This is a genomic window from Sphaerimonospora thailandensis (assembly GCF_016863115.1).
Lineage (GTDB): Bacteria > Actinomycetota > Actinomycetes > Streptosporangiales > Streptosporangiaceae > Sphaerimonospora > Sphaerimonospora cavernae.
The window spans coordinates 57,020-113,927 of sequence record NZ_BOOG01000007.1 but is presented as its reverse complement, the minus strand read 5'-3'; the positions used below and the strand labels follow the sequence as shown (position 1 = coordinate 113,927).

The following is a 56,908-nucleotide window of genomic DNA, read 5'->3' as shown; positions in this document are numbered from 1 at the left end:
GAGACCCTCAGCGGTGAGTTCCTCCAGATCAACAGCGCGCTGGTAGCGGAGTTGAAGGCGCGCGGCCTGTGGAACGAGGACATCAGGTCCGCCATCAAGCGGGCCGAGGGCTCGGTCCAGGGCATCGGGGAACTCCCTGCGGAGCTGCGCGAACTGTTCCGCACAGCCTGGGAGCTGCCGCAGCGAGCACTCATCGACATGGCCGCCGCGCGGGCGCCGTACATCGACCAGAGCCAGTCGCTCAACCTGTTCATGAGCGCGCCGACCATCGACAAGCTCTCCTCGATGTACCTGTACGCCTGGAAGAGCGGCCTGAAGACCACCTACTACCTGCGGTCCCGTCCTGCTACCCGGATCCAGCAGGCCACGGTGTCCCTCACCGCGCAGAAGACGCAGACGGCCTCCGGGAAGACCACGGTGACGGCCGAGGAGGCGCTCGCCTGCTCGCTGGAGAACCCGGAGTCGTGCGACGCATGTCAATGAGCACGCCCGCGGGAAAGCCGCGCGTCTCCCCGACCCCCCAAGCACTACTCGAAAGGCGAGAGTCATGACCACTGCCCCGCAGACGCTGATGCTGCTCGACCCGGGAATGAGCCTCACCCTGCGGCCGATGCGCTACCCGCACTTCTTCGACCGGTTCCGGGACGCGATCAAGAACACCTGGACGGTGGAGGAGGTGGACCTGCACTCCGACCTCAAGGACCTGGACCGGCTCTCCCCCGCCGAACGGCACCTGGTCAGCCGCCTGGTCGCCTTCTTCGCCACCGGCGACACGATCGTGGCCAACAATCTGGTGCTCAACCTCTACCAGCACATCAACGCCCCCGAGGCCCGCCTCTACCTGTCCCGGCAGCTGTTCGAGGAGGCGGTCCACGTCCAGTTCTACCTGAACCTGCTGGACACGTACGTACCCGACGAGGACGAGCGGTTCGCGGCGTTCGCGGCGGTCGAGAGCATCCCGTCCATCCGGCGCAAGGCCGATTTCTGTTTCCGCTGGATCGACTCGATCTTCGAACTGCGCGAGCTGCGCACCCGGGAGGATCGGCGGGCCTTCCTGCTCAACCTGATCTGCTTCGCCGCGTGCATCGAAGGTCTGTTCTTCTACGGGGCGTTCGCCTACGTGTACTTCCTGCGCTCGCGTGGCCTGCTCAACGGTCTCGCCTCGGGGACCAACTGGGTGTTCCGCGACGAGTCCGTACACATGGCCTTCGCGTTCGACGTGGTGGAAACGGTCCGCCAGGAGGAGCCGGGGCTGTTCGACGAGGAAATGGCCGACCAGGTCCGCGAGATGCTCGCCGAGGCGGTGGAATGCGAGGTCCAGTTCGCCGAGGACCTGCTCGGCGGCGGAGTGCCCGGCATGCCGATCGTCGACATGCGGGCCTACCTGGAGCACGTCGCCGATCGCCGGTTGGCCCAGTTGGACATCGCACCGCTGTACGGGGCGAAGAACCCCTTCGCCTTCATGGAGTTGCAGGACGTCCAGGAGCTGTCGAACTTCTTCGAGCGGCGGGTGTCGGCATATCAGGTAGGCGTGACCGGCACGGTCAGCTTCGACGCCGACTTCTGATTCCAGGTCGTCGCCGTCCAGCGGAACAAACAAACACTCTGCCCCTTATGTCCCGCTTGACGTGACGGGCGGGACAGGGGAATCTCATTGAGACAAGTCAAGACAGAGGCAACGGTGTGCAGGAACCTGGTGTGATTCCAGGACGGTCCCGCCACTGTAACCGGTAAGCGCCTTTCACGAGTGACCACGGCTGAGCAGCGGGAAGGTCGGAAGGCGCGTCGACCCGGGAGTCAGGAAACTGACCCGTTGTCCTCCATCGTCGGGGCGTGCGACCCCGAGAGGAGAAACCGTGGCCAATGTAGCCGTTCCTTCAGCCCGGCCTGTTTCGTTGCGCATCCCGGTGCGTGAGATCGTTCCCTGGGCGGTGTTCACCGCGGTGCTCGGTCTCATCCTGATCTACTTCGTCGGGGCCGAGCAGGGGGCCGTCTCCATCATCAGCGGTCATACAGTGCACGAGTTCGTCCACGACGGGCGGCACCTGCTCGGGTTCCCCTGCCACTGACGATCGAGAGCCACTCATGATGCGATCGTTGTTGATCCGCGGCATGCTCGTCGGCCTGGCCGCCGCCGCACTGGCCTATGTCGTCGCGTGGTTCCTCGGTGAACCCCAGGTGGCCCTGGCCATTTCGTTCGAGGAGGCCAAGGCCGCGGCCGCCGGCGAGGCAACCGAGCCGGAGCTCGTCTCCCGCACCGTTCAGGAGACCTTCGGCCTGATCACCGCCCTCGCCGTGTTCGGCGTGGCATTCGGCGGTCTGTTCTCGATCGCCTTCGCCCTCGCCCATGGCCGGATCGGTTCCCACCGACCCCATGTGACCTCGGCCCTGGTGGCACTGGCCGGGTTCGTGACCGTGTACGTCGTCCCGTTCCTGAAGTACCCTCCCAGCCCACCGGCGGTGGGCGACCCCGACACCATCGGTACTCGCACGGGGCTCTACTTCACGCTGATCGTTTTGAGTCTGCTCGCGGCCGGTCTGGCCGGGTACGCCGGGCGCCGGCTGGTCGCCCGGCTGGGCGGATGGAACGCCGGTCTCACCGCCGTCGGAGTCTTCGTCGTCATCGTCATGGTCATCTACCTGGTGATGCCATCGATCGATGAGGTCCCCGCCGACTTCTCCGCCACCGTGCTGTGGCGGTTCCGGTTGGCGTCCCTGGCCATCCAGGCCACCACGTGGGCAACGCTGGGATTGCTGTTCGGGACCCTCGCCGAGCGGGTGTTCACCGGCACGGGCGCGGCCAGAAGGCCGGCTCCCGCAGGCGTCTGACCAGGTCGGTGACCATGTCGGCGTGATGGGACCCCGGCTGGTTCGATGAGCCCGGTTCGATGAGCCCGGTCCTGCCGTTCCGGGTCTGGCGCCCCCTGCGGGGTGGCGTCAGACCCGGACGGGTGCCGCGGTCGATCCCCTACCGGTTCAGGCGTCGACGCCCAGGATGTGCCCCGTCTCGGTCAGCCGCCAGCGCCCGCCGTGCCGGGAGAGCCGGGTCTGCGAGAGGGGGCGGGCGTCGATCCGCCAGAACACGGACGGCGGCGCGCCGAGCGCATGAAGGACCGCGGCCCGTACGACGGCCTGGTGTGTGACCGCCACGATGCGAGAGCGTCCTTCCGCACCTGTCTCGAGCCACCCGGCCACCCGGTCGATGAGCTGACAGACCGACTCGCCGCCGTGCGGCGCGGCCCGGGAGTCGGTCAACCAACCGAGTAGCTCCGCCGGTTGCTCGGCCTCGATCTCTTGGAGGCGTCGGCCGCGCCAATCCCCCACGTCGAGGTCGCGCAGCTCCGGTTCCGGGACAACGTCGAGACCGAGTGCCGCCGCCGTTTGCATGCAGCTTCTCTCGGGGCCCGCACAGCCGCCGTCGATGGCCGGCAGCGCCCGGGATGCGGCGATCGCGGCTTCGCGCCCCCGCGCGGTCAGGGCATCGTCATCGGGAAACCGGGCCGCGAGCGTGGCGGCGGTCTCCGCGTGCGTGATGAGAATGACTCTGGCGGTCACGAAAGCAGAACCTCCCTTCCGTCAAGTCCGATCATGGCGGAGAAAGCGGTGACCGGTCAGCGACGCGGGCAGAGCAGCCGGTCGTCTCGGGCGCGCCACCGGTGAGGGTCACGTGTCCGTCATCGAGCGGTTCGGGGTAGGGGGCGAGGAAGGAAGGGAGGACGACATGGGAAAAACGCATGGAGGCGGCCGGCTCGGGAGCGGCACCGGGCCGCGGAACGTCCACCAGGACCGTAGGTCTGCCCGTGACAGGTTCTGGTCGGTGTTCTCACCCACGAGCGAACCGCCGCGCAGCGCGCTCAATCTGCGGATCGCACTGGCGGCCTTCGGGTTGGTCGTGTGCGTGCTCTTCGCGGCACTGGCGGTAGCGGCCGGGCTGACCGTGCTCGCGATCGGCCTGGCCGGACTCGCGCTCATCGCTGTCGTCGACCTGGTGGTGGTGATCCGCCGCCGTGCCCGGCGAGGCGACGGGCACTCCCTCTTCGAATGACCACCGCCTCCGGGTGGAGGCCAAGGCCCATGCGAAGCAGGCCTCCCACCGCTGACCGCGACGCCCCGCCTTCGGGCCGGCGGCGGAACGCCGCCGGCCTGGGCATCAACCCATGGAACCCCGGCTACCGGAGGTGACGAGCGGCCTGAGGTCCTCCGGGAGGCTGTCGCGCACCTTGTCCATCAGGGCTCCCTGCGTCGCCTCGCCCGTGACCTCGAGCACCACGCGTGCCAGGTAAACCGCCTGAGGCTCGTCGACGCCCGCTCGGTCGGCCACCCGGTGGATGAACTCGTCCCGTCCGAAGGGCTCTCCCGTGCCGAGGCCTCCCTCGATCTCCGTACGTCGCAGATGCTCGCCGATCTCGGTGGGCAGTTGCGCGGCGAGGTTGCCCGCGAGCCCTTCGGGCACACGCTCGCCGAGCGTCTCCAGGGTGGCCCGGCTGGCCCGCTCGGCCTGACCGCGGCCGGCCAGCTTGGCCCGTGACTGAACCTGTCCGATGAACTCGTCGTGTCGCATCGTCTCCTCCTTTTCGCTGCGCCTTCCACGGCTGCCGGAGCGAACACCGGCGGGTGGCCATGCCTGGAGGGGGACTCAGGTATTGGGCCGGGCGGCGCTGATGTCCGACAGCGCCGAAGCTGGATCTCGCTCCAGTGCGACATCGCCGAGCGAGACGACGCCCACAGGCCGTCCCTCCTCGACGACGGGGACCCGGCGGATGGCCTTGTCACGCATGAGCCTCAAGGCCTGGGTGGTGTCCTGGTCGGGTGTCACCGTGGCCAGGCCGGAACTGCTGCAGACCGCCGCCACCGCTGTCGCGGTCAGGTCGCGGGAGTCGGCGACGGCGCGCACCACGATGTCCCGATCGGTGATCACGCCGCAGAGCCTGTCGTCTTCGGTCACCAGCACGTCACCGATGTTGTGCTCGCGCATGAGCCTCGCCGCTTGCACGATGCTGGCATCGCTGGGGACGGTGACCGGCGCAGGGGTCATCACTTCGCGTACTTTTTGTGCCATTTTCTTATCTCCTGCCCCGTTGCCGCTTACCCGCCTGCCGGCGGCCCTAACGCTCCCCACCGGTTGTTTCGTACCTTGGGCGAGACACTTCGACGGAGCCGTCATGACTTAGGCTGGCGGCATGGCGGAGATCTTCGTCTCGGACGGATCCTGGACGTTCGACGGTGAGCACCTGCGGATCGTGCCGGGCAGCGGGAAGGACGTCCACGAGCTGCGCAAGGTTCTGGGAGAGCTGGCGGTGCCGCTCGAGGCGATCGCCGGCGCCGCGTTCGAGCCCGCACGCAAGGGTGGCCACCTGCGGCTTCGACTGCGGAAGGGAGCCGACCCGCTGACCGACGCCGTAGCCGGAGGGCTGGACGCCCCGGCCGACCCCTACCGTCTGGCCGTCCCCAAGGACCGTACGGGCGCCGCCGAATACCTGGCCGACGAGATCCGCGACTCCCTGCGGATCTGGCAGATCCCGAGCGGCCCATGCGAGGACTTCCTCCTGCCCGGCCCCGCCGTACCGCTGACGGCCTCCGCCGGCGACGGCACCGTCAACTTCGACGGCGAACACGTGCGCATCCACTGGACCATGTTCGCGAAGTCGGTCAAGGAGGCGGCGGGCCCTCAGGAGTTCGCCCTGTCCGATCTGGCCGGGGTGGAATGGAAACCCCAGTCCGGGGTGAGCTACGGCACCCTCCGCTTCCGCCACAAGGGCGGCGGCCCAGGCGGATCACCGGAAAACGACCCGCACTGTCTGTCCTGGGGCATCCAGCGCTTCGGCGGCACCACGGCCCTCGTCGCCGCCGCCGTCGTCGCCCGCCTGCCACGCGAAGTGCAGGAGCCTCTCGCGCTTCCCCCACCCGCCGCCGACGCCCATGACGATCACGACGTTCTCATCCGGCGCCTGTCCGACCTCGGCGAGCTGCACCGATCAGGCGTGCTCACCGACGAGGAGTTCAGTACGGCCAAGCAGGCGCTGCTCCGCCGCCTCCAGTAGGCGGCCCCACAGACCCTCGGGGCCAATATCAGGAAGTCCTGGCGCCCGGTCTGCGTTATCGTCATAGTCTGCACGGCGTCGATGGGGACGAGTACCTCCGCATCCACTCGCTCGAGCGACCCGGGGACGGTGTGAGCCCGGGGCGGGTCGCGGTGGGAACATCACCCCGGAGCCGCCGGAAGAAAGGCCGCTGACACGGCGGCCGAGTAGAACCGGCAGCAGGATGAAACGAGAGGGCGTCCGGAAACTTCAGGAGTGCCGGAAACTTCAGGAGTGTCAGGGCGCCAAGAAGGGTGGTACCGCGGAGCCGTCGGCGGCTTCGTCCCTTCGCGCCATGTCATCACCACGCGTGGAGGTTCCGCCCGACGATGTCTTCCCACTCTTCCCCTCATTTCCGCTCGCTGCCCGCGCAGGTGGACCTGCCGGCCCTGGAACGCGAGGTGCTCGACCGCTGGCGGGACGGGAAGGTGTTCGAGCGCTCGCTGGAGCAGAACGCCGACGGCCCGTCCTGGGTGTTCTACGAGGGCCCGCCCACCGCCAACGGCATGCCGGGCGTCCACCACATCGAGGCCCGCGTCTTCAAGGACGTCTTCCCCCGCTACAAGTCGATGCGCGGCTACCACGTCCCCCGCAAGGCGGGGTGGGACTGTCACGGCCTGCCGGTCGAGGTCGCCGTCGAAAAGGAACTGGGCCTGTCCGGCAAGCCCGAGATCGAGGCGTACGGCATCGCCGAGTTCAACGCGAAGTGCCGCGAGTCGGTGCTGCGGCACGTGGACGCGTTCGAGGAGATGACCGAGCGGATGGGCTACTGGGTCGACATGTCCCAGGCCTACCGCACCATGGACCCCCAGTACGTGGAAGCCGTCTGGTGGTCGCTCAAGGTCATCTGGGACAAGGGACTGCTGTTCCGCGACCACCGGATCACGCCCTACTGCCCGCGCTGCGGCACCGGACTGTCCGATCACGAGCTGGGCCAGCCGGGCGGGTACGAGACCGTGTCCAGCCCCTCGGTGTTCGTCCGCATGCCCGCCACCTCCGGCCCGCCGGCCGAGCTGGGCGCGTCGCTGCTGATCTGGACCACCACCCCCTGGACCCTGGTGTCCAACACCGCCGTCGCCGTACACCCCGACGTCACCTACGTCGCGGCCAGGCATGGCGACGAGGTGCTGGTGGTGGCCGAGCCGCTGCTCACGCGGGTCCTCGGCGAGGACGCCGAGGTGCTGGCGACCTTCTCCGGCGCCGAGCTGGAGCACACGACCTACTCCCGGCCGTTCGACCTGGTCGACATCGAGGACGCACACTACGTCGTGCTCGGCACGTACGTCACCGTCGAGGACGGCACCGGCCTGGTCCACCAGGCGCCCGCGTTCGGCGCCGACGACATGGCCGTCTGCAAGCGGTACGGCATGCCGGTGGTCAACCCGATCGGCCCGGACGGGCGCTTCCTGCCGGACGTGCCGATGGTCGGCGGCGTCTTCTTCAAGGACGCCGACGAGCGGCTGACGGCGGACCTGCGCGAGCGCGGCCTGCTCTTCCGCGGCGGCCACTTCGAGCACAGCTACCCGCACTGCTGGCGCTGCCACACGCCGCTGCTCTACTACGCGCTCCCGTCCTGGTACATCAAAACGACCGCGATCAAGGAGAAGCTGCTCGCCGAGAACGAGCGGACCAACTGGTTCCCGGACACGATCAAGCACGGCCGGTACGGCGAATGGCTCCGAAACAACGTCGACTGGGCGCTGTCGCGGTCCCGCTACTGGGGCACCCCGCTGCCGCTGTGGACCTGCCCGGACGACCACGTCACCTGCGTGGGCTCGCTCAAGGAGCTCGGCGAGCTCGCCGGGCGCGACCTGACCGCGCTCGACCCGCACCGGCCGTACGTCGACGACGTGACGTTCCACTGCCCCACCTGTCAGGGTGAGGCCCGGCGGGTGCCCGACGTCATCGACGTGTGGTACGACTCGGGGGCCATGCCGTTCGCCCAGTGGGGCGCGCCGCACGTCAACGCCGACGTGTTCGAGAAGTCCTATCCGGGCCAGTTCATCTGCGAGGCGATCGACCAGACCCGCGGCTGGTTCTACTCGATGATGGCGGTCGGCACGCTGGTCTTCGACCGGTCGTCGTACGAGAACGTGCTGTGCCTCGGCCTGATCCTCGCCGAGGACGGCCGCAAGATGAGCAAGCACCTCGGCAACGTGCTCCAGCCGATGCCGCTCATGGACCAGCACGGCGCCGACTCCCTCCGCTGGTACATGGCGACCTCCGGCTCCCCCTGGGCGCCCCGCAGGATCGGCCACGCCGCACTCGAGGAGATCGTCCGAAAGGTCCTGCTCACCTACTGGAACACGACCTCGTTCTTCACGCTGTACGCCAACGCGGAGTCGTGGTCGCCGGAGCGGCTCGCCGAGGCCCCGCCGTACGGCGAACGCCCGCTGATCGACCGGTGGGCACTGGCCGAACTGCACCGGACCGTGGCCGAGGTCACCGCGTCGATGGACGAGTTCGCCACCGCCCGGGCCGGGCGACGGCTGACCGAGTTCCTGGACGACCTGTCCAACTGGTACGTCCGGCGGTCCCGCCGCAGGTTCTGGTCCGGAGAGGCGGCGGCGTTCGCGACGCTGCAGGAGTGCCTGGAGACCGTCACCCGGCTGATGGCGCCGCTGGTGCCGTTCATCACGGACTACGTGTGGGACGTGCTCCGCGCCCCGGAGGCCCCGCAGTCGGTCCATCTGGCGACCTGGCCTGAGGTGAACACCGCTCTGCTCGACCCCGAGCTGTCCGAGCGGATGGCCCTCGTGCGCAGGATCGTCGAACTGGGCCGGTCGGCCCGCGCCTCGTCGTCGGTGAAGACGCGGCAGCCGCTCGGCCGGGCGTTGATCGGCGCTCAGGGCTGGGCAGGGATTCCCGACGATCTGCGTCGGCTGATCGCGGACGAGCTGAACGTCCAGCGGCTGGAAGACCTGTCCACGTTCTCCGCCGACCTGGTGACGTTCACGGTGAAGCCGAACTTCCGCACCCTCGGCAAGCGGTTCGGTTCGCGCACCAAGCAGGTGGCCGCCGCGGTGACCGCCGCCGACCCCACGGCCCTGGCCAAGACGATCCGGTCGGGTACGGCCATGGTGGTGGAGATCGAAGATCTCGGCGCGGTCGAGCTCGGCCCGGACGACGTGATCATCACTGAGCAGCCCAGGACGGGCTGGGCGGTGGAGACCGGGGCGGTGGACACCGGCACTGGCGAGACCGTGGCGCTGGACCTGACGATCACCGAGGAGCTGCGCAGGGCCGGGGTGGTCCGCGAGGTGATCCGGCTGGTTCAGGAGACCCGCAAGTCGACGGGGCTGTCGATCACGGATCGGATCGAGCTGTGGTGGTCGGCCGACGGCGAGGTGGCGGAGGCGCTGCGCGACGGCGGGCAGGTCGTCGCGGACGAGGTCCTCGCAGTGAGCTTCACCGAGGGTTCGCCGGACGAGGCGCTCCCCCGGCACGAGGAGTCCGACCTCGGCCTCGCCTTCCAGCTCAGGAAGGCGTAGCGGAGCAGACCGAGCAGGAGGTCAGGCCGGCCGCCTCGGCCTCCTGCTCGGACATGGTCTCGACGCCCGCGTCATCGGCGGCACGCAGCAGTGGGCACTCGGCGCGGTGGTAGCGCCGGGTGCCGGCCATGACCCGCACAGTGGCACCGGAGGAAGAGCTGACGGCGGGAGTGGTGCCGGAAGTCGTGCCGGAAGTGGTGGAGGTGGAGCCTGCCGGGACACGGAGGCCGGCGCGCCCGGCTTCCGCGGTCTCGGCCGGCTCCACCCGCTCGGTGGCGGCGGCCCCTGCGGGTGCGGGGCTCGGCCGCTTGAACCAGTCGATCGGTTCGGCCTTGGATGCGACCGGCGTCGTGGGTGAGACGGTCGCGGATGAGACACCCTCATCGGATGAGGCGCCCGTATCGGATGAGACGGGCGACTGCGGTCCGGAGAGCTTGGTGGTTATCGCCGGGAATTCAGCGGTGTCCGCTGGATCCGGCTCATCGGAGCCCGGTCGGTGGGAGTCCAGACCGGAGGGAACAGTGCTTTCGGGGGTGTCCGGGTCGGCGTCGCCGCGCTCTGCGCCTTCGGGCTTCTCGGGACCCACGGGCTTCTCGAGACCTGCGGGGTCTGCCGTACGTGATGAGCTCTCAAGGCTCTCCGGGCCGTTGGCGCTCTCGGGGCTCTCCGGGCTCTCCGGGCTCTCAGACCTTTCGACGGTCTCGGTGCTCGCGAGGGTCTCGATGCTCGCGAGGATCTCGGTGCTGTCGGGGGCCTCCGGGCTCTTCTGGCCCTCGGCCTGACACGTCGTGCACGAGGTGAAGCCCTCTTCACGGGCCTCCTCGACAGTGAGCTCCTCGACATCGCGTCCCACGAGCTGACGGCAGTTCGGCAGATGGAACCGCCTGCGGCCGGGGATCACCAGCACGATGGAGTCGGACCCCAACCCGTGCGCCGCCGGGACCGGCGGACGGGGGATCGGCGCGGCCGCCGGCATGGGGGCCGGTGCCGGGGGCGGCATGGCGACCGCCCCGTGATGAGGGAGCTGCCCAGGCGTCCCACCGATCATCGCACCGACCGGAAGATTTCCGGCGTGCGCGACGGCGGCCGTGAACGGAGAGGGGACGGAGGGACCCTGGGGGGTGGTAGCCGACCCGACGGCAGTGCCCCTGCCCGCCGGGAACAGCTCATGGCGCCTCAGCAGAGCCCCGATCAACAGGCAGACCGCGGACAGCACACTGATCACGATCGACCACATCACGAGGAACGGCTTCGCCAGCACCACGCCCGCGATGAGCAGGACGATGGCGGCGAGAACCAGTGCGGCACTGATGAGGATCACGGGGGGTACTCCGAGTTACCGGGTTCGCGGCTGAGGGAAGGGGACGCGAACCTTACCGACGGTCGTTGTGCGGGCCGTCGGGGCCCGGGAAGCCGGCGGAGTGCTGGGGGTTCTCCTGAGCGAACGGGTTCGGAGCACCGGTCATCGGCTGGGGACCCGGAGCGACCGCATGCGCCATCGCAGGTGCGCCGCTGACGATCGGGAACCCGCCGCTGCCCTCGGCCGAGACGTTCAGCTCGGCGAGCTGGTTCTCCAGGTACAGCTTGAGGCGGCTGCGGTACTCACGCTCGAAGCTGCGCAGCTCCTCGACCTTGCGCTCGAGTTCGTCACGGGTCTGCACCAGCGTGCCCATGGCCTGGCGGTGCCGTTCCTGCGCGTCACGCTCCAGCGTCTCCGCACGGGCTCGGGCGTCGCCGATGATCTGCTCCGCCTGACGGCGAGCCTTGCCGAGAATGTCGTCGGCCTCACGCCGGGCGCGCGTCACCGTCTCGTCGGCCTCACGCCGAGCGTCCGCGATGGCCTGATCGGCCGTCTGCTGGGCGAGGGCCAGCACGCGGGCCGCGGTGTCCATGTTGTCCTCGGCGGGCGGCATGCCCATTCCGACGGGGACCGGCTCGGGGCGAGGGGGCTCGGGGGCCTTCATCGGCTCAGGCTGCGGGACCATCATCTCCGGCTTGGGATCGGAGACCGGAGCGGGGGCCATCGGTGGCTGACCCCCCATGCCCACGCCGCCGGGGCCACCCATACCACCGGGCACCTTGCCCCTCAGGCACTCGGTCAGCTTCGCACGGAGCTCCTCGTTCTCCTGGATGAGGCGGTCGAGCTCGGCCTCGACCTCGTCGAGGAAGGCATCGACCTCCTCCTCGTCGTACCCCGGCCTCAGCCTGGTGGTACTGAACTGCTTGTTCCGCACATCAGCGGGCGTCAACGGCATTTTGGGTCTCCTTGGCGCGCTTGGAGTCTCTGTCCGGTCGGACGGCACCCGATCAACGAAGCGCTACACGACTTGGATCAAGACCAAGATCACAATGAACAGCACTGTGAAGCTCAGGTCAAAGGCCACCGTACCCAACCTGAGGGGCGGAATGAAACGGCGGAGGAACCTGAGAGGAGGATCTGTCACGGTGTATATGGCCTCTGCCAGCACCAACACCAACCCGGAGGGGTGCCAGTTGCGGGCGAACGCCTGCACCGTATCTATGATCATTCTGCCGATCAGCAGAAGCAGAAAGATGTACAGGGCGAAGACCACGATCTCTCTAATGATCCCCACGGCCCAGCCCCGCCTCCATCCGGTTACTGTTCATGATGGAACTCTAGCTCTGATTGAAGAAGCCGCGTTCCGCGATTCTGGCCTTGTCCTCGGCGGTCACCTCAACGTTGGCGGGAGACAACAGGAACACCTTGTTGGTAACACGTTCGATGCTGCCATGGAGGCCGAAGACGAGACCTGCCGCGAAATCGACAAGCCGCTTGGCGTCACTGTCGACCATTTCTGTCAGATTCATGATGACCGGCGTGCCCTCCCGGAAGTGCTCGCCGATCGTACGCGCCTCGTTGTACGTGCGCGGATGCAGGGTGGTGATACGCGCCAGATCAGTGGTACGGCGCTCCAGGACCGGCGTCGAGGGGCGGGGGGCGGGGACGGCCGTCTCGGCGGTGTCCTCACGCCGCGACGACGTCTCGTAGTCGTCGTCGGCGTAGTCCTCGTCGTGGCCGTACTCGGCCGCGTACCTGTCTTCGTAGCGGTCGTCCTCCACGAGACCGAGGTAGACCGCCATCTTGCGCATCGCGCCGGCCATCGCTCGTCGTCCTCCCGCCTGTCTGGTGCCTATTGGGACACCAAGGTCCGCTTGGGGGACATTACCCGACGAAGGGCTTTCTACGGCCGAGCAACGCCGTACCGATCCGCACATGTGTCGCGCCGTTTGCGATCGCCTGGTCGAGGTCCCCGCTCATCCCCGCCGAGACGACGTCCGCCCCCGGGTGTTCCTTCCGTACGGCCTCCGCGATCTCGTCCAACCGGGCGAACGCCTCCGCCGGGTCCCCGCCCAGCGGGGCCACGGCCATGACGCCCCGCATCCGCAGGCCCTCCGCCGCCGCGACCAGTCCGGCGAGCGCGGCAGCCTCCTCCGGCCGGGTCCCGCCACGCCCCGAGACGGGATCCAGCGTGACCTGGACGAGGCAGCCGATCTCGCGTCCGGCCCGGACGGCCTCGCGGCTCAGCGCCTCCACCAGCCGGGGCCGGTCCACGGAGTGGACCATGTCGGCATAGGAGGCGACCGAGCGGACCTTGTTGGTCTGTAACTGACCGATGAAATGCCAGGTGAGGTCGAGATCAGCGCATTCGGCGGCCTTGCCGGCCGCCTCCTGGTCCCGGTTCTCCCCGATGTCGTGGACTCCGAGCTCGTGGAGCAGCCGTACGTCCGAGGCGGGGTAGGTCTTGGTCACCGCGATCAGCGTGATCTCCGACCTGCTCCGGCCGGCGGCCCGGCAGGCCTCCTCGATCCGCCGCTCCACCTCGGCCAGGCCCGCCTTGATCTCCTCTCTTCTCACTTGAGGAAATCCGGCACGTCGAGCTCCTCCTCCTGCTCCTCGAACACCACTGGAACTCGGGGACCGGGCCGGTTGACCCGTGAGGTGATCGGGGTCGGCGGCTCGGGCGCGGGCCTCGGGATCGACAGCGGTCCCGTGTTCCCCGCGGAACCGGCGCCCCCGCCCGAACCCCCGATCCCCCCGGAACCTGCGGTCCCGGCGCCTCCGGTGGACGCGGCCGATCCAGCGGCGGTCCCGGCACCACTCGCGGGCGCCTGCTCGACCTGCGGCTCCGGCCTGGCCGCCGCAGCGGGCGCGGGTGCCGGAGCGGACGAAGCGGGAGGCGCCGGAGGCTGCGCCGGGGCCGGAGCGGGCGTCGACGCGGCCGCCAGAGTCGGCCGGGACGCCGGAGCCGGCGGGGTGGCCGCGGGGACAGCCGACGGGGCCGGCGGGGCCGACGACGCCGGACGAGCCTGCTGGGGCCGTGACAGCGGTGTGACGGCCGGCTTGGCCGGGGCCGGCTCGTCGAAGCCGGCGGCGATCACGGTCACCCGCACCTCGTCACCGAGCGCGTCGTCGATCACCGTGCCGAAGATGATGTTGGCATCCGAGGCGGCGGCGTTGGAGACGAGCTGGGCCGCCTCGTTGATCTCGAAGAGGCCGAGGTCGGAGCCGCCCGCGATGGACAGCAGGACGCCGTGGGCGCCGTCGATGCTGGCCTCCAGCAGCGGGCTGGACACGGCCATCTCGGCCGCCGCGACCGAGCGATCGTCGCCGCGCGCGTGGCCGATGCCCATCAGAGCCGATCCCGCGCCGGACATGACGGACTTCACATCGGCGAAGTCGAGGTTGATGAGACCGGGCGTGGTGATCAGGTCGGTGATGCCCTGGACACCGGACAGCAGCACCTGGTCCGCCGCCTTGAAGGCGTCGAGCACGCTGACCTGGCGGTCGGAGATCGACAACAGCCGGTCGTTCGGGATGACGATCAGCGTGTCCACCTCCTCGCGGAGGGTCTCGATGCCGGCCTCGGCCTGCATGGCCCGGCGCTTGCCCTCGAAACTGAACGGCCGGGTCACCACTCCTATGGTCAGGGCGCCCAGCGAGCGGGCGATCTGGGCCACGACGGGCGCGCCGCCCGTGCCCGTGCCGCCGCCCTCGCCGGCGGTGACGAACACCATGTCGGCGCCCTTGAGGACCTCCTCGATCTCCTCTCGGTGGTCCTCGGCCGCCTTACGGCCCACCTCGGGGTTGGCGCCGGCGCCCAGGCCCCTGGTGAGCTCCCGTCCGACGTCGAGCTTCACATCGGCGTCACTCATCAGCAGCGCCTGGGCGTCAGTGTTGATGGCGATGAACTCGACGCCCTTGAGTCCCTCCTCGATCATCCGGTTGACGGCGTTGACTCCGCCGCCGCCGATGCCGACGACCTTGATGACCGCGAGGTAGTTCTGCGGTGCTGCCACGACGAGGGGCCTTTCCGCTCGTTTACGTTCCATGCGGGCCACGCCCGCGCTGTCTCAACTCTCACCCTCAAGTTGAGATTTAGAGTTATGTCAACCTGAGGATTGATACGGACAGTAGGGTTGCCCATCCCCCAGGGTCAACTAACCGCGCCGGAAGGTCGCCCGGCGTGTCGCGGGCTGTCCTATTCCCTCCCTTGAAATTTCTCACTTGACCGTCACCACCCGGGGAGTGCTCACATCGAAGAAGGTCCCGGGTCGCTCGAGAGCGGCGGCGAGGGCACGGCCCTTCTCCGCGGCGTGCCCGGCATCGCCCCACAGGACGGTACGGCCGTCGGCGAGGATCAGCGTGATGGCCCGGACGGACGGCACCCGCACCTCGCTCACCCGCACGTCGTCCGGCAGAGCGCCCAGTACGGCGAGCGCGGCACGCATCGCGGGGTCGTCGGGGGCGGGGTGCTGCACCCGCAGCATCGGAAGCCGCGGCGGGGCCACCGCCACCCGTTCGAGGATCACGCCGAAGCGGTCCACGACAGCGGACACCTCCGCCACCCCGTTCTTCGAGGCCCCTGTCTCCGGTGCTCCGTTCGTCGAGGGCTCGGTCAGCGGCACGACGGCCACCGGGGTGCGCTCGACCACGCTGATCCGCAGCGTCCCCGGCCACTCCCGCTCCACCCGGGCCGACTCCACCTCGACCACGGCGCGCAGCCGGCGCCCCACCTCCTCGACGTCCACGGTCGCGAGGGGGGTGCCGACGGGAACGGCGGCGGCCGCCCGCAGCGTCTCGGCCGGCACGCGCGTGTTACCGATGATCTCCACCTGCCGCACGCCCAGCACGGAGGAGGAGAACACCACCCAGGTCGCCGCGCCCACCACGCCGGCCATGAGCAGGGCCGCCAGGGCCGTACGCCGGACGGTCCTGCTTCCCCTCGGGAAGGCCGACGTGAGGAAATTCACTTCGCCGACAGCTCGGCGACGATGCGGGGACCGAGATCCGTGACGTCTCCAGCACCCATGGTGAGCACGATGTCGCCGGGCCTGGCCCGGGCGGCGACCAGTGCGGGAACCGAAGCACGCTCGGGCGCGTAGACCACCCGCTCGGAGGGCAGCGGCACCTTGCCCGCGACGAGCGCGCCGGAGACTCCGGGCTCGGGGTCCTCCCGCGCGCCGTACACGTCGAGCACGACGACCTCGTCGGCGAGCCCCAGCGCCGCGCCGAACTCGGCGGCGAAGAACCTGGTGCGCGAGTAGAGGTGCGGCTGGAAGACCGCGATCACGCGTCCACCATGGAGGGGCCCACCGCGGAGGGGACCGCCGCCGGAGACCACGTCACGGGCGGCGCGCAGGTCGGCGGTCAGCTCGGTCGGGTGATGGGCGTAGCTGTCGTACACGGACACGCCGCCGGCCTCGCCCCTGGCCTCGAACCGCCGCTTCGCCCCGGTGAAGGCGGCCAGCCCCTCCCTGACCTCGTCGAACGGCAGGCCGAGGCGGAGCGCCACGGCGATCACCGCGGTGGCGTTCACGGCGTTGTGCCGTCCCGGCACGGCCAGGCGGACGCCGCCGTGCCCGGCCACGTGGAACTCGACCTCGAGGCCGCGCGGGACGATGTCGACGGTGCGGATGTCCGCCGCCGGGGCCTCGCCGTACGTCACGACCTCGAGGCCGCGCGCCCGCGCCAGGGGCGCCAGCGCCGCCGCGCCCGGGTCGTCGGCGCAGACCACCAGGATGGAGCCGACACGTTCGGCGAAGCGGGCGAAGCTCTCGTGCACGGCCTGCGGGTCGCCGTAGTTGTCCAGATGGTCGGCCTCGACGTTGGTCACGATCGCGACGTCCGGCGTCAGCATGAGGAACGAGCCGTCGCTCTCGTCCGCCTCCGCCACGAACACCTCTCCGGTCCCGTCGTCGGCGCCCAGGCCCGTGGTGACGAGCCGGCCGCCGACGCAGTAGGACGGGTCCTCGCCGCACTTCTGCAGCGCCACGGTGAGCATCGAGCTGGTCGTGGTCTTGCCGTGGGTCCCGGCTACGGCGATGCCGGTCCGGCCCGTCATCACGGCGGCGAGCGCCGCGGCGCGCGGGATGATCCGCAGGTTCCGGCGGAGCGCCTCCCCCAGTTCGGGGTTGGAGTCGCGGATCGCGGTCGACACGACGACCGTGTCCACGTCCTTGACGTGGGAGGCGGCGTGGCCGACGTGAATGTCGGCGCCCAGCCCGCGGAGCTCGTCCAGCATGTCGGAGACCCGGGCGTCGCTGCCCGACACCGCAACCCCGCGCTTCAGCAGGATCCGGGCGATGCCCGACATCCCGGCGCCTCCGATGCCGATGAGGTGCACCCGGCCCAGATCGGCCGCCGGTACGGGGTCCACGAGCTTGACGAGACTCATCGGGAAACGATCTCCAGAACCTTGCGTGCGAGCGTCGCGTCGGCGTCCGCGCGGCCCATCCGGGACGCGGCCTCGGACATGGCGACCACGCGCTCGGGGTCGTTCAGAATGGGCAGCAGCGTCGCAGTGATCCACTCGGCGGAGAGGTCCGCGTCATCGATCATGATCCCACCGCCCGCCTGCACGATGGGCTGGGCGTTGAGGCGCTGTTCGCCGTTGCCGTGCGGCAGCGGCACGTACGCGGCGGGCAGTCCGACCGCGGTGAGCTCGGCGCAGGTGATCGCCCCGCTGCGGCACAGCACGAGGTCGGCGGCGGCGTAGGCCAGATCCATGCGGTCGATGTACGGCAGGATCACGTACTGCGGGTCGCCTGGCGGGGGCTCCACCTCGACCGTGTTCTTGGGCCCGATCACGTGCAGCACCTGGACGCCCGCGGCCCGCAGCCGGGGCGCGGCCGCCAGGGCGGCCTTGTTGATCGAGCGAGCGCCCTGGGAGCCGCCGAACACGAGCAGCGTCACCCGGTCGGACTCCAGACCGAAGTACGACCTGGCCTTGTCGCCGAGCGACAGCCGGTCCATCCCGGCGATCTGGCGGCGCAACGGGATGCCGATGTACTGCGCGTTCGGCAGCGGGGTGTCCGGATGGCCGGTGAAGACGTGGTCGGTCAGCCGCGCGCCGAGCCGGTTGGCCAGGCCGGGGCGGGGGTTGGCCTCGTGCACGACGATCGGGACGCCGCGCCGTCGCGCGGCGAGATAGGCGGGCGTCGCGACGTAACCGCCGAACCCGACCAGCACGTCCGCCCTCACCTGGTCGAGGATCCCGGCCGCCGTGCTGATCGCCCCGGCGAGCCGGCCGGGCACGGTGAGGAGCTTCGGCGTGAGCGAGCGAGGCAGCGGCACGGCGGGGACCAGAGCCAGCTCGTAGCCGCGCTCGGGCACCAGCCGGGTCTCCAGGCCCCGCTCGGTGCCGAGGCACGTGATCCCGATCGCCGGGTCCTGCTCGCGAAGCGCGTCAGCAAGCGCGAGCGCCGGTTCGATATGGCCGGCCGTCCCCCCGCCGGCGAGGACCACCCTCATGTCACTCCTCTGTTCCGCGTCGTCTCACGCCTCGGGCGGCCACCCAGGCCAAGCCAGCTTAGAGCCCGGGAGGCGGGTCCGGGTCCACGTACGGCCAAGGCCGCCGCCGCGCCCGGCTCCCGTTTGGCGAACGACAACAACATGCCAAGAGCGGCGAGCGTCGGCAACAGCGCGGACCCTCCGTACGACACCAGCGGCAGCGGGATGCCCGTGATCGGCAGGACGCCGATCACGGCGCCGATGTTGACGATCGCCTGCCCGGCGATCCAGGCGACGGTGGCCGCCGAGGACAGCCGGATGAACGGGTCGTTCACCCTGGAGGCGATGCGCAGCCCGGCGTACCCGAGCAGGCCGAACAGCGCGACCACCACAAGGGTGCCCATCAGGCCGAGCTCCTCACCCAGAATCGAGAAGATGAAGTCACTCTCGGCGTGCGGCACGTGGCCCCACTTCTGGCGGCCGGCGCCCAGGCCGAGGCCGAACCAGCCGCCCGACCCGATCGCGATCAGCCCCTGGACGGCCTGGAAACCGGAGTCCTGAGGGTCCGCCCACGGGTTGATGAAGTTCGTCACGCGCTCCAGCCGCCACGGCGTGACGACGATCATCATGGCGGCGGCCAGCGCGAGCAGCCCGAGGACCCCCGCGAACAGGCGCACGGGCGCGCCGACCACCCACAGCAGCGCCAGGAAGATCATCATGAGCACGAGCGTCGTGCCGAGGTCGCGGCCGATCAGCACCAGCACCGCGAGCAGCGCGAGACCGGGCATCAGCGGGATCATCAGGTGCCGCCACTCGATGCGGCCGCCGCGCGCCCGCCGCGCCAGGATGTCCGCTCCCCACAGCACCAGGGCGAGCTTGGCCGGCTCCGACGGCTGGACCGAGAACGGCCCGATGGAGATCCACCGCTGCGCGCCCAGCACCTCCTGACCCAGGAAGATCACCATCACCAGGCCGAGGATCGAGACGCCCATCAGCGGATTGCCGGCCAGGCGGAAGAACCGCTGCGGAAGCCGGGAGCAGACCCACATCAGCGGGACGCCGAGCGCCACCGAGGTCGACTGTTTGATGAACCAGTAGAACGGGCTGCCGGTCTCCTGCAGCGCCTCGATGCTGGAAGCGGACAGCACCATCATCAGGCCGAGCGCGAGCAGCAGCGCGCTGCAGCCGAGCACCAGGTAGTACGACACCAGCGGGCGGTTCAGCAGCTCCCGGAGCGCGGCTACGCGGCCCTCCGCCGGCGGCTCCGTTCCCGCCTCCGCCGCGGTCACCGCTGTGCCAGGCGGCGCACGGCGGCGGCGAAGGCCTCCCCACGTGCCCCGTAGCTCGTGAACATGTCCAGCGACGCCCCGGCGGGGGCCAGCAGCACGGTGTCCCCGGGGGAGGCGAGGGCGGCTGCTTCGGTAACGACGCGGTCCATGATGCCAGTTTCCTGTCCGGGCACGTCGACGACGGGGACATCCGGCGCGTGTCGCGCGAGCGCCTCGCGCACGCGTTCGCGATCGGCGCCCAGCAGTACGGCGCCGCGCAGGCGTGGGGCGGCCTGCCGTACCAGGTCGTCGACCTCGGCGCCCTTGAGCAGGCCGCCAGCGATCCACACGATCGACCGGTAGGCCGCCAGCGACGCGGCGGCGGCGTGCGGATTGGTTGCCTTGGAGTCGTCCACATAGTCCACTGCGCCCACGGTCGCCACGTGGGCGATCCGGTGCGGGTCGGGGACGAACTCCGCCAGCCCGCGCCGTACGGCCTCCGGCGGCACGCCGTACGCCCTGGCGAGGGCGGCGGCGGCCAGCGCGTTGGCGACGTTGTGCGGCGCGAACGGCCGCACGTCGGCCAGGCCCGCCAGCTCGGCGGCCTCGTGAACGGGGTCGGCGGTGAACGCGCGGTCGACCAGGAGGTCCTCCACGACGCCGAGCTGCCCGGGGCGCGGCACGCCGAGCGTGAAGCCCACCCTCCGCCCGTACGGCGCGGCCAGCGCGGCGGACCCCTCGTCGTCGGCGTTGTAGATCACGGTCTGGGCGCCCGGGTAGATCCGCGCCTTGGCCGCCGCGTACTCCTCGAAGGAGCCGTGCCAGTCGATGTGGTCGGGGGCGACGTTCAGCACGACGGCGGCGAGCGGCGCGAGGCTCTTCGACCAGTGGAGCTGGAAACTCGACAGCTCGACGGCGAGCACGTCGTACGGCTCGGCCGCCCCCTCTCCGGCCACCCCCTCTCTGGCCGCCCCCTCTCTGGTCACCGCGGTCACGATCGGGTCGCCGACGTTGCCGACGGCGGCGGCCCGATGTCCGGCGGCCGTGAGCATCGCGGTGAGCATGCGGACCGCGGTGGTCTTGCCGTTGGTGCCGGTGATCGCCAGCCAGGGGGCCCCGCGCGCGTCGTCGCGCAGCCGCCAGGCCAGCTCCACCTCCCCGATCACCTCGACCCCGGCGCGGTGGGCGGCGGCCGCCAGCGGATGATCGGGACGCCAGCCCGGCGAGACGACGACCAGCGACGCCCCCTCCGGCAGCTCGTCCTGCTCGCCGAACCGCACCTCCACGCCGAGCGACGCGAGATCGGCTGCGGCGGCCCGCTGCCGTTCCCCGTCGGCCGACTCCAGGACGACGACGTGCTCGCCGCGGCGGGCCAGCGCCCGCGCCGCGGCCGTGCCGGAGACTCCCAGACCTGCGACGACCACGCTCACTACTTGGGCACCCATTCGAGATAGAACAGGCCGAGACCGCCGGCCACGCACAGCGCGGCGATCAGCCAGAACCGGACGACGATGGTGGTCTCGGCCCATCCGGACAGCTCGAAGTGATGCTGGAGCGGAGCCATCCGGAACACCCGTCTCCTGGTCATCTTGAAGAAGCCGACCTGGATGATCACCGACATCGTGATGATGGCGAACAGGCCGCCCAGGATGACCAGCAGGAGCTGGGTGCGGGTGGTGAAGGCGAGACCGGCGATCACACCGCCCAGCGCCAGCGAGCCGGTGTCCCCCATGAAGATCTTGGCGGGCGGGGCGTTCCACCACAGGAATCCGAGGCAGGCGCCGAGCACCGCCGCCGCGACCACGGCGAGGTCCAGCGGATCTCGCACCCAGTAGCAGTTGGGCCCGAATCCGACCGTGGTGCAACTGTTGCGCAGCTGCCAGTTGCCGATCAGCACGTACGCCGCGAGGACCAGGCAGGTGGCGCCCGAGGCCAGACCGTCGAGGCCGTCGGTCAGGTTCACCGCGTTGGAGAAGCCCACGATGAAGAACAGCACCCAGATCATGAAGCCGACGATGCCGATCGACGGCCCGAAGTCCCGCAGGAAGGACAGCCTCGTCTCGGCCGGGGTGAGGGCGTAGGCGTTGGGGAACCGCAGCACCAGCACCGCGAAGATCGCCCCGACGACGAGCTGCCCGGCGGCCTTGGCCCCGCTGCGCAGCCCCAGGCTCCGCTGCTTGTAGATCTTGATGAAGTCGTCGAGGAAGCCGACCACACCGAGACCGGTCATCAGGAACAGCACCAGCAGCCCCGACGCCGTCGGCGGGTCGACGTTGAGCGACAGCATGGTCGTCAGATGCGCGGTGAAGTAGCCGATCAGCGTCGCGATGACGATCACCGTGCCGCCCATGGTCGGGGTGCCCTTCTTGTCGTAGTGACCTGAGGGCCCCTCCTCCCGGATGTTCTGGCCGTAGCCGCGCCGGGCGAACAACCGGATCGCGAGCGGCGTGCCGACCATGGAGAGCAGCAGCGAGACCGCCGCCGCGATGAGGATGTTCCTCACCGCGCTTCACCTCCGAGGATCGCCGCTGCGACCCGTTCGAGCCCGGCCGCACGCGGCCCCTTCACCAGTACGACGTCGCCCGGTGCCAGCCGGCCGGCCATTTCGACCCCGGCCGTCGCCGCGTCGGGGACGTGGAGCGTCCCCGGGCCGGGCATGCCTGCCGCGCCCCGTGCTCCGGAGAGGATGTGCTCGGCCTCCTCCCCCACCACGATCAGACCGTCGAGACCGGCGTCGGCGGCGAGCCGCCCGAACTCCTCGTTCAGCGCCGCGCCGTACTCGCCGAGTTCCCGCATGGCGGCGATCACGGCGAACCGCCGCCTGCCCGCGCCGATCGCGGCCAGGGCGGCGAAGGCCGCCCGGACGGAGTCGGGGCTGGCGTTGTAGGAGTCGTTGACCACGGTCACGCCGTCGGCCCGGTCGGTGACCTCCATGCGCCAGCGGCTGCGCGGCTCGGCCAGCGACAGCTCCTCGGCGATCGCCGCCACGGGGAGCCCCATCTCGTAGGCCGCCGCGGCGGCGGCCAGCGCGTTGTCGACCGCGTGCGCGCCGTGCAGCCGCAGCCGCACCGGCGCCGATCCGGTCGGCGTGCGCAGCGTGAACGAGGCCCGGCCACGCCCGTCGAGCGTCTCTCCCTCGGCCCGGACGTGTGCTCGCGGTGACCGCCCGAAGTAGGTCACCCTGGCCCGCGTCCGCTCGGCCATCGCGCTTACGAGGGGGTCGTCGGCGTTCAGCGCGGCCACGCCGTCATCGGGCAGCGCCTCGACCAGCTCGCCCTTGGCCTGCGCGATCGCCTCCCGGCTCCCGAAGACCCCGAGGTGGGCCGCGCCCACATTGAGCACCACCCCGATCCGGGGCGGGGCGATCCTCGCCAGGTAGGCGATGTGACCAACGTTCCGCGCGCTGAGCTCGAGGACCAGGAACCGGGTGCTCTCGTCGGCCTTGAGCACGGTCAGCGGGTGGCCGATCTCGTTGTTGTACGACCCTACGGGTGCGATGGTGGGCCCCATCCGGGCGGCGAGGGCGGACAGCAGGTCCTTGGTCGTGGTCTTGCCCTGCGATCCGGTGACCCCCACGACTGCGGCATCCGGGAGCTCGGCCACCACGGCCGCGGCGAGGGCGGCGAGGGCGGCCACCACGTCCCCCACGATCACGGCGGGAGCGTCCACCGGCCGGGACGCGAGCACGGCGACCGCCCCGGTGGCGCAGGCCTGCTGGGCGAAGTCGTGTCCGTCGGCGCGCTCACCTTTGATCGCCACGAACAGCGAGCCCGGCTCGGCGGCCCGTGAGTCGATCACGACGGGCCCGCGGACCACCGCGCCGGGGTCGGCCATGCCGTTCAGCGCGCCCGAGGTGATCTCGGCCACCCGGGCCAGCGGCAACGGGATCATGCGTCTTTCCTGCTCTCTCTCCGTGCGATGGCCCGCGCTATGGCCCGCGCGGCCACGTCACGATCGTCGAAGGGGATGACCGTGCCTCCGACGTACTGGCCCTGCTCGTGCCCCTTGCCCGCCACAACTACCACATCTCCGGGCGCGGCACCTGAAATCGCCAGGTCGATGGCGGCCTCCCGGTCCGGCTCCATGATCACATGGGCCCGCTCGTCCGGCGGCACCCGCAGCGCCCCCTCCAGCATCGCGGACAAGATCACCAGAGGGTCCTCGCTGCGCGGATTGTCACTGGTGAAGATCACCACGTCGGCGAGCCGGGCGGCGGCCTCGCCCATCATCGGCCGCTTGCCGCGGTCGCGGTCACCGCCGCACCCGAGCACGATCGTGAGCCGACCGCGCGATCCCGGCCCCGAACCCGGCCCCGGGCCTGGCCCTGATCCGAGTACCGCGCGCAGTGAACGCAGGACCGACTCGACCGCCCCCGGCTTGTGGGCGTAGTCGACGATCACCTGGTAGTCCCCGGCGCCCGGCACCCGCTCCATCCGGCCGGGAACACCGCCGAACGTCGCGATGCCGGACATCGCCGTCTGCGGCGGGATCCCCGCCTCCACCAGCGCGACCAGCGCGCCGAGCGTGTTGGAGACGTTGAACGACCCGGGCAGGGCCACGGCGGCGTCCACCTCGACGCCGCCCGGGCCGACCACCCGGAAGGTGCTGCCGTCGGCGCCCAGACGGACGTCGACGGCCCGCCAGTCGGCCTCCGGCGCTCCGGCGGCGGAGAACGTGGTGATCGGGATCTTGGCCAGACCGGCCAGTTCGCGGCCATGGACGTCGTCTGTGTTCACCACCCCGACGCGGGAGAACTCGGGGGTGAACAGCCGCTTCTTGGCCGCGAAGTAGTCGTCCAGATCTCGGTGGAAGTCCAGGTGATCCTGCGAGAGATTGGTAAATATCGCCACATCGTAGGAGATGCCGTCCACCCGGCCGAGGGCGAGAGCGTGGCTGGAGACCTCCATCGCGGCGGCCGTGACACCCTGCTCGCGCATGAGCGCGAACAGCGCCTGCAGGTCGGACGCCTCCGGAGTGGTGAGCTCGGGGACGAACCGCAGATCGCCCGCCCGGATCTCCACGCCGCCGACCAGTCCGGTCCGGTGGCCCGCCGCCCGCAGGCCCGCCTCCAGCAGGTAGGTGGTGGTCGACTTGCCGCTCGTGCCGGTGACGCCGATGACGGTCATGCCGTCGGCCGCGCTGCCGTACACCCATCCGGCGACCTGCCCGAGCAGCGCGCGCGGGTCGGGCACCACGAGCACGGGCAGGCCGGTCGCGGCCGCCTGGTCCCGTCCGGCGGGATCGGTCAGGATCGCCGTCGCGCCCGAGGCGAGCGCGTCGGCGGCGAACTCCGCGCCGTGCGAGGACTTCCCGGGCAGCGCCACGTAGAGGTCGCCGCGCCGGACGCGGCGGGAGTCGATCGAGATGCCGGTGACCGTCCCCCGGACCGCTCTGGCTCCGGGAGAGGGTACGGCGCCGGCGCCGAGCAGGGCCGTGAGGCCGGACAGCGGGCGGGCCACCACGGCGGCGGGACGCATCGAGGACGGGGGACGCACGGCGAGAGCGTACCTCCTACCGGTGTGCACGAAGGACGACGTCGGGCGTCTTCGTACCCGTCGGAGGGATCTTCCTGGTCTTCAACGCGAATGTCATGACATTCCTGAACACGGGGGCGGCCACGGTGCCGCCGTAGTGACCTTTCTTCGGATCCTGGATGACGGCCAGAGCCATCAGCCGGGGCTTGTCCGCCGGCGTGAAGCCGACGAACGTCGCCGTATATCCGCAGTATCCCCCGCATTCCTGGTCATATCTCATCGCGGTACCGGTCTTGCCCGCGACCCGGTAGCCGGGGATCGCCGCCTCCGTTCCCGTACCATCGTGTCCGACGGCGGCCTCCAGCATCAGCGAGATCTCCCGGGCGGTCCGCTCGCTGATCACCCGGGTCCGCTTCGGCGCCGGGGCCGGGACGAACCGTCCGTGCCCGTCGGTGGTGCCCGCGACGATCGTGGGGGTGACCCGTACCCCGCCGTTGGCGATCGTCTGGTAGACGCTGGCGATCTGCAGGGCGGTGACCGAGATGCCCTGGCCGTAGGCGATGGTGCAGCGCTGGCTGCCGGACCAGCCCTGCCAGCCGGGCAGCAGGCCCGCCTCCTCGCCCGGGAGGCCGACGCCGCTTCTGGCGCCGAACCCGAAGGCGCGGAACATGTCGTACAGCCGCTGGCTGCTGATCCGCTCCGCGGCCATGATCGTGCCGACGTTGCTCGACTCGGCGATGATCCCGGCGAAGGTGAGCGACTCCGGCGGGTGCGGATGCGCGTCCTTGAGCCGCCTGTCGGCGCACTGGATGCTGTCGGGCACCCGGAACACCGTGTCGGACCTGACCGTGCCCGACTCGATCGCCGCCGCCGCGGTGATCACCTTGTTGGTGCTGCCCGGCTCGAACACCTCGGACACGGCCCGGTTGCGCCGGTCCCCCGGCGGGGAGTCCTGCCAGTGGGTGAGATCGACCTCGGGCGCGTTGGCCATGGCCACGATCCGGCCGGTCGGCACATCAATGACGATCACGCTGCCGCTGCGCGCCCGCGACGCCTTCACCTGCTCGGCGATCGCCTCCTGCGCGGCCCACTGGATGTCCCTGTCGATGGTCAGCCGCACGTCGCGGCCGGGCACCGGCTCCTGGCGGGTGCTGCGCGTCATCGGGATGCGCTGCCCCTCCCCGCCGGTCTCGAAGCTCTGCTCGCCGTCGCGGCCCGCGAGCACCTTGTTGAAGGCGCTCTCCATGCCCGCCAGGCCGTACCCGTCGACACCGACGAATCCGACTATGCCCCCGGCGAGCCTGCCGCCCGGGTACTCGCGGTAGTAGGTCCGCTTGGCGCCGACCCCCCTGAACCCGAAGCTCATGATCTTCTTGGCGTGCAGGGGATCGACGTCCCGCGCCACCACCGCATAGCGCGAGGTCGTCTTCGCCAGCTTGGCCGCGATCTCCTCCTTCGAACGGTTCAGCTCCGTGGCGAGGGTGGTGGCGACCAGGTCCCGCTTGGCGGGCTCGACCACCTTCGGGTCGAGGTAGATCTCACGCGCCTCGACGGTCACCGCGAGCTCGTGACCCGCGATGTCGGTGATCGAGCCGCGCCGCGCCGGCAGCTTCTCCGACTGCTCGCGCCGGTCCGCGGCCTTCGCCTGGAGCACCTTGGAGTCCAGGCCCTGGAGCTGGACCAGCCGACCGGCGAGCAGGGACAGCACGAACGCCATCACGACCAGCCCGGCGTTCAGCCGCCGCCCGGGATCACTGAGCCGCAGCACGGCGGGCGGCCGCGGCGGGGGCGGGGGCGGCGCGGACCGGCGGCGCGGACCGGACGCACGCTGTGCCCCTTGTTGGGCCCCTTGTTGGGCCCCTTGTTGGGCCCCCCGCTGTGCCCCCTGTTGGGCCGCCCGCTGCGACGACGACCGACCGGACTGCGGCGCCCGCGGCTGTGATTGCGGGGGCTGTGCCGTACGAGGCGGGCCGGGCGGGCGCGGCGGCCTGGGCGGACGACCGTCGACCGGTCCCCCACCCCCTGGCCGCGGCGGCCGCCTCCTCCCGCCAGGGTTCACCTGGTCCCGTCCACCGGCCGCGAGGTGATGAACGACGGCGGCGAGTCATCCCACACCAGGTCGGACGGAGCCCTGCTCTTCAGAGCCTCCGGCTGGCTCGCGTCCCGAACCTGCTTCTCCTGGAGCGCCGCCTGCTGGCGCAGCTCGTCGATGCTCGACCGCAGGTCCCTCTCCTTGTACGTCCCCTGGGCGAGCGTTACGTTGAGCAGCAGCAGGGTGACCAGGCCGCCGCACATCAGACCGATGACGAGCAGCACGAACGGCGCCCGCGGCGCCCGCCGCATCGGTGCGGTCGCCCCCGCCGTCGCCGTACGGGTCACCCTGACGCGCCCGACCTCCCGCCTGGGCCGCGGGTCGGGACGTGTCTCGGGCTTGGGCCTGGCCTGTGTCCTGGCTTGGGGCTTGGCCTGTGTCTTGATCTGAGTCCTGCTCTCGAATGTGCTCTTCGGCCGTGGCTGCTGCGCCGTCCTCATCCCTGGCGGATCCTCTCTGCCGCCCGCAAACGGGCCGAGGCCGCCCGCGGGTTACGGGTCACCTCGTCGTCGTCCGGGAGCTCCGCTCCCCTCGTCAGAAGGCGGAACCGGGGCTGGTGGGCCTCGATCGGGACCGGAAGCCCGGGGGGGCCGGTGTCCCTGGTTCGCGCCGCGAGGACCTGCTTGGTGAGCCGGTCCTCCAGTGAGTGATAGGCGAGCACGACCACTCGCCCGCCGAGCACCATCGCGTCGAGGGCCGCGGGCAGGGCGCGCTCCAGGGCGGCCAGCTCCTGGTTGACCTCGATGCGCAGGGCTTGGAACGTTCTTTTGGCGGGGTTTCCCCCCGTCCGCCTCGTCGCGGCGGGGATCGCCGTCCGTACGAGATCGGCAAGTCGTCGGGTCGTCATGATGGGATGTTCGACGCGCTCCCGGGCGAGAAGGTTCGCGATGCGCGCGGCGAATCTTTCCTCGCCGTAGTCTCGCAGCACGCGGGTGATCTCGGCCACCGAATATGTGTTCACCACGTCGGCGGCGGTGAGCTCCTGGTCGGGGTCCATCCGCATGTCGAGGGGGGCGTCATAGGAGTACGCGAACCCACGTTCGGCCTCGTCGAGCTGGGGCGAGGACACCCCCAGATCGAACAGCGCGCCGTCGACGCGGGGTCGTCCGGCCGCCGCCAGCACGGCGGGCAGTTCGTCGGAGACGGCCCGCACGAGGGTGGTCCGCCCGGCATAGGGCGCGAGCCGTAGGGTGGACCGCTCGATGGCGGTGGGGTCGCGGTCGATGCCGATCAGATGCAGGGCCGGATGGGCCGCCAGCAGCGCCTCCGCGTGACCGCCGAGGCCGAGATTGGCGTCGACGACGACCGGGTCCGGCCCGGCCAGCGCGGGAGCGAGCAGCTCCAGAACGCGACCGATCATGACCGGAACGTGACCACCCGGCTGCCCAGAGTCTTGCGACAACGCCCTCCGCCCCCCATATCGTCCGGCCCCTTTATATCGTCCGGCCAGGTCCCCATCCGCATCGCCGGCCCTGACATCTGACACCGGGGAAGGTGCATCAGCTGCCGCCACATGGGAGCGGGTGGAGACCTCGCCGAACGTCACGACGGGTCATTCGATCAAACAGTCGGATCGATCAAAGGATCCCGGGCAACACCTCCTCAGACAGGTCGGAGAACTCCTGCTCCTGAGCGGCCAGGTAGGTCTCCCACGCCTGGGCGTCCCAGATCTCCAACCTGGTGTTCGCACCGATGACCGTGCAGTCGCGTTCCAAACCCGCGTACCGTCTGAGGCTCTGCGGAATCGTGATCCGCCCCTGCTTGTCCGGCGTCTCGTCCGATGCCCCGGCGAAGAGGACACGGCTGTAATCACGGACCGCCTTGGCCGTCACCGGAGCGGTGCGCAGGGCCTCGGTGATGCGCTGGAACTCCTCTACTGGGAAGACGTAGAGGCAGCGCTCCTGGCCTTTGGTGATCACAAGACCCTCCGCCAGCTCCTCGCGATACTTCGCCGGCAGGAACAGCCGTCCTTTGTCATCGAGACGCAGAGGGTGGGTGCCGAGGAACACCGGACCCACCTCCCGTGTCTTGCGGAGCGCTCGGCGCTACAGCCTCTGCTCTCCACTGCGCACCACCATACTCCACTTCTCTCCACCGTCAACTGATTCACCGCGTGTCGTCGTGTCATTTTCTCCGCGTTTTCCCAGGTAAATACGGGTGGGGCGAAGTGGGGGGCGCCAAGGCCCGCCAACCCCGACGGCGTAGGCGAAGCCGTACGAGAGGAAAGCGCGCGGCGTTTGTCACGGGATTCGGACGAAGGTGCTACGTAGACAAACTCGCCCGGGAACCTCGGGAGTCATAGGGTCGGTACCACAAGAAACAAAAAGGATGGATTAACCCCCATTTATGGAGGCCCGGTGGCAGCAACCTCCGACGTCGAGATCGACACGGACATCGACATCGCACACCGGATCGGCCGCGCGATCGAATCCGTGATCGAAGGCAAGAGCGACGTCGTCCGCCTCACCCTCACCGTGCTCCTGGCGGAGGGTCACCTCCTCATCGAGGACGTGCCCGGCGTCGGCAAGACCATGCTGGCCAAGGCCCTGGGGCGCTCGATCGACTGCCCTGTCAAGCGCGTGCAGTTCACCCCCGATCTGCTCCCCAGCGACATCACCGGGGTCAGCGCGTACAACCAACTGACCAGGGAGTTCGAGTTCAAACCCGGACCGGTGTTCGCCAACGTCGTCGTTGGCGACGAGATCAACCGGGCCTCGCCGAAGACGCAGTCGGCGCTGCTGGAGTGCATGGAGGAGCGGCAGGTGACCGTGGACGGCGTGACCTATGAACTCGCGCCGCCGTTCATGGTCATCGCGACCCAGAACCCGATCGAAATGGAGGGGACCTATCCCCTGCCGGAGGCCCAGCGCGACCGCTTCACCGCGAAGATCGCCATGGGCTATCCCGCCCCGGCGGCCGAGATGGAGATGCTCGACATCCACGGCGCCTCCCAGCCGCTGGAAAAGCTGCAGCCGGTGGCGACCACCGCCGAGGTGATGGGGCTGATCCGGGCCGTGCGCGCGGTCTACGTCTCGCAACCGGTGAAGCAGTACGCGGTCGACCTGGTGACCGCCACCAGGAACTCTCCCGACCTGCGGGTGGGCGCCTCCCCGCGCGCCACGCTGCACCTGGTGCGCGGCGCCAGGGCGCACGCCGCGCTGTCCGGCCGCGACTATGTGATCCCCGACGACCTGCAGGATCTGGCCGTCCCCGTCCTGGCACACCGGCTGCTGCCGAGCGTCGAGGCCCAGGGGCAGCGCCGCAGGCCGGAGCAGGTGATCGCCGACCTGGTGCGCCACGTTCCGGTGCCGGACGCCAGATGATCGGTCTGAAGGCCCTGACCCCCCGGGGGCGGTCGTTTCTCGCCTCGGGGGCCGCGGCCGCGCTGTGCGCCCTGTTCCTCGGGGAGCACGATCTGCTGCGGGTGGCCGTCCTGATCATCGCGATGCCGCTGCTCGCGGCGCTGATCGTGGCGCGCACCCGGTACCGGCTGGCCTGCGCCAGGCGGCTCGACCCCTCCCGGGTCCAGGTCGGCGGCGAAGGCACGGTCACCCTGCGGCTGGAGAACGTCACCCGTCTGCCGACCGGGCTGCTGCTCGTCGAGGACACCCTTCCGTACGCGCTGGGCACCCGCCCGCGGTTCGTCCTCGACCGCGTGGAGCCGCACGGCGTCCGGGAGATCGACTACAAGGTGCGGTCCGAACTGCGGGGGCGCTTCCCCCTCGGCCCGCTGTCCGTCCGGATCACCGACCCGTTCGGGCTGGTCGAGCTGACGAGATCGTTCACGATCACCGACGTGCTCGTGGTCACCCCCGAGGTGGTGCCGCTGCCCCCGGTACGCCTGTCCGGCGAGTGGACGGGCGGGGGCGACAGCCGTACCCGCTCGGTGGCGGCGGCGGGCGACGACGACGTGGCGCCGCGCGAGTACCGCCGGGGCGACGACCTGCGCCGGGTCCACTGGCGGTCGACCGCGCGGCACGGCGAGTTGATGGTCAGACGCGAGGAGCAGCAGTGGCAGAGCAGGGGCGCGCTGCTGCTGGACACCCGCAGGTGCGCGCACCGCGGCGATGGCCCCCGGTCGTCGTTCGAGGTCGCCGTCTCGGCCGCCGCCTCGATCGGCGTGCACCTGTCGCGCGACGGGCTGGGCCTGCGCCTGATCACCGACCAGGGCGCGCAGCATCTGGCCGACACCGGTGCCTCGTGGTCACTGCTCGACGCGCTCTCGGTCGTACGGCACAGCTCGGCGCGGTCGCTGGAGCACGGGATCGCGGCGCTGCGGCAGGGCGGCGGCGACGGCCTGATCGTCGCCGTGCTGGGGACGGTCGACTCCACCGACGCCCGGGAACTGGCCCGGCTCAAGCAGCCCGGCGTGACGGGGATCGCGGTCTTTCTGGACACCACTTCAGACGCACCGACGAGCCCCGGCATCGACGAGGCAGTCGAGAACGTACTGGCCGCCGCCGGATGGCGGGTGATCCGTCTTTCCGCCGGCGTCTCACTCGCGGCCGTCTGGCCCGAGGCCGCGCACAGGAGGGCGGGCATCCGATGAAACTGCCGGTCGCCGCGGGGCTGGCCACGGCCGCCGTCACGATCACGCTCTACCCGCTGTTCAGCGGCGGCGCCTGGTTCTGGACCTGCATGGGCGCCGTCCTGGTGACGACCGCGGCGGGGATGCTCCTGTCCCGTCTCGCCCCGCCCGGCCGTGCCTCCTCCGTCTGGGCCTCCTCCACCTGGGCGGCGATGACCGCGATGGCGGCCGCGCTGGGCGTCTACCTGACCGCCGCCTTCGCCGGCGACCAGGCATGGTTGCGGGTGATCCCGACCAGGGACTCCATGGTGCGGCTGGCCTCCCTGCTCAGCGAGGGCTTCGCCGACATCCAGCGCTACGCCGCACCCGTGCCCGCCGATCCGGCGGTCTGCCTGCTCACAGCGGGCGGCGTCGGGCTGGTCGCGATCCTCGTGGATCTCCTCGCGGTACGGCTGCGCCGCGCCGCGACGGCCGGGCTGCCGCTGCTGGCCCTGTTCACCGTGCCCGCGGCCGTGATGGCCGACCCGCTCGGCTGGCCCGCGTTCGTGATCGCGGCGTTCGGGTACGTCGGACTGCTCGTGGCCGACGGCCGGGAACGGCTGAGCCGCTGGGGGCGGACCGTGGTCGTACGGCGGTCGCGGCTCGCCGCCGCCGGGGTGCTGCCCGACACGGGACGGCTGGCGCTGTCGGGCAAGCGGATCGGCGTGATGGCCGTCGCGCTGGCGATCCTGCTCCCCGGGCTGCTGCCGACGCTGGCGCCCGATCCGCTGTTCGGATTCGGCGTGGGCAACGGCTCAGGGCCGGGCGGGGGCAGCATCGGCGTCCCGGACGCGATGGTCAAGCTGGGCTGGCAGCTCAGGCAGCCGGAGAACGCCACCGTGCTGACCTACACCTCCAGCGACGGCCGCTCCCGCTACCTGCGCATCTACGCCCTGGACAGGTTCGACGGGACGACCTGGAGGGTCGGCAGGCTGCAGGGACGCCAGGAGGACCGGGTGTCGGAGGGTCCCCTCCCCCCGGCCCCGGGGCTCGGCCCCGGCGTCGCGACACGCCAGGCGGAGACCCAGATCACGATCAGCGAGGACATCAGCAGGCTCAACTTCCTGCCCCTGCCGTATCCGGCGACCCGGGTCGACGTGGACGGCGACTGGCGGGCCGACCGTCCCTCGCTGCTGGTGTTCTCCACCCAGGACGAGGCGGCGGGTCTGCGATACCGGGTGCTGACCGGCGAGCCGGAGCCGACCGCCGAGCAACTCAGGCTGTCGACGGCGGCGGATCCGGAGCTCGACAGCCCCTATCTCGAGCTGCCCGGCACGCTCGATCCGGAGATCCGCGCCCTGGCCGCCCGGGTGACCGGGCAGGCCGCCACGCCGTATGAGAAGGCGGTGAAGCTCCAGGAATGGTTCACCAGGACGGGCGGCTTCACCTACAGTCTGGACGCGTCGTACGGCGGCCCGCGCGCGCTGACGCACTTCCTGCTCGAGAGCAGGAAGGGATACTGCGAGCAGTTCGCCGGTGCGATGGCCGTGATGGCGCGGACGCTCGGCATTCCGGCCCGGGTCGCGACCGGTTACACCGGCGGCACGAGGACCGGCGAGGTCTGGACCGTGCGCACTCACGACTCCCACGCCTGGCCCGAGCTGTACTTCGACGGTGTCGGATGGCTGCGGTTCGAGCCGACCCCGGGCGGCGGCGCCGGCCAGGGCACGGCCCAGGCGCCGCAGTACACGCTGCCGGTGACCTCGACGGCGGCGCCCACGCCCGGCTCCTCGGGCGGCTCTTCGGCCGGCTCCGACGACACCGACGAGGCGGGCGGTCCGCTCCGGCCGGACCGGCGCAGGCTCGACCGGGAGCTCGGCGGTGCGCCCGTGCCGGTGGACCCGGGGGTGCCGACGGCGGTCAAGGTGGGTGCGGCGGCGGCCGCCGTCCTGCTGCTGGTCCTGGTGCCGGCGGGGATCCGGATGGCGGCACGGCTGCGGCGCCGGCGGACGCTGCTCGGCGCCGCGCCCGCTCCCGCAGTCGAGGCGGCCTGGGCCGAGCTGTGCGACACGCTCACCGATCTCGGGCTGGCTCGCGAGCCCGGGGAGAGCCCGCGCGCGCTGGGCAGGCGACTGACCCACGGAATGGACGACGAGGAGGCCGCTTCCGTGGCCCGGATCGTTTCGGCGCAGGAACGGCTCCGGTACGCCCGCACTCCCGGGGAGACGATCCCCGGACCCGCCGATCTCGCGAGGGTGCGCCGGGCGCTGGCGCGCGAGATCTCACGGGGGCGGCGGCTCGCGATCGGCCTGGCCCCCACGTCGACGCTGCTACGCATCCGCGCGCTCGGCGGACGGGCGCTCGATGTCTTCGACCTGTCCGTCATCCGCCGTTAGGGAACGACCTGGGGCGTACCGGGGATTGAACCCGGTCCGCCGCCCCCCGGGTGCGGGGCGGCGGGCCGGGTTCGCGGTCCTGTCGGGGAAGGGGGACGACGGGGGTCAGTGCTCGTCGCGGCGGCGGCGCCAGCGCTCTTCCATCCGCTCCATGAAGCCCTGCTTCCTGCTGGGCCGGCGACCGCGGGGACTGGCGCCGGAGGAAGAGGAAGAGGAAGAGGATTCGCCGAATCCGTTCATGCGCATCCAGCTCGACAGCCCCCACAGGCAGGCGGCGAGCATCACGACGAACCCGGCGGCACCGAGGGGGATCTGCGCCGCCACGACGCCGACCATCAGCATCACCACGCCGAGGGCGAAGCCGATCCAGGCCTTCACGAGGCGGCGCTTGTAATGGTTGCGCGGATCTCTCGTTCGGACGCTATTGGCCCACTTCGGGTCCTCGGCGTAGAGGGCCTGCTCGATCTGGTCGAGCAAGCGCTGCTCGTGCTCAGACAGCGGCACGGCGCCTCCCAAGGACGGCCCCATTCAGGGGAAAACGGCTACAGACGACGCGGGGTGTCCAGACCTCGCGGTCGGTTATCCCCAGAATACGAGCCCGTAGACGTAGGCGAAAGAAAACGTCCAACGCGGGCCAAACCGGAGGCGACGTCATGGACCCATTGCACCAGACGGAGGCCGCACCAGTGACGCCGGGCGCACCGCCTCGGGCCCGAAACGCCGGGTCGCCCGGTCCACGGCCAACTCGGCCTCCCGCCAGCCCGTCTCCCGCTCGCCCAGGGAGAGCTGGCGGGTCGCCGTCGCCGCCGGGCGGAGATTCTCCACCCTGACTCCGACCAGCCTGAGGCGCACCCGCTCCAGGCCTGCGGCCTCGTAGAGCGCGCGAGCCGTGTCGTAGATCTCCTTCGCCACGTCGGTCGCCTCTCGGAGCGTCCGAGACCGGGTGATCGTCGTGAAGTCGGAACGGCGCAGCTTCACGCTGACCGTCCTGCCGACGTGCCCGCCCGCCCGCAGCCGCGCCGCGACCCGCTCGGACAGCCGCAGCAGCTCCCGCCTGATCGTCTCCGGGTCGTCCACGTCGTGGGGGAAGGTCTCCTCACCGCCGATGTTCTTGTCCGGGGCGTCGGCCACGACCGGACGGTCGTCCCGGCCCCAGGCCAGCTCCGCCAGGTGGGCCCCGACGGCCCCGAACTCGCGCTGGAGCGTGGCGACGGGCACCCGGGCGAGGTCGCCCACCGTCCGTATGCCGAGCCGCACCAGGGCCTGCTCGGTGCGCTCGCCCACGCCCCACAGCGCCCCGACGGGCAGCGGATGGAGAAACTCCACGACCTGGTCTGCCGGGACGACCAGCAGCCCGTCCGGCTTGCACGCGCGGGAGGCGAGCTTGGCCACGAATTTGCTGCTCGCCACGCCCACCGAGCAGGTGATGCCATGACGCTCGGCCACCTGCTCGCGGATCATCCGGGCGATGAGCGCGGGCGGCCCGAGCCTGCGGCGAGCCCCGCCCACGTCGAGGAACGCCTCGTCGGACGCGATCGGCTCGACCAGCGGCGTGATGGCCTCGAAGATCTCCCTGATGCCCCGGGAGACCTCGGCGTACCTGCCGTGACGGGGCGGGATGACCGTCGCCACCGGGCACAGGCGGCGAGCCCGGGTCATCGCCATCGCCGAGTGGACGCCGAACCGCCGGGCCTCATAGGTGGCGCTGAGCACCACGCCGCGTGCCCCGGGCGCCCCCACGATGACCGGGGTGCCCTTCAGCTCGGGCCGGTCGAGCAGCTCCACGCTGGCGTAGAAGGCGTCCATGTCCACGTGCAGGATCGGACAGCCGCTGTCGTCGGCCGCACCGCCGCCCCCTCGATCGGCCCGACGACCGGCCTCGTCGCCGACGCCGCCGATGATGATCTGTTTCCGGGACACGTCATCGACTCTACCCGAACAGTCATTCGAAGCACGTCAAATCTTGGGTGATTTCATCTGCCCGGGCGATGTCATCGGTGGGCGATGACATGAAGCTGGGCGGCGATGTCGCGCAGCACCGGGTGGCCGGCCGCCGCCCGCTCCAGCGCGATGAGCCCGTCGGGATCGCTCTCGGCCGTCATGCCCGGCATCAGTTCGGCGAAGATCCGTACACCGTGGACCTCGGTCACCGTGAACCCCGCTGCGGCGAGCAGCCCGGCCAGTGCCTCCCGGGAGAACCGCCTTCCCGACGGCTCGGTCAGCAGCAGCCGTCGAGCCTCGTCGAACTGGCCCGCCAGAGCGCGGTGGACGACCGCGGCCACCGAGTTGGCCGCGAGCACGCTGACCGCGCCGCCCTCACGGAGGATGCCGCCGACGGCGCCGAGCGCCTTCGCCGGATCGTCGACATATTCCAGAACGCTGTGGCACAGCACCAGGTCCGCGCTGCCGTACTCGAGCAGGTCGCCGAGGTCGGCCACGTCGCCCTGCAGTCCCTTGACACCGACGCCGGTCTCGGCGGCGCGGCGTTCCAGCGCGGCCAGCGAGTCGGGCGTCGGATCGACCACGGTCACCACGTGTCCCAGCTTGGCGAGCGGTACGGCGAAGCCGCCCGTGCCGCCCCCGGCGTCGACGATGTCGAGCGAGTCGCGGCCGGTGGCCGCGGACCGCCGGGCGAGTACGGCGCGCAGCGCCTCCCAGACGACGGTCTGCCGTGTGGCGTCACGCACGTGCGGCCTCCTACTTTCACCGGCCGCGCTGCCGGATGCGGCAGCGCTTCTAGAGCGACAGGGACGGCTTGAGCTGCTTGAAACGAGCCAGCAGGCCGTTCACGAACTGCGGCGACTCGTCGGTCGACAACTCCCCCGCCAGATGGACCCACTCGCTGATGACCACGCCCTCGGGGACGTCGTCCGACCAGAGCATCTCGAAGGTCCCCGCACGCAGGATGTTCCGGTCGACCGCCGGCATCCGCTCCAGGGTCCACCCCTCGGAGTAGGTCGAGATCAACTCGTCGACGCGCTCCAGGTGCCGGACCACACCCTCGACGATCTTCGAGGTGTACTCGTTCACCGGCGGATCCGACCGCTCCACCCGCTCGGCCAGCACGCTGAGCGGGCTCTCCCTGCGCGCCTCGGCCTCGAAGAGGACGTCCAGCGCGCGGCGGCGCGCCTTCCCCCGAGCCGACACGTCAGGCCCGACCGAGATATTCGCCGGTACGGGTGTCGACCTTGACCTTCTCGCCGGTCGTGATGAACAGCGGAACCTTGATCTCCGCGCCGGTCTCCAGGGTGGCGGGCTTGGTGCCGCCGGTGGAGCGGTCGCCCTGCAGGCCCGGATCGGTATGCGAGATCGTCAGCTCGGCGGCCGCCGGAAGGTCCACGTACAGCGGGTTGCCCTCGTTGAAGGCGACGGTCGCCGTGGTGTTCTCCAGCATGTAGTTGGCGGCGTCGCCCACCACGGAACGCGCCACGTTGACCATGTCGAAGGTCTCGGTGTCCATGAAGACGAAGTCGTCGCCGTCGAGGTAGGAGTACTGCATCTCGCGCTTGTCGACGTTGGCCACGTCGACCTTGACACCGGCGTTGAAGGTCCGGTCGAGGGTCTTGCCGGTCAGCACGTTCTTGAGCTTGGTGCGGACGAACGCGCCGCCCTTGCCCGGCTTGACGTGCTGGAACTCGACGACGGCCCACAGCTCGCCGCCGTCGAGCTTGAGCACGAGTCCGTTCTTCAGGTCGTTCGTCGTCGCCACGTGGTCTCCCGCATGCGGCTGCCCTACAGGATGAGCAGCTCCTTGGTGGTCAGTGTGAGAAGCTCCGGCCCGTCGTCGCGCGTGACCAGCGTGTCCTCGATGCGCACGCCGCCCCTGCCCGGCAGGTACACCCCCGGCTCAACGGTGATCGGAACTCGATCCTCTAGTCTACCGGTCCTGTCAGGGCCCAGGAACGGCTGTTCGTGGATCTCCAGGCCGACCCCGTGGCCCAGCCCGTGCTCGAAGTGCTCCCCGTGACCCGCCGCCACGATCACCTCGCGCGCCGCCGCGTCCACCTGATGAGCCGTCGCACCGGGTCGTACGGCGAGGCACCCGGCGTGCTGAGCCCGCCGTACGAGCTCGTAGAGGTCGCGCTGCCAGTCGGCCGGCCGGCCGACGGCGACCGTGCGGGTCATGTCGGCGTGGTAGCCCCCGTAGCGGGCGCCGAAGTCCATGGTCACCAGGTCGCCGGAACGGATCGGCCGGTCCGAGGGCGAGTGGTGCGGGATCGAGCCGTTGGGACCGGCCGCCACGATGGAGTCGAACGCCGGCTTGTCCGCGCCGAGTTCCACCATCCGGACCTCCAGCCATCTGGCGATCTCCCGTTCGGTGACACCGGGGGTGATGCGCTCGACGACCTGGGAGAACGCCTCATCCGTGATCGAGCAGGCCCGGCGCAGCGCGTCGATCTCCTGCTCGTCCTTGACCGCGCGCACCGCCTCGACGAGCCCGCTGACCGGGGTCAGCGGGTCACGGCCGAGCCGTTGGACGAGCTGGCCGCCGAGCCATCGAAATCGGGCCACCGTCATGTGGTCGGCCTCGACCGCGATGCCGGCCGCGGCGGCGTCGGCGCGGTTGATCAGCACCCAGGCCACGTCGCGACCGACGACCACCTCCACGTCCGGGCACTGCCGCCGCGCCGTCTCCGCGTACCGGGAGTCGGTGGCGAGCACGGCCAGCCCGCCGGTGCCGACGAGCACCGCGGCGTTCGAGCTGGACAGCCCGGTGAGGTAGCGCACGTTGACGGGGCAGGTGACGAGCATCGCGGCGACACCGTGTTCGGGGAACGCCGCGGCCAACCGGGCCCGGCGCACGGCGTGAAGTGAGGCATATGACACGGCTGGACTCTACTGCGTGGATCTACCGACCGGGATGTGGATCTACTGCGGGGGCTCCGCGGTGGAACGCGCGGAGCGCAGCACCGCCTCGCGCAGGCAGAGCACGGCGACGAGGCCGAGCGCGGCGGCCGGCGCCCCGACCAGGAAGACCGTGCGCGTCGCCGAGGAGAACGCCTGGATCACGACGTCCTGCACCTGGGGAGGCAGGTGGTGGATCGCGTCCGGGGTGCCCAGCGCGAGGCCCGCGGACCGGGCGTCGAGCATCGTGGCCAACTCGTCCCGCACCCGGTTGCTGAGGATCGCGCCGAAGGCCGCCACCCCGACCGCGCCGCCCAGACTGCGGAAGAACGTGACACCGGAGGTGCTGACCGCCATGTCGCGGCGCTCGACCGAGTTCTGCGTGGCGAGGAGCAGCATGTACATGCCCAGCCCGAGCCCCACGCCGACGATCGCGATGTCGACTCCGATCACCACGGAGGATGAGCCGACCTCCAGGCGGGACAGCAGCCACATGCCCACGGTCACCAGCGTCATGCCGACCACCGGAAACGCCTTCCACCGGCCGGTCCTGGTCACGATCCGCCCCGAGGTGATCGACGCGACGAACATGCCGATGACCATGGGCAGTGTCATGAGCCCGGAGTCCGTCGGGCTGAGGCGTTTGACGATCTGCAGATACTGCGGCAGGTAGATCATCACGCCGAACATCGCGATGCCGACGAGCAGCGACGCCAGGCTCGCCAGGACGAACGTCCGGTCGCGGAACAGCCGCGGCGGCAGGATGGGGTCGGCGGCCCTGCGCTCGGCCGGGATCGCCAGGGCGAACAGCACCAGGCTGAGCGTGCCGAGGCCGTACGTCCAGGGGGAACCCCAGTCGAACTCGTGGCCGCCCAGTGACAGCAGCAGCATCAGGGTGGCGGCGCCGCCGGTCAGCGTGGTCGCACCCCACCAGTCGATCTTGGTGTCCCGTCGCACGCGCGGCAGCCGCAGCACCTTCTGGATGACGACGAACGCCACGACCGCGAGCGGGACGCACACGTAGAAGCACCAGCGCCAGCCGAGCCACCCGGTGTCCACGATGAAGCCGCCGAGAAGTGGACCGGCGACCGTGGCGACCCCGAAGACCGCCCCCGTGTAGCCCAGGTAGCGCCCACGCTCACGCGGCTCGACCACGTCGCCGAGGATCACCTGGACGAGCGCGGAAAGGCCGCCGCTCCCGAGACCCTGTGCGGCGCGCGCCGCGATCAGCATGCCGATGCTCTGCGACAGACCGGCCATCATCGACGCCGCCACGAACAGCCCGAGGGCCAGCTGGAACATCAGCTTGCGCCCGAAGATGTCGGACAGCTTGCCCCACAGCGGGGTCGACACCGTCATCGTCAGCAGCGTCGAACTGGCCACCCAGGAGTACTGCTCCTGCCCGCCGAGCTCGCCCACGATCGTCGGCAGTGCCGTACCGACGACGGACGTCGAGATCATCGAGGTCAGCAGGGCCAGCAACAGCCCGGACAGGATCTTGATGACCTCGCGATGCGTGTACGACCTCGGCGCCGCTTCCCGCACCATCTCCTGGGTCACGCGATCTCCTCTCGGCCGGGATCGTCCTCCCTGGACTGGGCCTCGCCCTTAGTAGACGCTTGTTTACCTGCGAACCACGATAACCTACGCAAGGTGACACGAGATCGGGCGGCCACCAGTGAGCGGATCCTCGCGGCCGCGCGCGAGTTGTTCAGCGAGCACGGCTACGACCATGTGACGATCCGGATGATCGCGTCGGCGGCCGAGGCGAACCCGGCGCTCGTCAACCGTTACTTCGGGTCGAAGGCCGACCTGTTCACCAAGGTCCTGATCAGCGGATCCACGCTGGAATCCGAGATCGAGGGCGACCCGGAGGAGCTGCCCGCGCGGCTCGCCGCCCGCGTCGCCCGGCGGCTGAGCACCGGGAGCCGCGACCCGCTGGTACGGGTGATCGACCGGGCCGGAGCGAGCCCGGAGATCCGGGCGGTGCTGCGGGCGCGGGTCGAATCCGCCATGGTCGACGCGTTCCAGGCCCGGCTGAGCGGCCCGGACGTCCGGGAGCGCGCGCTGCTCGCCACGATGGTCATCCTCGGGGCCGGTCCGCTGCGCAGGCTCACCGATCCGCGGACCATCGAGGCCGCCGACCCGGACGTGCTGACCGCACGGCTCGAACGGATCTTCGCCGCCTGTCTCAACGACCCGCCGGCCCGACCCTAGGCGGCGAGTTCTCTGATCTTTTCGATGAGGCGGACGCGGTCGCCGTGGGTGGCGGCGACGGGGGTCACGTTGAGCGTGGTGACGCCCGCCTCGCGCATGGCCGCCAGCCGCTCCCTCACATGGCCCTCCGGACCGATCAGCGACATCCGCTCCAGCAGCTCACCCGGCACCGCGGCCTCGGCCTCCTTCTTCCGGCCCGCGAGATAGAGGTCCTGGATCAGCTCCGCCTCCCGCTCGTAGCCGTACCGGCGGGCCAGGTCGTTGTAGAAGTTCTTGCCGCGCGCGCCCATGCCGCCGATGTAGAGCGCCGCCATCGAGCGGCCGAGCTCGAGGATGCCGGCCACGTCGTCGCCGATCGCCAGCACCGCCTGGGCGATCACGTCCAGCTCGCCCAGCGCGGGATCCCTGCGCGCCCGGCCGGCGGCCAGCGACGGCCCCCACACGTCGGCGGCCCGCTCCGGCATGAAGAAGATCGGCTCCCAGCCTTCGGCGATCTCGGCGGCGAGCTCCACGTTCTTCGGCCCGATCGCCGCGATCACGATGGGAATCCGCTCCCGCACCGGATGGTTGATCAGCTTGAGCGGCTTGCCCAGGCCGGTGCCGCCTTCCAGCGGCATCGTGTAGTGCCTGCCGGCGTGCTCCAGCCGTTCCCGCCGCCACACCTTGCGGCAGATCTCCACGATCTCGCGGGTACGGCCCAGCGGCGCCGTGTACGGCACGCCGTGGAAGCCCTCGATCACCTGGGGGCCGGACGCGCCGATGCCGAGCGTGAAACGCCCGTCGGAGACGTAGTCCAGGCCGGCCGCCGTCATGGCCAGCAGCGTGGGCGTGCGCGAGTAGATCGGCAGGATGCCCGAGGCGATCTGGAGGCGCTCGGTCTTCGCGGCGATGTACCCCATCTGGCTGACCGCGTCGAAGCTGTAGGCCTCGGGCACGAACACGATGTCCAGACCGGCCTTCTCGTAGTCGGACAGCTCGGCGACGGTCTCCTTGAAGCCCCCCGCGTAGTTGAGGGCCATCCCGATCCGCATCCGCTTCGTCCTTCCGTACGCCCACCCGAACCGAACGTTGTTCCGTTTCGGTGACAAGGCTAACCCGAAATCGTGCGGTCCGCCGGAACGCCCCCGTCATCCGGCCTCTCGCGGTCGCACCGCCTGACGACGCACCGCGGCCAGATCCTCCGGGGTGTCGACGTCGGCCGGGTCGCCCACGTCGTCGCACGGCACCGGGGTCACCAGCTCGGGGTGGGCCCGCAGGAACGGCCGCGCCCCCACGTCGCCCTCGGCGAGCGCGCACACGTCCGTGAAGTGTCCGCGCGCGATCAGCACGGGGTTGCGCGGCGCCCCGCCGTACGTGGCGACCGCGACCGTGGCGCCGGCGTGGAACGCCTCGATCAGCCGCGCCACGGCGGCCGGCCGGACCAGCGGCTGGTCCACGAGGGCGATCACCGCGGCGACGGCCGCGGCGGGCAGCGAGCCCAGGCCGACGCGCAGGGACGAGCCCATGCCACTCGCCCAGTCCGGGTTGCACACGGCCACCGTCCCGCTGATCCGGATCTCGGCGGCGCCCAGCACGACGACCACGGGGTGGCAGCCGCCCTCGGACAGCAGTCGCACGCCGCGTTCGGCCAGCCGCTCGCCGGCGAACTCCACCAGGGCCTTCGGCGTCCCGAGCCGGCTGCCGCCGCCGGCCGCCAGCAGCACACCGGCGATCTCCCCCATCACCCTCACCCGTCGCCGTGGATGCGGCCGGTCGTCTCACTGAGGGAATGACCGGAGCCGCCCCACCGGAGCTTGATCAGCTCGGCGGCGATCGAGACGGCGGTCTCCTCCGGGGTGCGGGCCCCCAGGTCGAGCCCGATCGGCGAGCGCAGCCGCGCCAGCTCGGCCTCCGACAGACCCGCCTCGCGCAGCCGGGCGAGCCGGTCGTCGTGGGTCCGCCGCGAGCCCATCGCGCCGATGTACGCCGCCGGGGTCCGCAGGGCGACCTCGAGCAGCGGGACGTCGAACTTGGGGTCGTGGGTGAGCACGCAGACGACGGTCCGCTCGTCGACCTCGACGGAGGACAGGTAGTCGTGCGGCCACCGGACCACCACCTCGTCCGCCTCGGGAAAGCGCTTGGCCGTCGCGAACACCGGGCGGGCGTCGCAGACGACGACGTGATAGCCGAGGAACTTGCCGACGCGGGCCACGGCCGCGGCGAAGTCGATCGCGCCGAAGACGAGCATCCGCGGCGACGGCGCGAACGAGTGGACGAACACCTGCAGGTCGTCCAGCCGCCGCTCGCCCTCGGCGCCGTAGCGCCGGACGCCGGTCAGCCCCTGGGCGAGCATGCCGCGCACGTCGTCGTCCACCGCGTCGTCCAGCCGGGCCGAGCCGAGCGATCCGGAGGCGTGGTCGGGCCACACCACGCGCCTGGCCCCGACGGTGCCGGGCCCGGCCACGATCGTGGCCACGGCGACCGGGCGGCGCGCCTCGATCGACGCGGCCACCTCCCCCAGCTCGGGAAACGTCTCCTCGCACACGGCCTCGACGAACACGTCGATGATGCCGCCGCAGGTCAGCCCGACGGCGAAGGCGTCGTCGTCGCTCACGCCGTACCGCTGGAGCACCGGCGGCCCGCCGGCCACGACCTCCCGCGCGAGCTCGTAGACCGCGCCCTCGACGCAGCCGCCCGACACGCTGCCGACGGCCTCGGCGCCGAGCACCGCCATCGACGCGCCGGGCGGGCGCGGCGCGCTGCGGAACGTGCCGACCACGGTGGCCAGCCCGAACCGCTCCCCCGACTCCCACCATCCGAGGATCTGGGGCAGCACATCACGCATCGGCTCGGGCACCTCCCAGTAGCGCGGCCAACTGCTCGAACGCGGCCAGGCTGTGCCCGGCCACGAAGTCCGTGACGTACGGCAACGCGGCGCGCATCCCGGCGGTCAGCGGCCGGTACGCCGGGTCGCCCTTGTGCGGATTGACCCAGATCACCCGGTGGGCGACGCGGGACAGGCGGGCCATCTGGGCGCCCAGCAGGTCGGCCGAGCCCCGCTCCCAGCCGTCCGAGGCGATCACGACGGTCGCGCCGCGCGGGTCGGGCAGCCGCAGCAGCGCCTTGAGCTCCTCACCGAGCCGGGTCCCGCCGCTCCAGTCGGGGATCGCCGCCGAGCACGCCCGCATCGCCGTGTCCGGATCCCGGTGGCGCAGCTCGGCGGTGATCCTGGTGAGCCGGGTGCCCGCGCTGAACACCTCGGTCGCCCTCGGCTCGGTGCGGACCAGCGCGTGGGCGAAGCGCAGCAGCGTGTCGGCGTAGGGCGTCATCGAGCCGCTGACGTCCACGACCATCACCACCCGGCGCGGCCGGTCCCGGTGGGCGCGCAGCCGCAGCCGGGCCGGATCGCCGCCCCGCCGCACCGCCTCCCGCACCGTGCGACGGCCGTCCAGGACACCCCGGTGCGACGGCCGGAACCGCCGGGAGGAGCGCCGTTCCCGCTCGCCGCGCAGCAGCGCCAGCAGCCGGTGGACCTCACGCCGCTCCGCCTCGGTCAGGTGCGCCACATCTCGGTGGCGCAGCACCTCCGCCTCGCTCGCGGTCGCGGGCAGCGCGGTCGTCTCGCCGCCGGTCTCCGGTTCGCCCGAGCCGTACGGCGAGGCGATCGCGCGGATGATGGTCACGGTCATGCCGGCCCTGCCGGGGTGCGGCCGCCGCCCGCCGAAGTAGGCGGCGAAGCAGCGGTCGTACCGGGGCACGTCGTCGGGGCTCGCGCACATCGTGAGGCGGCCCGCCCAGTAGACGTCCCGCTCGCTGCCGGCGTCCAGCCGGGCCAGCGCTTCGAGGAAGCTCTGCTCGCGGTGGTGGTCGGCGGGCACCCCGGCGGCCCGGAGCGTGCGGGCGAACCCCGCCATGACCTCCGCCATCGCCCGTGCCGTCGACCCCGCGTCAGGCATGGCGCCCGTTCCATTCGGCCCGGACGGCCTCCTGGTCCTCCCGGTATTTGAGCAGCGCGCCCAGGGAGGCGGCGGCCAGGCCCGGGTCGAGGCGGGTCGCGCCCAGCGTGAGCAGGGCGGCGGCCCAGTCGAGCGTCTCGGCGATCCCCGGCGGCTTGACCAGGTCGGCCCGGCGCATGCGGGCCGCCGCCTCGGCGACGTCGGCGGCCAGGCGCTCGGTGCAGCCGGGCAGCCGCCTGAGCAGGATCGCCACCTCGCGGTCGAATCCGGGATGCTCCAGCCAGTGGTAGAGGCAGCGCCGCTTGAGCGCGTCGTGGACCTCACGCGTCCGGTTGGAGGTCACCACGACGACCGGAGGGGTCTGTGCCCGGATCGTGCCGAGCTCCGGGATCGAGATGGTGAAGTCGGACAGGACCTCCAGCAGGAACGCCTCGAACTCGTCGTCGGCCCGGTCGATCTCGTCCACCAGCAGCACGCTCGGCTGGGTCTCCAGGGCCCGCAGCAGTGGCCGGGCGACCAGGAACCGGCGGTCGTAGATCTCGCCCTCGAGCGCGGCGGCGTCGGTCACCCCCGCGACCTCCGCCGCCTTCAGATGCAGGAGCTGGCGGGCGAAGTCCCAGTCGTAGAGGGCCTGGGCCGCGTCCAGCCCCTCGTAGCACTGCAACCGGATCAGCGGCGCGTCGAGGACCGCCGACAGGGTCTTGGCCAGCTCGGTCTTGCCGACGCCCGCCTCTCCCTCCAGGAACAGCGGGCGGCCCATCCGCAGCGCGAGGTACGCCGCCGTCGACAGACCCTCGTCCGCCAGGTAGTCGTGCCCGTCGAGAAGGTCTGCCAGCATGGCCGGCGACTGGATGTCAGATGCCTTGATTGTCCGCCGCAGCACACGCACAGGCTACGTCGCCGCTGATCCGCTGGGAATCGGCCGAATCCGCCAAAGAATCCGGCCGATTCGGCTGTTTCGCCGTCAAACGCGGTCGGGGGCCTCGCCGCGATCGCGGATGAGGGCGCCCAACTCGGCGACCGCCCGGCGCGAGCGCTCCCGCTCGGTGCTCTGGATGCCCATCGCGCCGATGGTGAGGCCGTTCGCGAAGTCGATCTTGGGCCAGGGGTCGCCCTCGTTCATCGTGACGTCCAGGACCTCGGGCCACTCGTACCGGTGCACCCGAAGCGCGTTCACGATCGTGATGCCTTGCTCGTCGGCCTCCACCCGCAGCCGTCCGAGGAGATGCAGCGCGCCGGCCACCAGCAGGCCGAACACCACCATGCCGATCCTGTCGGGCAGATGGAACATGCCCGACGGCAGGGTGATCGCCAGGACGACCGAGCCGACGACCATCACGACCGCCATGCCGTACGCGATGATCGTGGCGCGCCGGGGGCGCCACGTCACCGGCAGCGGCGGTGGGACCTGCTCACCCACAGCGGCTCACTCCACAGATCGTCACGCCGACCGCCGAACGGTTGAACCACGAACTGGGGCTCCCCGGCTTCCATATGACCAATTTGACGCGACCCTCCCTCAGACGCGCTCAGATCGTCAGGCTGCGCAGGACGAGGGCCGTCTCCAGCGCCGCGATGGTGGCCTCGTATCCCTTGTCCTCTTTGCTACCGGGCCCGCCGGACCGCTCGACCGCCTGATCAAGGGTGTCACATGTGAGCACCCCGTTCCCCACCGGGGTGGACTCGTCCAGGGACACCCTGGTCAGGCCCGCCGTCACCGAGTCGCACACGTAGTCGAAGTGCGCGGTGTCCCCGCGGATCACCGCGCCGAGCGCGACCACCGCGTCGTAGCGCCGGGCCATGGCCTGGACCACGACCGGAATCTCCAGCGAGCCCGCCACCCGGACGGTGACCGCGACCGCGCCGCTGTCCTTCGCCGCCTGTTCGGCCCTGGCCGTCAGCCTGTCGGTGATCTCCTCGTGCCAGCGGGCCGCGACGATGCCGACGGTCAGGCCGCCCGCCTCCACCGCCGCCGCCGCCGGGCGCCCCGTTCCGCTCATGCGATGCCCCCCTCGGGAATGTGATGGCCGAGCCGCTCGCGCTTGGCCGACAGATAGGTCTCGTTGTACGGGTTCATCGCGACCGGCATCGGCTCGCGGCCGAGGACCTTGACGCCGTAGCCGTCCATGCCGCGCACCTTGGCCGGGTTGTTGGTCAGCAGCCGCACCGACTTCACCCCGAGGTCGGCGAGCATCTGCCCGGCGTTGGAGAACTCCCGCGCGTCCACCGGCAGCCCCAGCTCCACGTTGGCGTCGACGGTGTCGCTGCCGTTGTCCTGCAGGCCGTACGCCCTGAGCTTGGCCAGCAGGCCGATGCCGCGGCCCTCGTGGCCGCGCAGGTAGACGACGACGCCCCGGCCCTCTTCGGCGATCATGCGCATGGCGTTGTCGAGCTGCACCCCGCAGTCGCAGCGCAGCGAGCCGAGCACGTCACCGGTGAGGCACTCCGAGTGCGCCCGCACCAGCACGTTCTCGCCACCGTCGAGATCGCCGTACACCAGGGCCACGTGCTCGCCGCCGTCGAGTGCGCTGGCGAAGCCGTACGCGCGCCACATGCCGTACCGGTTGGGGATGCGGGTCTCGGCGACCCGCGTGACCATCCGCTCAGAGCGCTTGCGGTGCTCGACGAGCTGCTCGATCGAGACGAGCGCGAGATCGTGCTCGTCGGCGAACTCGCGCAGCCTCGGCAGCCGGGCCATCGTGCCGTCGTCGTTCACGATCTCGGCGAGGGCGCCGGCGCCCGACAGCCCGGCCAGCCTGGCGAGGTCCACGGCGGCCTCGGTGTGGCCCCGCCGTACGAGAACGCCGCCCTCCCGGTAGCGCAGCGGGAAGATGTGGCCGGGCCGCACCAGCTCGTACGGCTCGGTCGCCGAGTCGCACAGCGTACGGATCGTCCTGGCCCGGTCGGCCGCCGAGATGCCGGTGGTCACCCCGTCCCTGGCGTCCACGCTGATCGTGTACGCCGTTCTGAGCCGTTCGCGGTTGTCGTGCACCATCAGCGGCAGCCCGAGCCGGTCGAGCGTGGCGCCCTCCATGCCCACGCAGATCACGCCGCTGGTGTGCCGGATCATGAACGCGAGCAGCTCCGGCGTGGCCTTGGCCGCGGCGAAGATGAGATCGCCCTCGTTCTCACGGTTCTCGTCGTCGACGACCACGGCGGGCCTGCCGTCGCGGATGTCGGCGATCGCCCGCTCGATCGGATCCAGCTTGATCATCGGGTCCCGCTCGTTCATCGGATCCAGCCTGTCCTCGGTCACGCCGCCACCGCCTCCGCCGGTCATGCCCGCATCCCGGCGGTCAGCTTCTCGACATACTTGGCGATCACGTCGACCTCGAGGTTCACCGGCTCGCCCGGCTGCTTGCCGCCGAGGGTGGTGAGCTCGAGTGTGGTGGGGATCAGGCTGACCGAGAACCAGTCCGCCGCCGCCTCGACCACGGTGAGGCTGACGCCGTCCACCGCGACCGACCCCTTCTCCACCACGTAGCGGGCGAGATCGGCAGGCAGTGAGATCCGTACGATCTCCCAGTTCGCGGCCGGTTCTCGGGACAGGATCACCCCCGTGCCGTCCACGTGGCCCTGCACGATGTGCCCGCCCAGGCGCTGGTCCACCCGTACGGCACGCTCCAGGTTCACCCGTGAGCCGGGCCGCAGCACGCCGAGGCAGGAGCGGTCGAGCGTCTCCTTCATCACGTCGGCGGTGAACGCGGCCCCCTCGACGGAGGTCACCGTCAGGCACACCCCGTTGACGGCGATCGAGTCGCCGAGACGTGCGTCCCCGGTGACGAGCTCGCCGCGCACGGTGAGCCGCGCCGAGTCCCCGTCCCCGCCGTCTCTCGGTCCGGGGCTCGCGCCCCCGCCGTCTCCGGGCTCGACGGCGACGACCTCGCCGAGCTCCTCGACGATTCCGGTGAACATCTCAACTCTCCTTCGGGGGAAGCCCGGCGTGGGTGAAGGAGAGAAGGAGAGATCCCAAGAGAGGCCGATCGCTCTTCCCTCCCGCCTGCGCCGGACGCGTCGTCACGGCGGGCCCCGGGGAAGATGCGGCTTCGCATCACGTCAACGGACGGCTGCGCCTCCTCGGCGCGGTCGCCCGCTCGCGCGCTTCCTCCCATCCGGACTTTCACCGTCGGTCCCGGAATCTCACCAGGTCCACCGGCCGATGGCTTCGGCCGGGTCGCGGACTTCACCCCTCGCGGGGCGTCACCGCCGGTTCGGAATTACACCGACCCCGGAGCACGCTCGCTCTGTCGCCAACCAGTGTGCCATGCCTGCCCCCGTGACCGTTATGGAGGGATTGCTCTGTCGCCTCCACCCCAGCCCCGCTCGGGTCCTGTCAGGATCTGGTACTGGTTGTGTCACAGAATTGTGACACAAGAGCATTTGTGTAATATCGAGCTTCTCTCATCACATCTGCGCAGGTCAACCGAGTTACCGGACACGAGGTGATTTATTTTGAACAACGAAGCAAACAAGAACTCCCACGCCCTGTGGAAATCATTGACCCACGGAAAATAAGTTGCGAAGGTTCCCCTAGAGTCGGACCGCATCCGACTCGCTGACGGTCCACCCCGGGAGCACCGCACCCATGACGTTCCCTTCTCCGGCCCCCTCTCCGGCGGGCACCGACGCCACCGCGGACACCGCAGGTTCCGCCGAGCCGGCGCAGCCCGCCTCCGCCTTCGTCGGCCGCTCACCCGGGCAGCTGATGTGGCGGCGGTTCCGGCGCGACAGAACGGGAGTCGCATCCGCGGTCATCGTCCTGTTCTTCATCCTGGTCGCCGTCGCCGCGCCGCTCATCTCCCTGCTGTACGGCAAGGACCCCTACACGACCTACGGCCTGGACGACCCCGGCCTGCTCAACGAGTACGGGTATCCCCTCCTGCCCAACGGCGGCATCAGCTCGGAGTTCTGGTTCGGGATCGAGCCCAGCCTCGGCCGCGACGTCTTCACGCAGCTGGTGTACGGCATCCGCACCTCGCTGCTGATCGCGCTGGCGGCGACGCTGACCACCACGATCCTCGGCGTCGTGGTCGGCATCGTGGCGGGTTACACCGGCGGACGGACCGACAATCTCATCGGCCGCGTGATCGACATCATGCTGTCCTTCCCGAGCACGCTGTTCATCATCGCGTTCATGCCGGTGGTCTGGAACCTGCTCGTCTCGCCCGGCGAGGAGATGTCGGCCCTGATGAGCGCCACCACTTTGATCATCATGCTGACCGTCTTCGGTTGGGCGAGCCTGGCCCGCCTCCTGCGCGGCTACGTGCTGTCGTTGCGGGAGCGCGAGTTCGTGGAGGCGGCCAGGGTCACCGGGGCCTCGCCCACCCGGATCATCTTCAAGGAGCTGCTGCCCAACCTGTGGACGCCGATCCTGGTCCAGGCGACGCTCGCACTGCCCCTGTACGTCACGAGCGAGGCCGCGCTGTCGTTCCTCGGGGTCGGCATGATGGAGCCCACGCCCGACTGGGGCCGGATGTTCCTGCGCGGCACCGAGGTGTACCAGGACGACATCACCTACCTCATGTTCCCCGGCGTCGCGCTGCTGATCTTCGTGATCGCCTTCAACCTGCTCGGCGACTCGGTGCGTGACGCCTTCGACCCGAAGATCAAACACTGAGTCGCCCTACCTGACCATGTCTTTTCATCCCCCGTCGGACCTTCACCCCCCTGTCGTCCCCCCTAGCTCAGGAGTGGAAATGTCAACACGACGACGGCCGGCACTGGCCGTTCTCGCCATAGGAACCCTCGCGCTCACCGCCGCGTGCGCGAAGGGCAACGCCGGAGGATCGGCGGACGCCGGCAGCAGCAGCGCGCCCCGCCCGTCCGAGACGAACCTCACCGAGTTGTTCGCCCCGCCGAAGATCGAGGTCGGCACCGCCGACGACTCCAAGGGACCCGCCATCGAGCCGGAGGGCGTCGTCAAGGGCAGCACGGTCAACATGATCGACCGCGACGACTACCCCCACCTGGACCCGGGCCGGGTCTACGACAACGTGACCGCCAACTTCCACCTGCTGATCACCCGCGGCCTCACCGGCTACAAGAAGGTCGGGGACAACCACTACAAGGTCGTCGGCGACCTCGCCACCGACGCGGGACAGGTGTCCGACGGCGGCAAGACCTGGACCTTCACCCTCAAGGACGGGGTGAAATGGCAGGACGGCTCCCCCATCACCTCGGCGGACGTCAAGTGGAGCATGGAACGGCTCTTCGCGCCGTTCATCACCGAGGGCCCGCCCTACATCCAGCAGTGGCTGACCGAAGAGGACTACAAGAAGTCCTACAAGGGTCCGTACGACGGCAAGGAACTCGGCAACATCGAGACGCCGGACGACAAGACGGTGGTCTTCAAGTTCAACGAGCCGCACGCCGACGCGAACTACGCGCTGGCGATGACCGGCTACGGCATCGTGCCCAAGGCGAAGGACACCAAGGAGAAGTACGACAAGACCCCGGTGTCCAGCGGGCCGTACATCATCGCGGCCCACTCCCTCGACAAGTCCATGGACCTGGAGCGCAACCCCAACTGGGACCCGGCCACCGACCCCATCCGCGGCGCCTACCCGGACAAGTGGCACCTGGAGTTCGGCTACCAGGCGCTGGCGGTGACCGACCGGTTCGTCGCGGACACCGGTGACGACCAGAAGACGTTCAGCTTCTACACCCATGTCGCGGCAGAGCGGACCCAGCAGGTGCTGCAGGACAAGAGCCTGCAGGACCGGATCATGCGCCGGCCCTCGCCGTACGGCGACTACTACTACTTCAACCTCGACCGGGTGAAGGATGTCAAGATCCGCCAGGCGATCGCCTACGCCTGGCCGACGAAGCAGATCCAGACGATCACCGGCGGCCCGGACACCTCGGTCATCAACACCACGATCCTCAACCCCAGCGTGTCCGGCTGGGAGGACTACGACGTCTTCGGCTTCAAGCAGCACCCCGAGGGTGACCTGGACAAGGCCAAGGAACTGCTCGCGCAGTCCGGCGACCCCACCCCCACGATCGTGTACGGCTACAACAACACGCCGACCGAGCAGCGCGTCACGGTCGCCATCAAGAACCAGATGGCCAAGATCGGAATCAAGATCGTGGCCAAGCCGATGGACACCAAGACCTGGTACGACGCGACCGGCAAGGTGGAGAACGGCCTCGACATGTACTGGGGCGGCTGGGGCGCCGACTGGCCGACCGCGGCCACCGTTTTCCCGGTCATCTTCGGGCCCGTCCGGGACGGCGGTTACAATCAGTCGCACCTGAAGGACCCCGAGGTCACGGCGGAGATCAAGCGAATCGAGGGCCTCGCCGACGTCGACGAGGCGAACAAGGCCTGGGCGGCACTGGACAAGAAGATCATGGAGACGATCACTCCGCTGGTTCCGGGACTGAACAACGTCGGCCTGCAACTGCGCGGCTCCAAGGTCGGCGGCGCTGAGATCGACCCCATCAGCTGGGTCGTCTCCCCCAACACCATCTTCGTGAAGCCCTGATCGATGCTGCGGTTCCTGACCCGGAGGACGGTCGCGGCGGCGGTAACCCTGGTGATCATCGCCGCCGTGACGTTCTTCCTCTTCTTCGCCATGCCGAGTGATCCGGCCCGCCTCGCCTGCGGAAAGGTCTGCCCGCCCGAGACGCTGGCGCAGGCCCGGCACAACCTCGGCCTGGACCAGCCGATCTTCGTGCAGTTCCTCGAGTGGCTGGCCGGAGTCTTCGTAGGGCGCGACTACGAGGGTCTCGGGCACTGCTCGGCGCCCTGCCTCGGCTACTCGTTCGTGAACCGCGCGCCGGTGTTCAACACGATCATCGACCGGCTGCCGGTCACGATCTCACTGACCATCGGCTCCTCGGTGATCTATCTGATCTTCGGGGTGGGCACGGGAGTCATCGCCGCACTCAACCAGGGCAAGGCACTGGACAAGATCGCCAGCGTGGCCTCGCTCATCGGGTCGTCGATGCAGATCTACTTCGTGGGCACCCTCGCCATGTACTTCCTGGTCTTCCAGTGGCAGCTGATCGAGCGGCCACGGTACGTGCCCTTCACCGAGAACCCCCTCGAGTGGGCGTACGGCCTGCTGCTGCCCTGGCTCGTACTGGCCATGATCTCCACGGCCAACTACACCAGGATGACCCGCTCGACGATGGTGGAGCAACTCTCGGAGGACTATGTCCGTACGGCCCGGGCCAAGGGCATGTCCGGACGCACGGTGATCACACGGTTCGCGCTGCGCGGCACGCTGAGCCCGATCGCCACGATCTTCGGCGTCGACCTCGCCGTGCTCATCGGCGGAGCCATCATCACGGAGACCACGTTCAGCCTCCAGGGCGTCGGCCGCCTCTCGATCCAGTCCGTGGTCAACTCCGACCTGCCCATGCTCATGGCGACCGTGCTGCTGGCCGCCGCCGCGATCGTCGTCTTCAACATCATCGTGGACGCGCTCTACGCGGTCATCGACCCGCGCGTCCGCCTGAGCTAGGAGTCCCGGCTTGACCCCGATCACACCCTTCCTGTCCGTTCAGGACCTGCACGTCTCCTTCCAGACGGAGGACGGGATCGTCAAGGCGGTCGACGGGCTCTCATTCGACGTGGAGAAGGGGACGACGCTCGGCATCGTCGGCGAGTCCGGCTCGGGCAAGTCCGTGACGAACCTGGCGATCCTCGGCCTGCACGACCCGGAGCGCACCGACATCGGCGGCCAGGTCCGGCTGGAAGGTCAGGAACTGCTCGGCGCGGACCGCACCACCATGGAGCGGCTGCGCGGCAATCGCATCGCCATGATCTTCCAGGACCCGCTGACCGCGCTGTCGCCGTTCCACACCGTGGGCCGCCAGATCGGCGAGGTCTACCGCAAGCACAAGGGTGCGAGCAAGCGGGAGGCCCGTGAGCGCGCCATCGAGATGCTGGAGCGCGTCGGCATCCCGAACGCCAAGGTCCGGGTCGACGAGTACCCGCACATGTTCTCCGGCGGAATGCGACAGCGAGTCATGATCGCGATGGCTCTGGTGTGCGACCCGGACCTGCTCATCGCCGACGAGCCCACGACCGCGCTCGACGTGACCGTCCAGGCACAGATCCTCGACCTGCTCAAGGACCTGCAGCAGCAGACCGGGACCGCCATCATCCTGATCACTCACGATCTCGGAGTGGTCGCCCAGACCGCCCACAACGTGCTGGTGATGTACGCCGGCCGAGCCGTGGAGCGCGGCACCATGCGGGAGGTGCTCGGCTCGCCCAGGCACCCGTACACGTGGGGTCTGCTCTCCTCCGTGCCCCGTCTCGGGACCTCCGTGGACGTGCCGCTGAGGCCGGTCCGCGGCACTCCCCCGAGCCTGATCAACCCGCCACCGGGCTGTCCCTTCCACCCGCGCTGCGACTATCCGGAGCTGGCCGGGCCCGAACTCTGCCGCACCCAGCGGCCGGAGATCTCTCCCGACGCCGGCCACGGGGACGCCTGCTACCTCACCCTGCGTCAGAAGACGGACCTCCGCACCGTCGCCCATGCCGCCCAGACCACACAGACCACACAGACCGCACAGACCGCCCAGACCACCCACATCAAGGACCGCGCATGAACGAGACGCTGCTGGAGCTGCAGGGGCTGGTCAAGCACTTCCCGATCCGGGGCGGCGTGCTGATCAAGCGTCAGGTCGGCAGCGTCCACGCGGTGGACGAGATCGACCTCACGATCGGGGTCGGCGAGACGGTGGGGCTGGTCGGCGAGTCGGGCTGCGGCAAGTCGACGACCGGACGGCTCGCCGCCCGCCTGCTGGAACCCACGGCGGGCAAGATCCTCTACGGTGGGCGGGACATCGCCCACGACTCCCGGCGCCGGCTCAAGCCGATCAGGCCGGAGATCCAGATGATCTTCCAGGACCCCTACAGCTCACTCAACCCCCGCCACACCGTCGGCACGATCATCAGCGGCCCGATGGAGGTCAACGGCATCGAGCCCACGGGCGGCCGGCGCAAGCGGGTGCAGGAACTCCTGGAGATCGTCGGCCTGAACCCCGAGCACTACAACCGGTTCCCTCACGAGTTCTCGGGCGGGCAGCGCCAGCGCATCGGCATCGCCCGCGCGCTGGCGCTCAACCCCAAACTGATCATCGCGGACGAGCCGGTTTCCGCGCTCGACGTGTCGATCCAGGCGCAGGTCGTCAACCTGCTGCAGGAGTTGCAGCGCGATCTCGGCATCGCGTTCCTGTTCATCGCGCACGATCTCGCCATCGTCCGCCACTTCTCCCAGCGCGTGGCGGTGATGTACCTCGGCAAGATCGTGGAGGTGGGCGACCGGCAGTCGATCTACGACCGGCCACGGCACCCGTACACGCACGCGCTGCTGTCGGCCGTGCCCGAGCCCGACGTGGACGGCGAACCCCGGGAGCGCATCCGCCTGGCCGGCGACGTGCCCTCCCCCATCAACCCGCCGTCGGGCTGCCGGTTCCGCACCCGCTGCTGGAAGGCTCAGGACAAATGCGCCGCCGAGGTGCCCCCGCTGGTGCGGCTGAACGGCAACCGGGAGGGCCACCTCACGGCCTGCCACTTCCCCGAAGCTCCCACAGTCCAGGGCGACGACGTCGTCCTCGACCCCGCCCTCGCCTGACAGATCAGGCGGGGATCGACTTCTCGGCGAGGGCGCGAAGGTTCCGTACGGCTCGGGCGGGGTCGTCGGCCCTGTAGACGGCGTTGCCCGCCACGAACACGTCGGCCCCGGCCTCAGCGCAGCGTTCGATGGTCGTCTCCGACACCCCGCCGTCGACCTGGAGCCACACGTCGCCGCCGTACTTGTCGATCAGCGCACGGGCCCTGGCGACCTTCGGCAGCATGATGTCGAGGAACCTCTGCCCGCCGAAGCCCGGCTCCACGGTCATGACCAGCAGCATGTCGATCTCAGGCAGCAGGTCCTCGTAGAGCTCGACCGGTGTGGCCGGGTTCAGCGCCAGGCCCGCCCTGGCCCCGGCCGCGCGGATCGCCCGCAGTGTGCGCACGGCCGCCCTGGCCGCCTCGGCGTGGATGGTGACGCTGGCGGCGCCCGCCTCCGCGTAGTCCGGCGCCCACCGGTCCGGCTCCTCGATCATGAGGTGGCAGTCGAGCGGCGTCGTGGTCGCCTTGAGCAGCGCCTCCACGATCGGCAGGCCGAGCGTGAGGTTGGGCACGAAGCGGTAGTCCATGACGTCCACGTGCAGCCAGTCGGCGATGCCCTCGACCCGGGCCGCCTCATCGGCGAGCCGGGCGAAGTCGGCGGACAGGATGCTGGGCGAGATCTGTACGGCCATAGTCCCGGAGTCTATTTGGCCCGCAACAGCGCCAGGAACATGGCGTCTGTGCCGTGCCGGTGCGGCCAGAACCGCACGTAGGGGCCGTCGCCGAGCCCCGGCGCCTCGGGCAGGAACTCCCGCGCGTCCAGCACCTCTGCCCGCTCCCGCGGCACCTCGCCCACCACGGCGGACGTCTCCGCCAGATGCGGCGAGCAGGTCACGTAGGCCACCACTCCGCCGGGCCGTACGGCTCGCAGAGCCGAGTCCAGCAACCGCCGCTGCAGCCGGGTCAGTTCGGGGATGTCGCGGGGATCGCGCCGCCAGCGGGCCTCGGGCCGCCTGCGCAGGGCGCCCAGCCCGGTGCAGGGGGCGTCGAGCATCACCCGGTCGAACGCCCCTGGCCGCCAGGCCGGCTCGGTCCCGTCGGCGGTCACGACCGCGGCCTCCCTGGTCGTCCCCCAGACGAGCCGGGCGCGGTGGTACTGGACGTCGGCGGCGAGCAGCCTCGCGCCGCGCTGCGCGGCCAGCGCGTCGAGCAGCCCGGCCTTCCCACCCGGTCCCGCGCACATGTCCAGCCAGTCGCGATCCCTGCCGGCGACGG

The 56,908-nt window shown here is 70.5% G+C and carries 55 protein-coding genes and 2 riboswitches (2 of these 57 cut by a window edge); of the genes, 16 read left to right on the top strand and 39 right to left on the bottom strand.

Annotated elements, in window-relative coordinates; translation table 11 throughout:
• From Mth01_RS02470 to Mth01_RS02455, 4 genes are all read left to right on the top strand, one after another.
• Positions 1-483, top strand: partial view of a ribonucleoside-diphosphate reductase subunit alpha gene (locus Mth01_RS02470; protein ID WP_239089276.1) — the 3' end only. 1,944 nt of this gene lie to the left of the window's left edge; 483 of the gene's 2,427 nt are visible here — the last part of the coding sequence; its start codon lies beyond the left edge, outside the window; it ends in the stop codon at positions 481-483.
• A 64-nt stretch (positions 484-547) separates the two neighbouring features.
• Positions 548-1,567, top strand: coding sequence for a ribonucleotide-diphosphate reductase subunit beta (locus Mth01_RS02465; protein ID WP_239089275.1), 1,020 nt, complete (start codon positions 548-550; stop codon positions 1,565-1,567).
• 58 nt (positions 1,568-1,625) lie between these two features.
• A riboswitch (cobalamin riboswitch) is annotated at positions 1,626-1,828 on the top strand.
• Between the two features lie 28 nt (positions 1,829-1,856).
• On the top strand, positions 1,857-2,069 hold the full coding sequence (locus tag Mth01_RS02460; protein WP_239089265.1) for a CbtB domain-containing protein: 213 nt from the start codon (positions 1,857-1,859) through the stop codon (positions 2,067-2,069).
• A gap of 16 nt (positions 2,070-2,085) precedes the next feature.
• The gene (locus Mth01_RS02455) at positions 2,086-2,829 is read left to right on the top strand and encodes a CbtA family protein (protein ID WP_204010474.1); all 744 of its coding nucleotides are present in this window, start codon (positions 2,086-2,088) and stop codon (positions 2,827-2,829) included.
• A 147-nt stretch (positions 2,830-2,976) separates the two neighbouring features.
• On the opposite strand, the gene Mth01_RS02450 is transcribed toward Mth01_RS02455, so the two are convergent.
• Complete coding sequence (locus tag Mth01_RS02450; RefSeq protein ID WP_204010472.1) at positions 2,977-3,555, bottom strand: histidine phosphatase family protein; 579 nt, start codon at positions 3,553-3,555, stop codon at positions 2,977-2,979.
• Positions 3,556-3,721: 166 nt separating this feature from the next.
• On the opposite strand from Mth01_RS02450, the gene Mth01_RS02445 reads away from it, so the two are divergent.
• Positions 3,722-4,045: a DUF6343 family protein gene (locus tag Mth01_RS02445; protein ID WP_204010470.1), complete on the top strand. Its 324-nt coding sequence runs from the start codon at positions 3,722-3,724 to the stop codon at positions 4,043-4,045.
• Between the two features lie 105 nt (positions 4,046-4,150).
• Here the strand turns inward: Mth01_RS02445 and Mth01_RS02440 are convergent, their stop codons facing one another.
• Both Mth01_RS02440 and Mth01_RS02435 read right to left on the bottom strand, forming a co-directional pair.
• Positions 4,151-4,561, bottom strand: a complete 411-nt coding sequence (locus Mth01_RS02440; RefSeq protein WP_204010468.1) for a DUF2267 domain-containing protein — start codon at positions 4,559-4,561, stop codon at positions 4,151-4,153.
• 75 nt (positions 4,562-4,636) lie between these two features.
• Positions 4,637-5,059 (bottom strand): CBS domain-containing protein, encoded by a 423-nt coding sequence (locus Mth01_RS02435; RefSeq protein WP_204010466.1) that lies wholly within the window; start codon positions 5,057-5,059, stop codon positions 4,637-4,639.
• Positions 5,060-5,180: 121 nt separating this feature from the next.
• Here Mth01_RS02435 and Mth01_RS02430 point away from each other — a divergent pair, with 121 nt between their 5' ends.
• Both Mth01_RS02430 and ileS read left to right on the top strand, forming a co-directional pair.
• On the top strand, positions 5,181-6,041 hold the full coding sequence (locus Mth01_RS02430) for a DUF4429 domain-containing protein (protein WP_204010464.1): 861 nt from the start codon (positions 5,181-5,183) through the stop codon (positions 6,039-6,041).
• Positions 6,042-6,409: 368 nt separating this feature from the next.
• Positions 6,410-9,571 (top strand): isoleucine--tRNA ligase, encoded by a 3,162-nt coding sequence (gene ileS / locus Mth01_RS02425; RefSeq protein WP_204010461.1) that lies wholly within the window; start codon positions 6,410-6,412, stop codon positions 9,569-9,571.
• Here ileS and Mth01_RS02420 read toward each other — a convergent pair.
• From Mth01_RS02420 to mraZ, 18 genes are all read right to left on the bottom strand, one after another.
• Entirely contained in the window at positions 9,558-10,892 is a 1,335-nt protein-coding gene (locus tag Mth01_RS02420; protein ID WP_204010459.1) for a hypothetical protein, read from the bottom strand. The genes ileS and Mth01_RS02420 overlap by 14 nt on opposite strands.
• Before the next feature lie 52 nt (positions 10,893-10,944).
• Positions 10,945-11,826 carry a DivIVA domain-containing protein gene (locus Mth01_RS02415; RefSeq protein ID WP_204010457.1) on the bottom strand — a complete coding sequence of 294 codons (882 nt, stop codon included), beginning with the start codon at positions 11,824-11,826 and terminating at the stop codon, positions 10,945-10,947.
• 63 nt (positions 11,827-11,889) lie between these two features.
• Positions 11,890-12,165, bottom strand: a complete 276-nt coding sequence (locus tag Mth01_RS02410) for a YggT family protein (protein WP_204010455.1) — start codon at positions 12,163-12,165, stop codon at positions 11,890-11,892.
• Positions 12,166-12,208: 43 nt separating this feature from the next.
• Positions 12,209-12,694 carry a cell division protein SepF gene (locus tag Mth01_RS02405; RefSeq protein ID WP_204010453.1) on the bottom strand — a complete coding sequence of 162 codons (486 nt, stop codon included), beginning with the start codon at positions 12,692-12,694 and terminating at the stop codon, positions 12,209-12,211.
• Between the two features lie 61 nt (positions 12,695-12,755).
• Positions 12,756-13,448, bottom strand: coding sequence for a YggS family pyridoxal phosphate-dependent enzyme (locus Mth01_RS02400; protein WP_204010451.1), 693 nt, complete (start codon positions 13,446-13,448; stop codon positions 12,756-12,758).
• Positions 13,445-14,890 carry a cell division protein FtsZ gene (gene ftsZ, locus Mth01_RS02395; RefSeq protein ID WP_204010449.1) on the bottom strand — a complete coding sequence of 482 codons (1,446 nt, stop codon included), beginning with the start codon at positions 14,888-14,890 and terminating at the stop codon, positions 13,445-13,447. Before ftsZ ends, Mth01_RS02400 begins: the two co-directional genes overlap by 4 nt.
• Before the next feature lie 204 nt (positions 14,891-15,094).
• Complete coding sequence (locus Mth01_RS02390; protein ID WP_239089263.1) at positions 15,095-15,844, bottom strand: cell division protein FtsQ/DivIB; 750 nt, start codon at positions 15,842-15,844, stop codon at positions 15,095-15,097.
• A complete protein-coding gene (gene murC, locus Mth01_RS02385; RefSeq protein WP_204010446.1) occupies positions 15,841-17,268 on the bottom strand; it encodes a UDP-N-acetylmuramate--L-alanine ligase in 1,428 nt (475 codons plus the stop codon). Before murC ends, Mth01_RS02390 begins: the two co-directional genes overlap by 4 nt.
• Complete coding sequence (murG, locus tag Mth01_RS02380) at positions 17,265-18,344, bottom strand: undecaprenyldiphospho-muramoylpentapeptide beta-N-acetylglucosaminyltransferase (RefSeq protein ID WP_204010443.1); 1,080 nt, start codon at positions 18,342-18,344, stop codon at positions 17,265-17,267. The genes murC and murG overlap by 4 nt, the downstream gene beginning before the upstream one ends.
• Complete coding sequence (ftsW, locus tag Mth01_RS02375) at positions 18,341-19,612, bottom strand: putative lipid II flippase FtsW (protein WP_204010440.1); 1,272 nt, start codon at positions 19,610-19,612, stop codon at positions 18,341-18,343. The genes murG and ftsW overlap by 4 nt, the downstream gene beginning before the upstream one ends.
• Positions 19,609-21,036, bottom strand: a complete 1,428-nt coding sequence (gene murD, locus Mth01_RS02370) for a UDP-N-acetylmuramoyl-L-alanine--D-glutamate ligase (protein ID WP_204010437.1) — start codon at positions 21,034-21,036, stop codon at positions 19,609-19,611. Before murD ends, ftsW begins: the two co-directional genes overlap by 4 nt.
• Entirely contained in the window at positions 21,021-22,094 is a 1,074-nt protein-coding gene (gene mraY / locus Mth01_RS02365) for a phospho-N-acetylmuramoyl-pentapeptide-transferase (protein WP_204010434.1), read from the bottom strand. Before mraY ends, murD begins: the two co-directional genes overlap by 16 nt.
• Complete coding sequence (locus Mth01_RS02360) at positions 22,091-23,482, bottom strand: UDP-N-acetylmuramoyl-tripeptide--D-alanyl-D-alanine ligase (protein WP_204010432.1); 1,392 nt, start codon at positions 23,480-23,482, stop codon at positions 22,091-22,093. Before Mth01_RS02360 ends, mraY begins: the two co-directional genes overlap by 4 nt.
• Positions 23,479-25,068, bottom strand: a complete 1,590-nt coding sequence (locus Mth01_RS02355; RefSeq protein WP_204010861.1) for a UDP-N-acetylmuramoyl-L-alanyl-D-glutamate--2,6-diaminopimelate ligase — start codon at positions 25,066-25,068, stop codon at positions 23,479-23,481. The genes Mth01_RS02360 and Mth01_RS02355 overlap by 4 nt, the downstream gene beginning before the upstream one ends.
• Positions 25,069-25,102: 34 nt before the next feature.
• The gene (locus Mth01_RS02350; RefSeq protein WP_239089254.1) at positions 25,103-26,833 is read right to left on the bottom strand and encodes a peptidoglycan D,D-transpeptidase FtsI family protein; all 1,731 of its coding nucleotides are present in this window, start codon (positions 26,831-26,833) and stop codon (positions 25,103-25,105) included.
• 287 nt (positions 26,834-27,120) lie between these two features.
• On the bottom strand, positions 27,121-27,597 hold the full coding sequence (locus tag Mth01_RS02345; protein ID WP_204010430.1) for a hypothetical protein: 477 nt from the start codon (positions 27,595-27,597) through the stop codon (positions 27,121-27,123).
• A complete protein-coding gene (gene rsmH, locus Mth01_RS02340; protein WP_204010428.1) occupies positions 27,594-28,517 on the bottom strand; it encodes a 16S rRNA (cytosine(1402)-N(4))-methyltransferase RsmH in 924 nt (307 codons plus the stop codon). The genes Mth01_RS02345 and rsmH overlap by 4 nt, the downstream gene beginning before the upstream one ends.
• Before the next feature lie 217 nt (positions 28,518-28,734).
• Positions 28,735-29,166 carry a division/cell wall cluster transcriptional repressor MraZ gene (gene mraZ / locus Mth01_RS02335; RefSeq protein WP_204010426.1) on the bottom strand — a complete coding sequence of 144 codons (432 nt, stop codon included), beginning with the start codon at positions 29,164-29,166 and terminating at the stop codon, positions 28,735-28,737.
• A 348-nt stretch (positions 29,167-29,514) separates the two neighbouring features.
• On the opposite strand from mraZ, the gene Mth01_RS02330 reads away from it, so the two are divergent.
• The 3 genes from Mth01_RS02330 to Mth01_RS02320 are packed head-to-tail and all read left to right on the top strand — an operon-like array spanning position 29,515 to position 34,060.
• Entirely contained in the window at positions 29,515-30,480 is a 966-nt protein-coding gene (locus Mth01_RS02330) for an AAA family ATPase (RefSeq protein WP_239089238.1), read from the top strand.
• Entirely contained in the window at positions 30,477-31,706 is a 1,230-nt protein-coding gene (locus Mth01_RS02325; RefSeq protein ID WP_204010424.1) for a DUF58 domain-containing protein, read from the top strand. The genes Mth01_RS02330 and Mth01_RS02325 overlap by 4 nt, the downstream gene beginning before the upstream one ends.
• Entirely contained in the window at positions 31,703-34,060 is a 2,358-nt protein-coding gene (locus tag Mth01_RS02320) for a transglutaminase TgpA family protein (RefSeq protein ID WP_204010420.1), read from the top strand. Before Mth01_RS02325 ends, Mth01_RS02320 begins: the two co-directional genes overlap by 4 nt.
• A 105-nt stretch (positions 34,061-34,165) precedes the next feature.
• Here Mth01_RS02320 and Mth01_RS02315 read toward each other — a convergent pair whose 3' ends face one another.
• The 7 genes from Mth01_RS02315 to Mth01_RS02285 form a co-directional block, all read right to left on the bottom strand.
• Positions 34,166-34,564 carry a DUF3040 domain-containing protein gene (locus Mth01_RS02315; RefSeq protein WP_204010417.1) on the bottom strand — a complete coding sequence of 133 codons (399 nt, stop codon included), beginning with the start codon at positions 34,562-34,564 and terminating at the stop codon, positions 34,166-34,168.
• A 147-nt stretch (positions 34,565-34,711) separates the two neighbouring features.
• Positions 34,712-35,959: a DNA polymerase IV gene (locus Mth01_RS02310; RefSeq protein ID WP_407695912.1), complete on the bottom strand. Its 1,248-nt coding sequence runs from the start codon at positions 35,957-35,959 to the stop codon at positions 34,712-34,714.
• A gap of 92 nt (positions 35,960-36,051) precedes the next feature.
• Positions 36,052-36,747 carry a methyltransferase domain-containing protein gene (locus Mth01_RS02305; RefSeq protein WP_204010414.1) on the bottom strand — a complete coding sequence of 232 codons (696 nt, stop codon included), beginning with the start codon at positions 36,745-36,747 and terminating at the stop codon, positions 36,052-36,054.
• A gap of 49 nt (positions 36,748-36,796) precedes the next feature.
• Positions 36,797-37,207: a transcription antitermination factor NusB gene (gene nusB, locus Mth01_RS02300; protein WP_204010411.1), complete on the bottom strand. Its 411-nt coding sequence runs from the start codon at positions 37,205-37,207 to the stop codon at positions 36,797-36,799.
• Position 37,208: 1 nt separating this feature from the next.
• Entirely contained in the window at positions 37,209-37,769 is a 561-nt protein-coding gene (gene efp / locus Mth01_RS02295) for an elongation factor P (protein WP_204010406.1), read from the bottom strand.
• Between the two features lie 23 nt (positions 37,770-37,792).
• A complete protein-coding gene (locus Mth01_RS02290; RefSeq protein ID WP_239089236.1) occupies positions 37,793-38,887 on the bottom strand; it encodes a M24 family metallopeptidase in 1,095 nt (364 codons plus the stop codon).
• Between the two features lie 42 nt (positions 38,888-38,929).
• Positions 38,930-40,453: an MDR family MFS transporter gene (locus tag Mth01_RS02285; RefSeq protein WP_204010840.1), complete on the bottom strand. Its 1,524-nt coding sequence runs from the start codon at positions 40,451-40,453 to the stop codon at positions 38,930-38,932.
• Between the two features lie 105 nt (positions 40,454-40,558).
• Here Mth01_RS02285 and Mth01_RS02280 point away from each other — a divergent pair, with 105 nt between their 5' ends.
• Positions 40,559-41,122, top strand: a complete 564-nt coding sequence (locus tag Mth01_RS02280) for a TetR/AcrR family transcriptional regulator (RefSeq protein ID WP_239089226.1) — start codon at positions 40,559-40,561, stop codon at positions 41,120-41,122.
• Here the strand turns inward: Mth01_RS02280 and Mth01_RS02275 are convergent.
• From Mth01_RS02275 to Mth01_RS02235, 9 genes are all read right to left on the bottom strand, one after another.
• A complete protein-coding gene (locus Mth01_RS02275) occupies positions 41,119-42,153 on the bottom strand; it encodes an LLM class F420-dependent oxidoreductase (protein ID WP_204010400.1) in 1,035 nt (344 codons plus the stop codon). The genes Mth01_RS02280 and Mth01_RS02275 overlap by 4 nt on opposite strands.
• Before the next feature lie 96 nt (positions 42,154-42,249).
• The gene (locus Mth01_RS02270; RefSeq protein WP_204010397.1) at positions 42,250-42,843 is read right to left on the bottom strand and encodes a nucleotidyltransferase family protein; all 594 of its coding nucleotides are present in this window, start codon (positions 42,841-42,843) and stop codon (positions 42,250-42,252) included.
• 5 nt (positions 42,844-42,848) lie between these two features.
• A complete protein-coding gene (locus Mth01_RS02265; protein WP_204010393.1) occupies positions 42,849-43,946 on the bottom strand; it encodes an XdhC family protein in 1,098 nt (365 codons plus the stop codon).
• A complete protein-coding gene (locus tag Mth01_RS02260; RefSeq protein ID WP_204010390.1) occupies positions 43,939-45,057 on the bottom strand; it encodes a vWA domain-containing protein in 1,119 nt (372 codons plus the stop codon). Before Mth01_RS02260 ends, Mth01_RS02265 begins: the two co-directional genes overlap by 8 nt.
• Positions 45,050-45,895, bottom strand: coding sequence for an AAA family ATPase (locus Mth01_RS02255; protein WP_204010838.1), 846 nt, complete (start codon positions 45,893-45,895; stop codon positions 45,050-45,052). Before Mth01_RS02255 ends, Mth01_RS02260 begins: the two co-directional genes overlap by 8 nt.
• A gap of 126 nt (positions 45,896-46,021) precedes the next feature.
• Positions 46,022-46,477: a PH domain-containing protein gene (locus Mth01_RS02250; protein ID WP_239089224.1), complete on the bottom strand. Its 456-nt coding sequence runs from the start codon at positions 46,475-46,477 to the stop codon at positions 46,022-46,024.
• A 109-nt stretch (positions 46,478-46,586) separates the two neighbouring features.
• Positions 46,587-47,057, bottom strand: coding sequence for a 6,7-dimethyl-8-ribityllumazine synthase (gene ribH / locus Mth01_RS02245; protein WP_204010388.1), 471 nt, complete (start codon positions 47,055-47,057; stop codon positions 46,587-46,589).
• Positions 47,054-48,271: a bifunctional 3,4-dihydroxy-2-butanone-4-phosphate synthase/GTP cyclohydrolase II gene (locus Mth01_RS02240; protein WP_204010834.1), complete on the bottom strand. Its 1,218-nt coding sequence runs from the start codon at positions 48,269-48,271 to the stop codon at positions 47,054-47,056. Before Mth01_RS02240 ends, ribH begins: the two co-directional genes overlap by 4 nt.
• A gap of 62 nt (positions 48,272-48,333) precedes the next feature.
• Positions 48,334-48,972: a riboflavin synthase gene (locus Mth01_RS02235; RefSeq protein ID WP_204010386.1), complete on the bottom strand. Its 639-nt coding sequence runs from the start codon at positions 48,970-48,972 to the stop codon at positions 48,334-48,336.
• Between the two features lie 179 nt (positions 48,973-49,151).
• Positions 49,152-49,298, bottom strand: a riboswitch (FMN riboswitch).
• Between the two features lie 344 nt (positions 49,299-49,642).
• Between Mth01_RS02235 and Mth01_RS02230 the strand changes: the two genes are divergently transcribed.
• From Mth01_RS02230 to Mth01_RS02210, 5 genes are all read left to right on the top strand, one after another.
• Positions 49,643-50,674, top strand: coding sequence for an ABC transporter permease (locus Mth01_RS02230; RefSeq protein ID WP_204010384.1), 1,032 nt, complete (start codon positions 49,643-49,645; stop codon positions 50,672-50,674).
• 79 nt (positions 50,675-50,753) lie between these two features.
• Complete coding sequence (locus Mth01_RS02225) at positions 50,754-52,544, top strand: ABC transporter substrate-binding protein (protein WP_204010382.1); 1,791 nt, start codon at positions 50,754-50,756, stop codon at positions 52,542-52,544.
• A 3-nt stretch (positions 52,545-52,547) separates the two neighbouring features.
• Positions 52,548-53,528, top strand: coding sequence for an ABC transporter permease (locus Mth01_RS02220; protein WP_204010380.1), 981 nt, complete (start codon positions 52,548-52,550; stop codon positions 53,526-53,528).
• 10 nt (positions 53,529-53,538) lie between these two features.
• Positions 53,539-54,624: an ABC transporter ATP-binding protein gene (locus Mth01_RS02215; protein ID WP_204010378.1), complete on the top strand. Its 1,086-nt coding sequence runs from the start codon at positions 53,539-53,541 to the stop codon at positions 54,622-54,624.
• A complete protein-coding gene (locus tag Mth01_RS02210) occupies positions 54,621-55,652 on the top strand; it encodes an ABC transporter ATP-binding protein (protein WP_204010375.1) in 1,032 nt (343 codons plus the stop codon). Before Mth01_RS02215 ends, Mth01_RS02210 begins: the two co-directional genes overlap by 4 nt.
• A gap of 4 nt (positions 55,653-55,656) precedes the next feature.
• Here Mth01_RS02210 and rpe read toward each other — a convergent pair whose 3' ends face one another.
• Complete coding sequence (gene rpe / locus Mth01_RS02205) at positions 55,657-56,325, bottom strand: ribulose-phosphate 3-epimerase (protein WP_204010372.1); 669 nt, start codon at positions 56,323-56,325, stop codon at positions 55,657-55,659.
• Positions 56,326-56,336: 11 nt separating this feature from the next.
• Positions 56,337-56,908, bottom strand: the 3' end of a protein-coding gene (locus tag Mth01_RS02200; RefSeq protein WP_204010369.1) for an RsmB/NOP family class I SAM-dependent RNA methyltransferase. 883 nt of this gene lie beyond the right edge of the window; the window shows 572 of its 1,455 coding nt (coding positions 884-1,455); its start codon lies beyond the right edge, outside the window — the gene reads right to left on this strand; its stop codon occupies positions 56,337-56,339.

Bases quoted from the DNA above. Each gene is read 5' to 3' on its own strand.
- Mth01_RS02405 (WP_204010453.1), bottom strand. From the start codon at position 12,694: ATGGCCGGCGCGATGCGCAAGATGGCGGTCTACCTCGGTCTCGTGGAG.
- murC (WP_204010446.1), bottom strand. From the start codon at position 17,268: ATGAGTCTCGTCAAGCTCGTGGACCCCGTACCGGCGGCCGATCTGGGC.
- murG (WP_204010443.1), bottom strand. From the start codon at position 18,344: ATGAGGGTGGTCCTCGCCGGCGGGGGGACGGCCGGCCATATCGAACCG.
- Mth01_RS02225 (WP_204010382.1), top strand. From the start codon at position 50,754: ATGTCAACACGACGACGGCCGGCACTGGCCGTTCTCGCCATAGGAACC.
- Mth01_RS02220 (WP_204010380.1), top strand. From the start codon at position 52,548: ATGCTGCGGTTCCTGACCCGGAGGACGGTCGCGGCGGCGGTAACCCTG.
- Mth01_RS02240 (WP_204010834.1), bottom strand. From the start codon at position 48,271: ATGATCAAGCTGGATCCGATCGAGCGGGCGATCGCCGACATCCGCGAC.
- Mth01_RS02465 (WP_239089275.1), top strand. From the start codon at position 548: ATGACCACTGCCCCGCAGACGCTGATGCTGCTCGACCCGGGAATGAGC.
- Mth01_RS02320 (WP_204010420.1), top strand. From the start codon at position 31,703: ATGAAACTGCCGGTCGCCGCGGGGCTGGCCACGGCCGCCGTCACGATC.
- Mth01_RS02415 (WP_204010457.1), bottom strand. From the start codon at position 11,826: ATGCCGTTGACGCCCGCTGATGTGCGGAACAAGCAGTTCAGTACCACC.
- Mth01_RS02440 (WP_204010468.1), bottom strand. From the start codon at position 4,561: ATGCGACACGACGAGTTCATCGGACAGGTTCAGTCACGGGCCAAGCTG.
- Mth01_RS02270 (WP_204010397.1), bottom strand. From the start codon at position 42,843: ATGGGGGAGATCGCCGGTGTGCTGCTGGCGGCCGGCGGCGGCAGCCGG.
- Mth01_RS02260 (WP_204010390.1), bottom strand. From the start codon at position 45,057: ATGCCTGACGCGGGGTCGACGGCACGGGCGATGGCGGAGGTCATGGCG.
- rpe (WP_204010372.1), bottom strand. From the start codon at position 56,325: ATGGCCGTACAGATCTCGCCCAGCATCCTGTCCGCCGACTTCGCCCGG.
- Mth01_RS02430 (WP_204010464.1), top strand. From the start codon at position 5,181: ATGGCGGAGATCTTCGTCTCGGACGGATCCTGGACGTTCGACGGTGAG.
- Mth01_RS02235 (WP_204010386.1), bottom strand. From the start codon at position 48,972: ATGTTCACCGGAATCGTCGAGGAGCTCGGCGAGGTCGTCGCCGTCGAG.
- Mth01_RS02360 (WP_204010432.1), bottom strand. From the start codon at position 23,482: ATGATCCCGTTGCCGCTGGCCCGGGTGGCCGAGATCACCTCGGGCGCG.
- Mth01_RS02285 (WP_204010840.1), bottom strand. From the start codon at position 40,453: ATGGTGCGGGAAGCGGCGCCGAGGTCGTACACGCATCGCGAGGTCATC.
- Mth01_RS02275 (WP_204010400.1), bottom strand. From the start codon at position 42,153: ATGCGGATCGGGATGGCCCTCAACTACGCGGGGGGCTTCAAGGAGACC.
- Mth01_RS02265 (WP_204010393.1), bottom strand. From the start codon at position 43,946: ATGCGTGATGTGCTGCCCCAGATCCTCGGATGGTGGGAGTCGGGGGAG.
- ileS (WP_204010461.1), top strand. From the start codon at position 6,410: ATGTCTTCCCACTCTTCCCCTCATTTCCGCTCGCTGCCCGCGCAGGTG.
- Mth01_RS02455 (WP_204010474.1), top strand. From the start codon at position 2,086: ATGATGCGATCGTTGTTGATCCGCGGCATGCTCGTCGGCCTGGCCGCC.
- Mth01_RS02230 (WP_204010384.1), top strand. From the start codon at position 49,643: ATGACGTTCCCTTCTCCGGCCCCCTCTCCGGCGGGCACCGACGCCACC.
- Mth01_RS02210 (WP_204010375.1), top strand. From the start codon at position 54,621: ATGAACGAGACGCTGCTGGAGCTGCAGGGGCTGGTCAAGCACTTCCCG.
- rsmH (WP_204010428.1), bottom strand. From the start codon at position 28,517: ATGATCGGTCGCGTTCTGGAGCTGCTCGCTCCCGCGCTGGCCGGGCCG.
- Mth01_RS02345 (WP_204010430.1), bottom strand. From the start codon at position 27,597: ATGAGGACGGCGCAGCAGCCACGGCCGAAGAGCACATTCGAGAGCAGG.
- Mth01_RS02355 (WP_204010861.1), bottom strand. From the start codon at position 25,068: ATGCGTCCCGCCGCCGTGGTGGCCCGCCCGCTGTCCGGCCTCACGGCC.
- Mth01_RS02435 (WP_204010466.1), bottom strand. From the start codon at position 5,059: ATGGCACAAAAAGTACGCGAAGTGATGACCCCTGCGCCGGTCACCGTC.
- Mth01_RS02255 (WP_204010838.1), bottom strand. From the start codon at position 45,895: ATGCTGGCAGACCTTCTCGACGGGCACGACTACCTGGCGGACGAGGGT.
- Mth01_RS02445 (WP_204010470.1), top strand. From the start codon at position 3,722: ATGGGAAAAACGCATGGAGGCGGCCGGCTCGGGAGCGGCACCGGGCCG.
- Mth01_RS02325 (WP_204010424.1), top strand. From the start codon at position 30,477: ATGATCGGTCTGAAGGCCCTGACCCCCCGGGGGCGGTCGTTTCTCGCC.
- murD (WP_204010437.1), bottom strand. From the start codon at position 21,036: ATGGGTGCCCAAGTAGTGAGCGTGGTCGTCGCAGGTCTGGGAGTCTCC.
- ribH (WP_204010388.1), bottom strand. From the start codon at position 47,057: ATGAGCGGAACGGGGCGCCCGGCGGCGGCGGCGGTGGAGGCGGGCGGC.